This is a genomic window from Mesorhizobium sp. M0136 (genome assembly GCF_040322515.1).
Classification (GTDB): domain Bacteria; phylum Pseudomonadota; class Alphaproteobacteria; order Rhizobiales; family Rhizobiaceae; genus Mesorhizobium.
In genome coordinates, this window is record NZ_JAMYTP010000006.1 from 221763 (window position 1) to 277641 (window position 55879).

A 55879-nucleotide genomic window follows, 5' to 3' on the forward strand; every position below is an offset into this window, starting at 1 on the left:
CTTCATGGAGCGCCATTGGCAGACCGTGACGCAACGCCTGTCACAGGCCACGGTGCGCGACATCGCCGCCATCATCGACCTGATAGAGACCTATCCGCATGACGCCGACTACGCGAACGTCATCCGTATCGCCCAGGATCGCATGCAGCTGAAGGTCGACCTCCTCCCCCCCGACCCGTTGCCGCCACCCGGGCCAAAGCCGTTCTTCTCGATCCTCGACGAGATCCTTTCGTCCGAGATCACCCGCCAGATCAACCGTCCGTTCTGGATCGATACGGTCGGCAATTCCAATATCGTCGAAGTCCGCGTCCAGCTTGAGAACAAGGTGCTGCGGGTCTTCGTGCGCCGCAGCCAGGCCTATGCGTCGAACACCCATATTTTCCTGATCTGGATGGTCGGCACCTCGCTGGTGCTGCTGATGATCGCCATTCCCTTCCTGCGCAACCAGATCCGGCCGATTCTGACGCTGGCCGAGGCGGCCGAGAGCTTTGGCAAAGGCCGGCCGATGCCGCGCGATTTTCGCCCGCGCGGCGCCGAGGAAGTCCGCCGCGCCGGCTTTGCCTTCATCCAGATGCGCGAACGCATCGAACGCCAGCTCGAGCAGCGCACCGCCATGCTGAGCGGCGTCAGCCACGATCTGAGGACCATCCTCACCCGCTTCAAGCTGCAATTGGCACTGGCCGGGACCAAGGCGGCCGACACCCAGGCACTCGACCAGGACATCGACGACATGCAGTCGATGCTGGAAGGTTACCTTGCCTTTGCACGCGGCGAAGCATCGGAAGATGCCGGCCGGTTCGACCTCGAAGCCTTCTTCGACAAGCTTCGCGAGGAAGCCGCGCTGCGCAAGCGCAAGCTGTCGACCGTACTTGCCGGCGATCCGCACGTCCACGTGCGCCCCAATGCCTTTGCCCGGCTGCTCTCCAATGTCGTCGGCAATGCATTCCGCTATGCCAAGACGGTGGAGATCAACGCCAATCATGGACGCGGTTCGCTGCTCGTCACCATCGACGATGACGGTCCGGGCATTCCGCCCGAAAAGCGGGAGGATGTATTCAAGCCGTTCGTGCGGCTCGACGAGGCCCGCAACCTCGACGCCAGCGGCACCGGCCTTGGCCTCTCCATCGCACGCGACATTGCCCGCAGCCATGGCGGCGACATCGTCCTCGAACGCAGCCCGCTCGGCGGCTTGCGGGCGGTGATCAAGGTTCCGGCTTGACGGCAGCGAGACCCGGCCTTCATTCGCCCGTCATGAAACCATGGTGAAGAGCGCCAATGAAGCGCGCGATTCTGATTGATTCGGCCCTGCGGCCTCATTTCGACCCCGCGCCTGCCCGGGTGCGCCGGTGCGACACCAGAGCTGCGGCGTGGTCGCCGCTCAGGCATCGCGGCAAGCCAATCAAGCTTGCCGCCAAGGGACCGCCATGCGCATCCTGATGGTCACCGACGCCTGGCGCCCGCAAGTGAACGGCGTCGTCCACACGCTGGAGCGCCTCTCGGAGACCCTGAAATCCTTCGACGTCGAGACGGATTTCCTGACGCCCAACATCTTTCGCACCCTGCCTCTGCCGACCTATCCCGATATCAGGCTGGCGCTGACGACGCCGCACCGCGTGGCGCGGCTGATCGAGGCACGCAAGGTGGACCACATCCATATCGTCACCGAAGGACCGCTCGGCATTATGGCCCGGCGCTACTGCCGCAACGCCGGCCGCCCGTTCACGACCAGCTATCACACACGTTTTCCTGAATATCTGAGCGCGCGCCTGCCGGTGCCTGAAGCATGGGCCTATCGCTGGCTGCGCGATTTCCATAATTCAGGACAGGGCACGCTGGTCGCCACCCAGTCGCTTGCCGACGATCTTGCGGGGCGCGGCTTCACCAAGCTCCGGCCGTGGACGCGCGGCGTCGACACCGATCATTTTCGGCCGGATAAAAGAAAGGACCTGGGATTTCCCGGACCGATCTTCCTCTGCGTCGGCCGCGTCGCGATCGAAAAGAACCTGCCGGCCTTTCTCGACCTCGACCTGCCGGGCAGCAAGGTGGTCGTAGGCGAAGGGCCGGAATTGGCGAAGCTGAAGGTCAGATATCCCGATGCCCATTTCCTCGGCCATCGCCCGAACGACGAACTGGCCGAGATCTACGCCTCGGCCGATGCCTTCGTCTTCCCCAGCCGCACCGACACATTCGGCAACGTCATCATCGAGGCGCTGGCCAGTGGCACGCCGGTCGCAGCCTATCCCGTCACCGGACCGATCGACATCGTCGGAGACGGCATCGGCGGCGCGGTATCGGACGACCTGCGGCAAGCAGCGCTCGCCGCCCTTCACGTCGACCGCGCCGAGGCGCGGCAACGCGCGATGCGCTACAGCTGGAAGGCCTGCGCGGAAATGTTCATGGAAACGGTTGAAGAGGCGCTGGGCACCACGCGTAAACTGGCTGCGTGAGCAACAGCGCAGCTAGAACAACCTGCCTCCGTCCGGCACCTTGCGCTCGATCGCGCCAAGCACGACGGCGCCCTCTTCATCGGGAAAGCCTAGCGTCAGCACTTCCGACATGAATGGCCCGATCTGGCGCGGCGGGAAATTGACTACAGCGAACACCTGCCGGCCGATCAGGGTTTCAGGCGTATAGTATTTTGTGATCTGGGCCGAGGATTTCTTCACCCCGATCTCGGGACCAAAATCGATTTTCAACTTGATCGCCGGCTTGCGCGCCTCGGGAAAAGGCTCGGCCTCTACGATCGTGCCGGCGCGGATGTCGATACGGTCGAAATCGGCAAAGCTGATCTCGGGTTTTCGCGTGTTGCTCGAACTCATCGACGGTCAGGCGTTTCCGTAGGTTTCGAACAGCACGCCGGCCAACGCATCCTTGGCCGAAGTCCCCGACCAGACGACGAACTGGAACGCCTGGAAATAGCATTCGCAGGCTTCCAGCGCCGACGACAGCAGCACCTCGACCTGCTGGCTTGACGGCTCGACCCCACCGGCCAGCAGCAGCGACTGGCGGAACATGATGGCGCCTTCCTGCTCCCAGAGATCGAAATGGCCAAACAGCATCTGCTCGTTGATCAGCGAAAGCAGCCGCATCACCTCGAGCGCGCGCGCCTCCGGGACTTTGATGTCAAAGGCGCAGGCCAGGTGCAGCGCCTCGTAGTCCTCCATCCAGGAGAATGAAACGTGGTAGTCGGTCCAGCTCCCGGCAACCGAAATCGAGATCTCGTCGTCGCCGGCCCGTTCGAAGGACCAGTCGTTATTGTGCGCCACCTGCTCGATAACATCCACCGGATGGATTTCGCGGGAGAATTCGAGTTCGAGAAGTTCCATGAAATGCTTCCTGTCGTTCTGGGAGCGCCACCACACGCTCCGCGGGAGAGGCACACTCGAACAATTCTGCCTTGAACTCGGACGGCCAGGACTTCGTCAACGCAAAGACCCCGGACCGGACCCCACCGCCCGGCGCACGACCCTGCTCCGAATCATGCAACAAATTCAGTCTATTGATCGGGAGTCGCGTGACCAGCCAAATTTTTCGCACTGCGTCATTCGCATGTGGAAAGGCGCTGTCACAAAGATTCACGCAGTCCCGGTAAGCGATTCACGACAAAGCGCTTTTTGCGATCCGGCTTTGTGGAAAAGTTTAACGATTTATTTCTGATTATTTTTTTGCACGCGGCTTTGCCGCAGCCGCAGGCGCTGCTTGACCGGTCAATTCGGCAAGCCTGGCCTCGAGCGCCTCGATGCGAGCGGCGAGGCGGATGTTTTCTTCCCTGGCCTTCGCCGCCATGTCGCGAGCGGCGTCGAATTCCTCGCGCTGCACCACGTCCATGGAGTTGAGTATGCGCTCGGCCTGGCCCCTGAAGGCGGTCTCCACCTCGCGCCGCACGCCTTGCGCGGCACCGGCTGCGTCGGTCATCAGCTTGGCGAATTCATCGAGAATGCGGTTCGGTCCGGTCGCCATGGCAAATCCTCGCTTGGTTGAATTGACGTAGTGGCGCACGATTCGGAATGCAAGCATATGCTTGCCTTGACCGCGCCAAAAGCCTGCCGCATGGTCCGCGCCCGAACCTGATTGGGAACCTGGAGACCCTGTTGAGCGAATATTTGCTGCCACTGGCCGCCCTGCCCTTTCCCAATATCGACCCGGTCATCATCCGGATCGGACCACTGGCGGTGCATTGGTACGGCGTCGGCTATATCGTCGGCATTCTGTTCGCCTGGTGGTATGCCAAGCGCCTCGTCACCAACCCAAAACTGTGGCCCGACGGCACCCTGCCGATGAAGCCCGTCGACCTCGACGACTTCATCGTCTGGGCAGCCATCGGTGTGGTGCTCGGCGGACGCACCGGCTACGTGCTGTTCTACGACCTGCCGCGCTACATTGCCAATCCGCTCGATATCGTCGCCGTCTGGCAGGGCGGCATGTCGTTTCATGGCGGCCTGCTCGGCGTCATTCTCGCCATGACGCTGTTTTCCTGGTCTCGCGGCATCCGCACATGGTCGCTGTTCGACGTGGTTGCCGCCGGCGTGCCGGTAGGGCTTGGCCTCGTTCGCCTGGCAAACTTCATCAATTCCGAACTATGGGGCCGGCCGACCGACGTGCCATGGGCATTCGAATTCCCCAATGGCGGCCCATTTGCACGCCATCCGAGCCAGATCTATGAGGCGCTGCTCGAAGGCTTGGTGCTGTTCCTGGTCCTGCGCTTCCTCACCCATTCCAGGCTCAAGCTGAAGACGCCGCGCTTCGTCGGCGGCGCCTTCATCGCCGGCTATGGCGCCTCGCGCATCTTCGTCGAATTCTTTCGCGAGCCCGACCAGCAGCTTGGCTACCTCCTTGGCACGAGTTGGCTGACCATGGGAATGGTGCTGTCACTGCCGATGGTGCTGGCCGGCATCTGGGCGATGGCTACAGCCAAGCCGGTGACAAAACCGCAGCCGGCATGACGCGGCTGAAGACCCGCATCGCCGAGCTGATCGGTGCGGTGGGACCGATCCCCATCAGCGAATACATGGCGCTCTGCCTGTTCGACCCGCAGCACGGCTATTATACGACACGCGAGCCGTTTGGCGCCGCCGGCGACTTCGTCACCGCGCCGGAGATCAGCCAGATGTTTGGCGAGCTGGTCACTGTCTGGCTCTACCAGGCATGGCTGGCGATCGGCCGGCCGACGCCGGTCGCCATCGCCGAAATCGGCCCCGGCCGCGGCACGCTGATGAGAGATATGCTGCGCACGCTTTCGCGGCTCGATCCGACGCTTACCGCCAGCGCATCGTTCGCCTTGATCGAGACCAGTCCGCGGTTGACCGAGGTCCAGAAACGGACGCTTGCCGGGACGTCGGCCACCATCGCCTGGCATGAGGCCGTCGAGACGCTGCCGCAGGGGCCGCTTCTGATTGTTGGTAACGAGCTGTTTGACGCGGTGCCCATCCGGCAGTTCGTCCGCGCTGGAGCCGGCTGGCGCGAACGGATGATCGGTCTCGACGATGCGAACCGGCTGCGCTTTTTCGTCGGCGCCGGCTCGCTCGACCCGATGCTGCTGCCGGAGGGTGCCGAGAATGCGCCGCAAGGTGCCATCGTCGAGGTGGCGCCAGCCCGCGCTGCCCTTATGGCGGCAATCGCCGGGCGACTTGCCGGATTTGGCGGCGCCGGCCTTTTTCTCGACTACGGTCACCTCCAGCCCGGGATCGGCGACACCTTGCAGGCCTTGCGCAAGCACGGTCATGAGGACGTGCTGGCCAATCCGGGGCAGGCCGATCTCACCGCCCATGTCGATTTCGCCGCCCTCGCGGCCACCGTTCGGGCACACGGCCTCGATGCCCACCTCTTCATGCAAGGTGAATTCCTGCTCAAGATGGGGCTTCTCGAACGGGCTGGCCGGCTTGGCGCCAATGCCGATGAGGCAGCTCGCGAAAAGATCGCGGCCGACGTCGAGCGCCTCGCCGGCCCCCAGGCCATGGGCGAACTCTTCAAGGTGCTTGCTGTCCTCCCCGCCGGCATTGCGGTTCCGCCGTTTCCAAGCACGGATTGACTTTTCGCTGCCGCCTCTCTCACTCTCCCGTCTCCGACTAGCGCCCGACATCAACTGCGCCGGCCTTCAACCGACCAGCCTTCAACTGCGCCCCTTCAACTCGCTTGACGAAATCGCTCATACGGACAACAAAGCCGCCATGCTGAATCAGACCAAACCGGATCCCGTTCGGTCGCCCTTGCTGGAAACGGCGCAAGGCATCCGCCACGGCTACTTCACGCGAGTCGGCGGCATTTCCAGCGGCATCTACCGGGGCCTCAACATCGGCACCGGCTCGAACGACGACCAGACGCTGGTGCGCGAAAATCGCCGCCGGGTCGCCGAATGGATGGGCGTGCCTGCAAACCATCTGCTGACCGCTCACCAGGTTCATTCGCCGGACGTCGTCATTGCCAGGGAGCCTTTTGCCGGCGAGCGGCCCAAGGCCGACGCCATTGTCACCGACCGGCCGGGCATTGCCGTCGGTGCCTCGACCGCCGACTGCGGACCGGTCCTCTTCGCCGACGCCGGGGCGCGCATTATCGGCGCCGCCCATGCCGGCTGGAAAGGCGCTTTTACCGGAGTGCTGGAAAACACCATCGCGGCAATGGAAAGCCTCGGCGCCCGGCGCGACCGCATCGTCGCAGTGCTCGGTCCTTCGATCGGCCCACGGAATTACGAAGTCGGACCGGAATTCGTCGCCCGTTTCGTCGACGCCGATGCCGGCAATGCTCGCTATTTCGCGCCCTCCGCAAATGCCGGACACGCGATGTTCGATCTCAACCGCTACACGGTCGACCGGCTGACCAAGGCTGGCGTCAACGCCGAAGGACTTGGCCGCTGCACCTATGCCGAGGAAGAGCTTTTCTACTCCTATCGGCGCAGCACGCATCGCAACGAGCCCGACTACGGGCGGCAGGTTTCGGCAATCGTTTTGGAGGCTGACTGATGGCGCTGCATTTCGAACGCTCGGAATTCGACGCGCGGCGCGATCGACTGATGATAGAGATCGCCGAAAAGAAGCTCGACGCCGTCCTGCTGTTCGCCCAGGAAAGCATGTATTGGCTAACCGGCTACGACACCTTCGGCTTCTGCTTTTTCCAGTGCCTGGTGGTCAAGGCCGACGGCTCGATGGTGCTGCTGACGCGTTCGGCCGACTTGCGCCAGGCGCGCCACACCTCGATCATCGACAACATCGTTTTGTGGACGGACCGCAACGGCGCCAATCCGGCGGTCGACCTGCGCAATCTGCTCAACGAACTCGACCTGCTCGGCGCCCGCATCGGCGTCGAATACGACACCCACGGCCTGACGGCCTATAATGGCCGGCGCCTCGACGAGCAGTTGCAGACCTTCGGGCAGATCGCGGATGCCTCCGGCATTGTCAGTCGGCTACGGCTGTTCAAGAGCCCGGCAGAAATCGCCAAGGCGGAAAAAGCCGCAAATCTGGCCGACGACGCGCTGGACGCAGCACTGCCGCTGATCAAGCAGGGCGGCGATGAGGCGCTGATCCTCGCGGCCATGCAAGGTGCGATCTTTGCCGGCGGCGGCGATTATCCGGCCAACGAGTTCATCATCGGCTCCGGCGTCGACGCCCTGCTTTGCCGCTACAAGGCCGGTCGCCGCAAGCTCACCAAGAACGACCAGCTGACGCTCGAATGGGCTGGTGTCTTCCACCACTACCATGCGGCAATGATGCGCACGGTGTTGACTGGCAAGGTATCGAAACGCCACCAGGAATTGTTCGATGCCGCCCGCGCCGCGCTACTTGCAGTCGAGAAGGCGATGACGCCCGGTAATACGTTCGGCGACGTGTTCGACGCCCATGCCCGCACCCTCGAAGCCCACAATTTGACCAAGCACCGGCTCAATGCCTGCGGCTATTCGCTCGGCGCCCGCTTCACCCCGTCCTGGATGGACATGCCGATGTTCTATCAGGGTAATCCCGAACCGATTGCGCCGAACATGACGCTGTTCGCCCATATGATCATCATGGACTCCGAAACCGAAACCGCGATGACGCTTGGCCGCACCTATCTGACCACCGAATCCCAGCCGAAGCCGCTGTCCCGCCATGATCTCGACTTGATCGTGCAGTGAATCCATAATGGAAAGAGTGTGAGGGGCGTTCGTCGCCAAGGAGTTTTCAGACCAATGAGACGATCGCATGTGACGACCGTGTCATTGCTCGTGGCGCTGGCGCTGGCGGCCTGCACCAATGCGAAGGACGTTCTCGAACCGTCGGCCATTGCCCCGCAATCGACACAATCGCTCTCCGGAGCCGGAAGTGCCGCAACGCCCCCCGCAACTCCGGCTCGGCCTGCCGGCACCGCGCAAACTGCAGATACAGCGCAGCCTTCGGCTGCAGTAGCCGTGCCGCCCGCCAAAAGCGCGGCTGCCATTGCGCGGACCCGGCTGCAGGTGGCGCCGATCGTCGGCGCCTCGGTAGAAGCCGCGACACCGCTGACCGCCGAGCTTCAGACACGCGCCAGGCAGCGCGGCATCACCTTGGCCGGCAGCACCGACCAGACCCCAACGCATGTGCTCAAGGGCTATTTCTCGACCATGACGGAAGGCAAGGACACCACCGTCATCTACGTCTGGGACATCTATGACCCGGCCGGCAACCGGCTGCATCGCATCAACGGCCAGCAGAAGGCGCCCTCTGTCGGCGGCGGCGAAGGCTGGGCGGCGGTCGCCCCGGCGACCATGCAGGCAATTGCCGACCAGACAATCGACCAGTTCGCCACCTGGCTTGGCGGCGGCGCCGGCTGATCTGGAGCATGATTTCCGAAAAGTGAATCCGGTTTTCGGAAAAGACCATGCTCAGACTGAAAGATAGAGCTATCCCCGAATTCGGTCGGCATCGAAGTGGACCTATCGCCGCATCGTCAAGCCGTAAGCGTTTATTGAGATTAGCCGGCGGATTCCCATTCACGACGCTTGCAATACCGGCGCGGGCCGCTAAAAGCCCGACTAAGAGGCTGGAGTGCTATCGGAGTCTCTCAATCCTTCGCCAGGAACGGTGCATGAAGCTCTTCGCGGGCAATTCCAACAGGGTGCTGGCCGAATCAGTCGCCCGCTACCTCAACATTCCGCTGGGCAAGGCCAGCGTCAGGCGCTTCGCCGACCAGGAAATCTTCGTCGAGATCCAGGAGAATGTGCGCGGCGAGGACGTCTTCATCCTGCAGTCCACCTCGTTCCCGACCAACGATCATCTGATGGAACTGCTCATCATGATCGACGCCTTCATGCGCTCTTCGGCCAAGCGCATCACTGCGGTTATTCCTTATTTCGGCTATGCCAGGCAGGATCGCCGTGCCTCGGGCCGCACACCGATCTCGGCCAAACTGGTCGCCAACATGATCACGAGGGCGGGCGTTGACCGGGTGCTGACCCTGGATCTCCATGCCGGCCAGATTCAAGGCTTCTTCGACATCCCGACCGACAATCTGTTTTCCGTGCCGGTCATGGCCCGCGACGTAAAGGCGAAATACAAGCAGCTTGCCAATGTCATGGTGGTTTCGCCGGATGTCGGCGGCGTGGTCCGCGCCCGCGCCCTCGCCAAGCGCATCGATGCCCAGCTCGCCATCGTCGACAAGCGCCGCGAGCGCCCCGGCGAATCGGAAGTCATGAACGTCATCGGTGACGTGCGCGGCAAGGATTGCCTGTTGATCGACGACATCATCGATTCGGGCGGCACGCTGTGCAATGCAGCCGATGCGCTGCTTGCCGACGGCGCCACCAGTGTCACCGCCTACACTACCCATGGCGTTTTGTCCGGCGGCGCCATCGCCCGCATCGGCGCCTCGAAACTGCAGGAACTGGTCATCACCGATTCCATCCAGCCGACGCAGGCAGTGCTCGACGCCGCCAATATCCGCGTCATCTCTATCGCCGAATTGATGGGCGAGGCAATCTCACGCACGGCGACCGAGGAATCGGTGTCGAGCCTGTTCGATTAATGCATGTCCGCGCAAAACTGTGCAGCGGTTTTGCGATAACGACATGCATAAAAACAAGAATCCAAAGCGCGTCGCATGAGGCCGGTCGAACGCTACGCGCTTCAGGGCTGCGACTCAGGCCGAGCCGGACCGTTTATTCGCCGCACCTTCGCCAGCATCACGGGCGCCCCGCATGTAACCGCGTGGCGAGGCTCCCAGCATGCGCTTGAACATGGTGATGAACGCCGGCACGCTGTCATAGCCGAGATCGAGCGCCACCCTTGTGATCGGCTCGCCGTCGGCCAGCCGTGGCAGCGCCGCGAACAGACAGGCCTGCTGACGCCAGGTCGACAGCGACAATCCCGTCTGGCGGTGGAACGCGCGGGTGAAAGAGCGGCGGCTCATGCCAACGATAGCGGCCCATTGGTCGATCGTCGCATGCGGTGACGGTGCCGAGACGAAGCGCCGGCACAGCGCTGCCAGTCTTGCGTCGGACGGGAACGGCAGTCCGAGCGGCCGTTCCGGCAGGTTCGGGATTTCGTGCAGCAGGAGCTTCATGATCAGCCCGCCCCGCCCCTCCAACTCGGCGCCCTGTGGCAGCTTTTCCGATTCCACGATCAGGCTGTGCATCAGATCGGTGATACCGACGACGCGCAACCCGTCCGGCAGGCCGGGAATGGCCTCCGGCATCACATAGACGGACCGCATGCTGACGTCGCCCAGCATCTCGACGGAATGTTCGGTGCCGGCGGGGATCCACATCGCGTGGTCGGGAGGCACCATCCAGCGCCCATGCCGCGTCGTTACCAGCACGACCCCGACCAGCGCGTGCAGCAACTGGCTGCGGCTGTGATGGTGCCGTGGCACATGGTAGCCGTCCGGATATTCGGTCGGCAGCGCCACTGCCGGCCCAACGGCCTGCTCCAGCCATTGCCAGCGACGCTCATGCAACAACCCGAGATCACCGTCGCCCGCTTTGAACATTTCCCTGCCATGCGGCATCAGCTATGGCCCACTTGCGAAACTATTGGACCAAACCACGAAAGAAGTCGCGTGACAAGCAACGTATAAGGCAGCCAGCCCCATAAGACCGCGTGCGGAAGTGCCCGCCAAAAAAGACCACGGAGCATGCCTTGACAGATACCACAGCAACCGCCGAGGGCGAGCCGGCAGCGGCCGGCCACATCTCAGCTCAGGCGACGGCCTTCACCGTCATCCTGGCGGTGAGCTTCTGCCATTGCATCAACGACATCATGCAGTCGCTGCTGTCGGCGATCTATCCGCTGCTGAAGGACAATTACGGTCTCGATTTCTGGCAGATCGGCCTCCTGACTTTCACTTTCCAGGTGACGGCATCCTTGCTGCAGCCGGTGATCGGCATGATCACCGACAAGCGGCCGATGCCTTATTCGCTGCCCTACGGCATGGCCTCCTCGTTGATCGGACTGGTCGTGCTGGCCTACGCCGGACACTATTTCCTGCTCCTCATCGGCGCCTCGCTGATCGGTATCGGCTCGGCGATCTTCCATCCGGAATCCTCGCGCATCGCCCGCTTCGCCTCCGGCGGCCGGTTCGGTCTTGCGCAGTCGCTGTTCCAGGTCGGCGGCAATTTCGGCCAGGCTATGGGGCCGCTGCTGGCAGCCTTCATCGTCGTGCCCTTCGGCCAGACCAGCATCGCCTGGTTCGCCGGCGGCTCGCTGATCGGCATCATCGTGCTGTGGCAGGTCGGCGGCTGGTACAGCCGCCTGCGTGCCGCACAGGGCACCCGCAAGGCGGCAGGTTTCGTCTCGCCCTTCCCGCGCCGCAAGGTGATGGGAGCGCTGCTGGTGCTGACGCTGCTGGTACTGACCAAGAACGCCTATATTTCCAGCCTTGCCAGCTACTACACCTTCTATTCCATTCATAAGTTCGGTGTTTCGGTGCAGATGTCGCAAGTCATGCTGTTCCTGTTCCTCGGCGCCTCGGCCCTGGGCATCCTGCTCGGCGGCCCGTTTGGCGACCGCTACGGGCAGAAGGCGATGATCTGGTTCTCGATCGTCGGCGTGCTGCCCTTCACGCTGGCCCTGCCCTACGCCAATTTCGAGTGGACGATGGTTCTCACCGTGCTGATCGGCCTGATCCTGTCCTCGGCCTTCTCGAACATCGTCGTCTTCGCCCAGGAACTGGTGCCCGGCCGCGTCGGCATGATCGCCGGCATCTTCTTCGGCTTCGCCTTCGGCATGGGCGGCATCGCCGCCGCCGTGCTTGGCGTCGTCGCCGACATGAAGGGCATCGATTTCGTCTTCCAGGTCTGCTCGTATTTGCCGCTGCTCGGGCTACTGACGGTGTTCTTACCGAACATGCGGAAAGCCAGGAAGGTGGAGCATTGACCACGAGCAGGTGACACGTCGGGTTGAACCTCGGCTTTTAACCTTCCGCGGCCATTCATCTTGAATGGCTCAAATCTCGCGAGAGGAGAGAGCCGCCGACCGGATGAGATTCGTCTGCGGTCGGGATCACTGAATCGGGAGGTCGGAGGCGATCCTTACCAAACGACGCTGGATATCGTCGGCCACCAGGGCTGCTTCCTCCGCAATTGCCAATATTGTGCCCGACCGCCGGGTGATTGCAAAAGGCAGCCCGGCAAAATACACACCCGGGACGCTCGCAAACCCGTTCTCGTGCAGTGGTTGGCCGTGTGGATCGAGCACATCGGGAACGCGCACCCATCCGAAATCCCCAGTGAAACCGGTGCACCAGATCACCGTTGTGATCCCCCGCGCCGCGAGATCAATTGATCGGATCGGTGGATTGGGCAGACGCGCTTCAATCGTCTCCGCCGGGTCCGGCTCAGCCTCGGGGGCATCGATTCGGTTGCGCGCGATATAATCGTCGATCTGGCTTCGAACTCTGGCGGAGCCCTCGTCCGCATGGCGAACATGCGCTTCCGCCTCGTCGCTGAACGAGAGGCAGCCGTCGTCGACGCCCGTGAGCCGACCCAGTACGACGACGTCTTGCGCACTGAGGGACTGCAGGCTGATCGTATGGAGCGCTCCTTGCAGCGGCCTTCCTGGGATTGGGCCCTGTTCAAGTATTTCCTTGCGCGTCACGTCTAGCAGTCCGCTAAGAACCAGCCAGACACTGATGTGACGACCTCGATACGTTCGGGGCAGCCGGCCGACTCGGCTCGTTGCGAGAAACACAGTTCGCCCCGCTTGGGCCAAGTCCTCGGCGATTTGGCCTCCCGACTGGGCACTACCGACCACCAACACCGCTCCACTGTCGAGACCGGATGCGTTGCGGTAGGCTGATGCGTCGATCTGCCGGACTTCGGGCGGCAACAAAGCGGAGAAGGACGGGCGCACCGGGCAGTTCTGGTTACTGCTGGCGATCACCACATTTCTCGCACACAGGGAACCGCGCGGAATGGTAAGCCGGTACAGGCCGTCGCTCGCAACAAGGTCGGTCACCGGCGTACCGGTTTCCACCGGGAGGGCATGACGGCGGGCATAGTCCTCCAACATCGCGACAAACTCGCCGCTTGTCATTGCGCCGTCGGGATCGGAGCCGACATAGCTATCCCCGGGCATGACCGTTTGGATGTTCGCGGTATTTATCCGAAATGAGTCCCAACGCTGGGTCCGCCAGGTCTCACCGATGCGATGTCGCTCCAGCACCCTGTGACGTAAGCCGCGCTGCATCAGCGCATGACTGACACCTAGCCCCGCCCAGCCGGCACCGATGACGACGGCATCAAGAATGTCCGTTGCGCTCGTCATTGCGTTCCCCTCTGACTGTCACCCCATTGTACTTCGTGAAATCAGTAAACGGTTCGCTTTCCAGTACGGCTTGCTCTCAGGCTTGACAAATCGAACATGACAACACTTGGCGTGGCGATGACTAAGATGTCGTGTCTCGTGTAAGTCGCGCCTGTGCGGAAGTTTGTCAACTGAACGTCCGCCAAGGGCGCAAAGCCGAAATTCAGTGAGATGCTGCTCATACCTGCCTTTGGCTTGCACCTCGCGCCGCCTTCCGCTATAGAGCCGCCACCCGCGTAGACACCCTTGGAGGCAACGCGGCGGAAGGCCGCCCCACCCGGCGGCTTTCGACGTTTACGGCCCAGCCACGCTGGCCGCGAACGCTCCAGAACAACGCGAAAGGAAATGCCATGAGCCACGATACTTACGAGCTCAAGGCCGAAGCGCGCGAACAGGTCGGTAAGGGGTCCGCCCGTGCAGTTCGCCGCAACGGTAAAGTGCCTGCAGTGATTTACGGCGACAAGCAGCCTCCCCTGGCAATTGCGCTGACCTATAAGGACATCTACTACAAGATCCATGGCGGCGGGTTTCTAACCACGGTCGCCACGATCGATGTCGACGGCAACAAGATCCAGGTTTTGCCCAAGGATTTTCAGCTCGACCCGGTCAAGGATTTTCCGGTCCACGTCGATTTCCTGCGCATCGGCAAGGACACCGAAGTCAATGTTGATGTGCCAGTGCACTTCATCAATGAGGACAAGTCGCCCGGCATCAAGCGCGGCGGCGTGCTCAACATCGTGCGCCACGAGGTCGAGTTCCATTGCCCGGCCAATGCGATCCCGGATTTCATCACCATCGATCTCACCGGCACCGATATCGGCGATTCGATCCACATTTCGGCCGTCACCTTGCCGGCCGGCGTCAAGCCGGTGATCTTCGACCGCGACTTCACCATCGCCACCATTGCCGGCTCCTCGGCGATGAAGCCGGAGGCGGTAGAAGAGACGACTGAAGCGGCGGCGCCCGAAGCGGCTCCTGCCGCCGAAGAGAAGTAACCCCTTCCCGCCCGGAGGCGACGATGCTTGTCTTTGCAGGCCTCGGCAATCCGGGCGCGAAATACGCCAGCAACCGGCACAATGTCGGCTTCATGGCGGCGGACGCGATCGCCCGCCGCCATTCCTTTTCGCCCTGGTCGAAGAAATTCCAGGGTCTGATCGCCGAAGGCACGCTTGCCGGCGAAAAGGTGATCCTGATCAAGCCGCAGACCTTCATGAACCTGTCCGGCCAGTCGGTCGGCGAAGCCTTGCGCTTCTATAAGCTCGGCCCTTCGGCGCTGACTGTCTTTTACGACGAGATCGACCTTGCTGCCGGCAAGGTGCGCGTCAAGGTCGGTGGCGGTTCCGGCGGCCACAACGGCATCCGCTCGCTCGACCAGCACGTCGGCAAGGATTTTCGCCGTGTGCGCATCGGCGTCGGCCACCCCGGCGTCAAGGAAATGGTGCATGGCCATGTGCTCGGCGATTTCGCCAAGGCCGACCGCGAATGGCTGGACGTGCTGCTCGACGCAATCGCCGACGGTGCCGGATTGCTTGCCGAGGGCGACGACAATTCCTTCATGAACCGCGTGACGCTGGCCTTGCGCGACAAGCTCACGCCGACGGGCGACGACGACCGCCGGCCGCCCAAGGCGCCAAAGGCACAAAGCCACGTCCGCCAGGCGCGGCCGCAGCAGCCGGCGGCCAAGCTGCCCGAAACCGGCCCGATGGCGGCCATGCTGAAGAAGCTTTTTGGCGGCAAGGACTGAGCCATGGCGCCGTCAGCGCCGCGGGCATAAGTGCTCAGGGCTTGACGATCATCGGCGCTTTCGCCCATAGCCCTGATCAAATTCGATTTCCCGATAGGACCAGACAAAAATGGGTTTCAAATGCGGCATCGTTGGCTTGCCCAATGTCGGCAAGTCGACGCTCTTCAATGCGTTGACCAGAACGGCGGCGGCACAGGCCGCCAATTATCCGTTCTGCACCATCGAACCGAACACCGGCGAGGTGGCGGTGCCCGACCCGCGCCTGCAGAAGATCGCCGCGATCGGCAAGTCGAAAGAGATCATCCCGACCCGCATCTCGTTCGTCGACATTGCCGGCCTGGTGCGTGGCGCCTCGAAAGGCGAAGGGCTTGGCAACCAATTCCTCGCCAACATCCGTGAGGTCGACGCCATCGTCCATGTGCTGCGCTGCTTCGAGGATGACGACATCACCCATGTCGAGGGCCGCATCGATCCTGTCGCCGATGCCGAGACGGTCGAAACCGAACTGATGCTCGCCGACCTCGACAGCCTCGAGCGCCGCATCGTGCAGATCCGCAAGCGTGCCGCCGGCAAGGACAAGGAAGCAGCGACCGTACTTCCGATGATGGAAGCGGCGCTCGAACTGCTGCAGGCCGGCAAGCCCGCCCGCATCCTGCTCAACGGCATCTCGGGTGAGGATCTGCGCATCCTGCAGGGGCTGAATCTCTTGACCTCACACCCGGTGCTTTACGTCTGCAACGTCGCGGAAGCCGACGCCGCCACCGGCAACGCGCATACCAGGGCGGTCGAGAAGACGGCCGCTGCGCAAGGTGCCCGCACTGTCGTGATTTCAGCGGCGATCGAGGCCGAAGTCGCCCAGCTCTCGGACGAAGAGGAAATGGAATTCCTGGCAACGCTCGGCCTGGACGAACCCGGCCTGAACAAGGTGATCCGCGCCGGCTACGAGCTTTTGCAGCTCATCACCTATTTCACCGTCGGCCCCAAGGAGACGCGCGCCTGGACCGTGCACAAGGGTGCCAAGGCGCCGCAAGCGGCAGGCGTCATCCACACCGATTTCGAGCGCGGCTTCATCCGCGCCCAGACCATCGCCTATGACGACTTCGTCAGGCTGGGCGGCGAAGTGGCGGCCAAGGAGGCCGGCAAGGCGCGCGACGAAGGCAAGGAGTATGTCGTCCAGGACGGCGACATCATGCTGTTCAAATTCAACACCTGACCCGGCGAGACCCGCCCGGCCTCCACAATGGCTGTCGCTCGGTCACAACTTCATAACAGGCATCGCGGCGGCGTCTTGCCGCTGCTTGACGGCACGTCACGGCCGGTCTAAGGGGCCTCTGCGCTGGTCTCGAGCCTCACGTGGCTATGTCAGTGCGATCTGAGTGACGCGCCCCTTCCGAACGAAACCCTCTTTAGCAACAGCAAGGGAGACCGGCGATGATCAAGGCCTTCGTCGTCGACAATGATCGCCTGCGCCTTGTCGACGATCTCCTGCAAAACAGCGATGCTGTCGTCTGGGTCGACCTTCTCAGCCCGACAAAGGAAGAAGAGACCACGATCGAGACCTGGCTCGGCATTGCCGTTCCGACCCGGGAAGAGATGGAGGAGATCGAGATCTCTAGCCGTCTCTACGTCGAGGACGGCGCCTACTTCATGACCGCCATTCTGCCGGCTCAGACCGAACTGGATGATCCCTTGATGTCGCCGGTCACCTTCGTGCTCGCCGGCAGCAGGCTGATCACCGTGCGTTACCACGAGCCGAAGGCGTTCAAGACCTTTCCGCTGCGCGCCGAGAAGGTGGCGACCGGCTGCACCAGCGGCGACACCATCCTGATCGGCCTGCTGGAGGCAATCGTCGACCGCCTCGCCGACATTCTGGAGCGCGCCGGCCGCGACGTCGAGGCGATCTCGCGCGACATCTTCGAGGCACGCTCGACCAAGGTTTCCAAGCGCAACCGTGACTTCCAGGAACTGTTGAAAGGCATTGGCCGCAAGGAGGACCTCGCCTCCTCGGTCCGCGACAGCCTGATCTCGCTGCAGCGCCTTGCCGGCTTCCTCGCCCATGCCTCCACTCAGACCAAGATGAGCAAGGATACCCGCGCCCGCATCAAAACGTTGTCGCGCGACGTGCTGTCGCTTGCCGACCACGCCACCTTCCTGTCGCAGAAGATCAGCTTCCTGCTCGACGCGACGCTGGGCATGATCTCGATCGAGCAGAACGCCATCATCAAGATCTTCTCCGTCGCCGCTGTCATCTTCCTGCCGCCGACGCTTGTCGCTTCAATCTACGGCATGAATTTCGACATCATCCCTGAGCTCAAATGGCACTTTGGCTATCCCTTCGCCATCGGCATGATGGTGCTTTCGGCAATCCTGCCCTTCTGGTATTTCCGCCGTCGCGGCTGGCTATAGGGTCGTCAATGCGCGCTACGGCTTGGGCACAGCAGGCTGGCGCACCAGAAATTGCTTGACCAAATGCCGCCCTGCCTGCATCCGGGACCCGACGCGTAGCGATTGTACAATCCTGAACAGGATTTCCAGACCATGACCACAAAGACCTGGGCTTATGAGGATTTTGTCGAGGGCGCTTCGCTCGACCTCGGCACCAAGCTGGTAAGCGCCGCTGAAATCATAGAATTCGCCGACGAGTTCGATGCCCAGCCGATGCATCTCGACGAGGCCGCGGGCAAGGCCAGCATCCTCGGCGGGCTGGCGGCTTCGGGCTGGCACACCTGCGCCATGTTCATGCGCATGCTGTGCGATGCCTTCCTGCTCGACTCGACCTCCCAGGGCGCGCCAGGCGTCGACCAGGTCAAATGGAAACGGCCGGTCCTGGCCGGCGACCTGTTGAGCGGCAGCACCACCGTCCTTGCCAAGCGACTGTCCAGATCGAAGCCCCGCCTTGGCCTGGTGACCATGCGCAGCGAGTTGTTCAACCAGCGCGGCGAAGGTGTTTTCGAGCTCGAAAACACCGTCATGTTCCTCACCCGCGAGGGAAGTGCGTGAGCCTCGACGAATTCTTCTGCATCGGTATCAGCGTCACGCTCGGTTCACATCGATTCGAACCGGAGGCGATCAAGGCGTTCGCCCGCAAATACGACCCGCAGATATTCCATGTCGACGAAGAGGCGGCGAAGAACAGCATATTCGGCGGGCTCTGCGCCTCGGGCTGGCACACCGCCGCCACCTGGATGAAATTGAACCTCCAGGCTGGCATGGAGGCAGAGGTCGCCCGCTGGCCCGGCCCCGGGCCGGTTCCGGAATTCGGTCCCTCGCCCGGCTTCAAGAACCTCAAATGGCCCAAACCTGTCTATGCCGGGGAAACCGTGACTTTCACCCGCACCGCGCTGGCCCATCGCCCCATCGCCTCGCGACCGGGCTGGCGGCTGCTGACGCTCCGCTCAGAGGCCTTCGATTCGACCGGCGACAAGGTCATCGAATTCGAAAGTGCCGTGCTGGTGAAGGTGGAGTGAGCGGAGTTCTTCCCCTCTCCCCCAGGGAAGAAGGAAGAACCGCTCAATGCCCCTCAAACCCGATCAGCGTCCTCACCGGTACGCCGAGCGCCTCTAACCTCTCTCGGCCGCCAAGGTCCGGCAGGTCGATGACGAAGCAGGCGGCGAGGATATCGGCGCCGATCTGCCGCAATAGCTTGACGGCCGCCTCGGCCGTGCCGCCGGTGGCGATCAAATCGTCGACGAGGATTACCTTCTCGCCTGGAGAAACACCGTCTTTATGCATCTCCATCTCGTCCAGCCCGTATTCCAGGCTGTAGGCGACGCGCACCGTCTCGTAAGGCAGCTTGCCTTTTTTACGGATCGGCACGAAGCCGGCCGAGAGCTGGTGGGCGATGGCGCCGCCGAGGATGAAGCCGCGCGCCTCGATGCCGGCGATCTTGTCGATCTTCAGGCCGGCATAGGGATGCACCAGTTCGTCGATGGCGCGGCGGAAGGCCCGCGCATTGCCGAGCAGCGTGGTGATGTCGCGAAACAGGATGCCCGGCTTGGGATAATCCGGAATGGTGCGGATCGCGGCAAGCAGCGTCTCTTCGAGCGAGGATTTCATCGAGCGGCTCTCCGGGCTATTCAGATTCGGCTGAAGGCGTGAAAGGAATGGGCCAATCGTAACCCGGCGCCGCCAAGTCCGGCTACCGCCATGTGATGCCTGACGGAAAATTGTCCGGCAAAGGGCCTTGCTCAGCGTCGGCTACGATCAATCGACATGCCTGCAATGAAAAGGGCGCCTTTCGACGCCCTCGCATTCTCGTATATCGCAGGGCTCAGTGCGCCACGCCGGCCCACACCTTGCGCTTGGTCAGGTAGACCAGCGCACCGAACAGCAGCAGGAAGACCAGCACGCGAAAGCCGGTCTTCTTGCGGTCCTCGAGGTGCGGCTCGGCCGCCCACATCAGGAACGCTGACACGTCGCGCGAGTACTGGTCGACCGTCTGCGGCGCGCCGTCATCATAGGTAACCTGGCCGTCGGAGAGCGGCTTCGGCATCTTCAGCGACACGCCGGACAGGAAGTACGGATTGTAGTGCGTGCCTTCCGGTATGACCATGCCTGCCGGCGGCTGCTGGTCGTAGCCGGTCAGCAGCGAGTGGATGTAGTCGGGGCCGCCCTGCGCATATTGCGTAAAGATGTCGAACACGAAGCGCGGGAAGCCGCGCTCGACCCCGCGCGCCTTGGCCAGCAGCGACATGTCGGGCGGTGCTGCGCCGCCATTTGCCGCCGCTGCCGCTTCGACATTTGGGAATGGCGCCGGGAAATGGTCGGACGGCTTGCCGGGGCGGTCGAACATGTCGCCGGCATCGTTCGGGCCGTCACGGATCGTATATTCGGCCGCCAGCGTCTTGATCTGCGCATCCGAATAGCCAAGGCCTTCCAGCGTACGAAACGCCACCAAATTCATCGAATGGCAGGCCGAGCAGACTTCCTTGTAGACCTTCAGCCCGCGCTGCAGCTGGGCCTTGTCGTAGGTGCCGAATGGCCCGGCGAAGCTCCAGTCCATTTCCTTCGGTTCGTGTATCGGGAAATGCGTCGGCGCCGCCTCATTGTGCGCCTCTTCCTGGGCGCTGGCTCCAGTGCTTGCGGCACCCATGCCCGCGGCCACAAGGCCAAGCAGCGCCAGCGAGGAGAGAATCTTTTTCATGCCAATTCCCCTTGAGATTCTCTGACGCGCTGTCATCGTCTCGAGCATGACCTTGTCCGAGTACCGGTTTCCACTTTTCGGGATCATGCTCAGCCCTTGGTTTCCGGCGCGGTCGTGGCACCGGCAGGATGTCCGCCGCCGCCCTTGTTCTTCTCGAGCACCGCCTCGGTGATCGAATTCGGCAGCCGTCGCGGCTTTTCGATCAGCCCGAGCACCGGCAGCGCTACCAGGAAGAAGGCGAAATAGAACAGCGTCGCCATCTGCGCCATGAATACATAGCTGCCCTCGGCCGGCTGCGAGCCCAGCCAGCCGAGCAGGATGGCGTCGGCCACGAACAGCCAGAAGAACAGCTTGTACCAGGGCCGGTAGACTGCCGAGCGCACCTTCGAGGTGTCGAGCCACGGCACCAGGAACAGCATGACAATCGCGCCGAACATGCAGAGCACGCCCCCGAGCTTGGAGTTGATGGGCCCGATATTGAAGGTGATGGCGCGCAGGATCGCGTAGAACGGCAGGAAGTACCATTCCGGCACGATGTGGGCCGGCGTCTTCAGCGGGTTGGCCACGGTGTAATTGTCGGGATGGCCGAGATAATTCGGCAGGTAGAACACGAAATAGGCGAAGACGAACAGGAACACGATCATGCCGAACCCGTCCTTTATGGTCGCGTAAGGCGTGAAGGCGAGCGTGTCGGTCTTCGATTTGACCTCGATGCCGGTCGGATTGTTCTGGCCGACGACGTGAAGCGCCCAGATGTGCAGCACGACGACGCCGGCAATCATGAACGGCAAAAGGTAGTGCAGCGCAAAGAAGCGGTTCAGCGTCGGATTGTCGACCGCGAAGCCGCCGAGCAAAAGCTGCTGGATCCAGTCGCCGACCAGCGGAATGGCGGTGAAGAAGCCGGTGATGACGGTGGCGCCCCAGAAGCTCATCTGGCCCCAGGGCAGCACATAGCCCATGAACCCGGTCGCCATCATCAGCAGGTAGATGATGCAGCCGAGGATCCACAGCAGCTCACGCGGCGCCTTGTAGGAGCCGTAGTAGAGGCCACGGAAGATATGGATGTAGACGGCGACGAAGAAGAACGACGCGCCGTTGGAATGAAGATAGCGCAGCAGCCAGCCCGAATTCACGTCGCGCATGATCTTCTCGACCGAATCGAAGGCGAGAGTGCTGTCGGCTGCATAGTGCATGGCCAGCACGATACCGGTCAGGATCTGCGCCGCCAGCATAAGCGCAAGGATGCCGCCGAAGGTCCAGGCATAGTTCAGGTTGCGCGGCACCGGATAGGCGATGAAGCTGTCATAGACCAGCCGCGGCAGCGGCATGCGCGAATCGAACCAGCGTCCGATGCCGGACTTGGGCGTATAGGTCGAGTGTCCCTCGCTCATGGAAATATCCCCTGCCTCAGCCGATACGGATCTTGGTGTCGGAAACGAATTGGAACACCGGTACTGCCATGTTCTCCGGCGCCGGCCCCTTCCGGATGCGGCCGGCGGTATCGTATACGGAACCGTGGCATGGGCAGAACCAGCCGCCGAAATCGCCTTCCTGGCCGAGCGGGATGCAGCCGAGATGGGTGCAGACCTGGACCATCACCATCCAGGCTTCCTTGCCCGGCGTGGTTCGATTGGCGTCGGTCGCCGGCGCGTCGGCCGGCAGGTTGGCATTGCGAGCGATTGGGTCCTTGAGCTCGGCGAGATTGACCGCCTCGGCGTCCTTCATCTCTTTTTCGGTGCGGTTGCGCACGACCACCGGCTTGCCGCGCCACTTCACGACGAGCGACATTCCTGGCGTCAACGACGAAACGTCGACCTCGACCGAGGCAAGCGCCAGCGTCGAGGCATCCGGACGCATCTGGTCGATGAACGGCCAAGCAACGGCGCCCGCGCCGACCACCGCGGCCATGCCGGTGGCGACGTAGAGAAAATCACGACGGTTGGGATCCTGGGTGTCGGTTGCGCTCACGGGTGCCTGATCCTTTCGCCTCTTCCGTGCCGGCGGCCGAGCTTGTTCCCCGCTCAATCGCGCCGGCCCGACAGCGCATGGCGAACAGGCTAGCGAATTCCTCCGGCATTTGGGACTTGGGTTTATGCGTGAAGCCTGTTTTTGTCCAGACGGGCGAAGGCACAAGGGCAGATTGTCGCGGGGGCGTAATTTGCCCAGCGGAACGATTGGAAAACAGCAGCAAAACCAAACGGCTGCGTTCACCTCGACAGCGGACGCTCGCCCGGTTTATCCTCGCCCCATGGCGCATGTCATCGACCGCGACAAATGGGCCAAAGCGCCCGACCGCTGGCCCGACCACTGGCAAGGCGAGTTGCAATGCGGGCCTTACGGTTCCAGCAGTTGCCTGATCTTTAACTACCTGCCGGAGACTGGCGGCGGCCCGAGGCTGCACAGCCATCCCTATTGCGAGATTTTCATCATCCGAACCGGGACCGGTCTGTTCACCGTCGGCGACCGGCAGATCGAGGCCACAGCCGGCCAGATCCTGGTCGTACCGCCGAACACGCCGCACAAATTCACCAATCTCGGGCCAGGCCCGCTGGAAACCACCGACATACACGAGAACGGCAGCTTCATCACAGAGTGGCTGGAATAACGCTTCCCAAATCAGTTCCGGTTCGGATCATCCGCTGGCGCCGAGCCTGGCCAGCACGGCCTTGGGAATGTTGTATTCCCGGATCACCGCGTCGTGCTTGCGCAGGCCGCAGAGTTCGCGCTGGATGAAATACCCGTGCACCGCTTCGGCTGCATCCCTGAGCAGCCGGGCACGGTCGACACTGTCGCGATTCTCGCGCAGCCTCGTCAATGTTTCCTCGACGCGCCGGCCGGCGCGGCCGAGCGCGGCCGCCTTCTCGCCGAGGATTTCATGGCCAAGCAGGTCCAAGGCGCTCTCCTGCGCGCCGGACCGTCCGAAATTCGATGGCATTCTCACCGCCATGGTCTACTCCGGTTTTTAGAAACTACTCCGCCGGCCGGGTCTCGGCCAGCGCGCTCTCCTCGTTGAACAGGAAGCCGCCGGACTGCCGCTTCCACAGCCTGGCATAGAGCCCGTCGAGCCCGACCAGCTCGTCATGCGTGCCTTGCTCGACGATGCGGCCCCCGTCGAGCACCACCAGCCGGTCGAGTGCCGCAATGGTCGACAGCCGATGCGCGATGGCGATGACCGTCTTGCCTTCCATCAGCCTTGCCAGATTTTCCTGGATCGCCGCCTCGATGTCGGAATCGAGCGCCGAGGTCGCTTCGTCGAGCACCAGGATCGGTGCATCCTTGAGGAAGACGCGGGCGATCGCCACGCGCTGGCGCTGGCCGCCGGAGAGCTTGACGCCGCGCTCGCCGACATAGGCCTCGTAGCCGATACGATCGCGATTGTCGCGCAGACCGAGGATGAACTCGTGCGCCTCGGCCTTCTTCGCTGCCGCGATCACGTCGGCGTCGGTCGCTTCCGGCATGCCGAGCTTGATGTTGTCGCGGAGCGAGCGGTGGAAAAGTGCCGTATCCTGGCTGACGACGCCGATATTGGCGCGCAGCGAATTCTGCGTAACCCTGGAGACGTCCTGTCCGTCAATGGTGATCTTGCCGCTCTCGAGGTCGTAGAGGCGCAGGATCAGATTGACCAAGGTCGTCTTGCCGGCGCCGGACGGGCCGACCAGGCCGACCTTTTCGCCCGGCCGCACGACGAGGTCGATGCCGTTGAGCACGCCGGACCCCTTGCCGTAGTGGAACTCGACATTGCTGACGTCGATGCGCCCGCCGCCGACGACAAGCTCTTTCGCGTCCGGCGCATCGGTCAGGCCGAGCGGCTGTGAGATCAGCGCTTTGGAGTTCTCCAGCACGCCGAGGTTACGCAAGATGCCGTTGAGCTGCATCATCAGCCGGCCGAGCAGCATGTTCAGCCGCAGCACCAAAGACAGCGTGAAGGCCACGGCGCCGACTGTGATCGAACCCTCGACCCAGAGGTAAACGGCGAAGCACGCGATCGCCGTGATCATGCTGCCCGACAGCATCGTCAGCGCCATGCGCACGCCGGTCAGCCTGCGGGTGAACGGGCGCAGCGCGTCGAGATAGATGTCGAAGCCGTTCCTGATGTAGTGGTCGTCGCCATCGGCCGAGAACAGTTTCAGCGTCTGCACGTTCGAATAGGAATCGACAAGGCGGCCGGTGATCATCGAGCCGGCTTCGGCGGTCGCTTCGGCATGTTTGCGGATTGCCGGCAAATAGCGCCTGGCCAGCAAGCCGAAGGCGGTAATCCAGATCACCACCAGCACCGCCAGCCGGAGATCGAGCCCGGCGACCAGCGCCAGCGTCGTCACCGTATAGACGACCATGAACCAGACGACCTCGATGAAGCTTTCCATCAGATCGCCGGTCGCCTGTCCCGCCTGCCAGACCTTGGTCGCGATACGCCCGGCAAAGTCGTTCTGGAAGAAGGCGTAGGATTGGCGCGAGACATGGCGATGCGCCTGCCAGCGCACCAGATTATAGAAACCCGGCGTGATCGTCTGCTCGTCGACCAGCGCCGACAGACCGACGACAATGGTGCGGATGACCAGCACCACCGCGATCATGAAGACAAGTTCCGGGCCGGCGGCAGTCCACAGCGCGTGCCAGCTGCGTTCGCCGGGAAGCTGGTCGAGGATGTCGACCAGCCGCCCGACGAAATAGAACAGTCCGGCTTCGACCAGCGGCGCGATGCCGCCGATCACCAGCATGGCGAAGAAGGCGATCTTCGCCTGCCCGACGTAATGCCAGAGGAAACCCCTGACGCCGGCAGGTGGCCGAAGGTCCGCGGGCTCCCGGAATGGATAGACCCAGTTCTCGAACCAGCGGTAGATGGCAGTCATCATTCGGCGGCTTCACCCTTGGCGATTGCATCGTTGGCGGCTGCATCGTTGGCAGAAGGGCCGTCGTCGAGCAGGAATCCGCCCGACTGACGTTGCCAGAGCTGGGCGTAGAGCCCGCCTTTGGCAACGAGTTCCTCATGCGAACCTTCCTCGATGACTCGGCCCTTGTCCATGACCACGAGCCGGTCCATGGCCGCGATCGTCGACAGCCGGTGCGCAATGGCGATGACGGTCTTGCCTTGCATCAGTTTGTAGAGATTCTCCTGGATGGCCGCCTCGGCCTCGGAATCGAGAGCGGAGGTCGCCTCGTCGAGAATGAGGATCGGCGCGTCCTTCAGCATGACACGGGCTATAGCGATGCGTTGCCGCTGGCCGCCGGACAATTTGACGCCGCGATCGCCGACATGCGCGTCGAAACCCTTGCGGCCGTTCGAATCCGACAAGCCGGCAATGAAATCCAGCGCCTCGGCGCGCCGCGCCGCCTCGATCAGCATCTCGTTGCTGGCGTCCGGCCTGCCGTAGAGAATGTTCTCGCGTACCGAGCGATGCAGCAGCGAGGTGTCCTGCGTGACCATGCCGATCTGGGCCCGCAGCGAGTCCTGCGTCACTGCCGCAATGTCCTGGCCGTCGATCAGGACCTTGCCGCTTTCGAGGTCGTAGAAGCGCAACAGAAGATTGACCAGCGTCGACTTGCCGGCACCCGATCGACCGACGATGCCGACCTTCTCGCCCGGCTTCACCGTCAGCGACAAGCTTTCGATCACACCCTTCTGCTTGCCGTAGTGGAAGCGGATGTCCTCAAAACGGATCTCGCCCTTGGTCACGGCAATATCCTTGGCACCAGGCCGATCCTCGACGAGGCGCGGCAGCGAGATCGAGGCGATGCCGTCCTGCACCGTGCCGATATTCTCGAACAGCGTGGACATCTCCCACATGATCCATTGCGACATGCCCCAGAGCCGCAGCACGAGGCCGATGACCAGGGCGACAGCGCCGATCGTCACGGCTTGGCCGAGCCACAGCCACAGCGAGATCGAGGCGACCGAAAACAACAGCAGCGAATTCAGGACATAGAGCAGGCCGTAGAGTTGCGTCACCAACCGCATCGATCGGTAAACGGTGTCGAGAAAGCCGGCCATACCGTCCTTGGCGAAGGATGCCTCGCGGCGCGCATGCGAGAACAGCTTGACCGTCTGAATATTGGAGTAGCTGTCGACGACACGGCCAGTCATGGTCGAGCGCGCATTGGCCTGCTCCTCGCCGACCTTGCCCAGTCGCGGGATGAAATAGCGCAACAGCAGGACATAGCCGGCAAGCCAGACGGCAAGCGGCGCAGCCAGCCGCCAGTCTGCCGAGCCGACAATGAACAGCATGCCGAGAAAATAGACGACGATATAATTGAGCACATCGATGAGCTTGATCACGCACTCGCGCACGGCGAGCGCTGTCTGCATCAGCTTGGTCGCGATGCGCCCGGCAAACTCGTCCTGATAGAAGCTCATCGACTGCTTGAGCAGGTAACGATGCACCTGCCAGCGGATACGCATCGGATAATTACCCATCAGCGTCTGCTGGTTGAGCAGCGAATGGAACCAGACCGTTGCCGGCAGCGCGAAAACCACGATGAAGGCCATGCCGGCCAGCTTCAAGCCTTCGGTCTGCAGGAACGTCTCGCGATTCTGTCCGGACAGCCAGTCGACGATCCGGCCCATGAAGCCGAACATCCACACCTCGGCAAGGGCGATGGCCGTCACCAGTACCGCATCGAGAGCGATGTAGGGCCATGCGCCGCGCGTGTAATGCACGCAGAAGGCGATCAGTGTCCGCGGCGGCTCGACCGGCTCCTTGGCAGGGAACGGATCGAGCCTTTTTTCAAACCAGCTAAACATTTTGATGCTCACAATTTCCCGCTCACGCGGCACGCGAACGGACGAGGTGCCTAGACCGCATGGCGTCAAGGACCGGCGATACGGTATCGTCCGCCTCGCCGGCCCGGCTTCGCGCTATATAGGTTGTCGCGGGCCTTTCGCCGACAGTCTCGCTTGACGATGCTGACGACGTTTTGACAATCCGGATTTTCGCGCCGGTTTTTGCACCAGGCCGGATCAGCCTGATGATCCGCCGCACCAGCGACGGCCGGCTATGGTCCGGAACGGCGCGCGAGAAATCGACGTCCGGCAGCATGCCGCGATGCGGACGCCGGCGGGTCTCGGCGTGAACCGCCGACGAGTGGGTCTCGCCGATCAAAAGTGCCCAGGTCGCAGTCTTGCGCTCGTGCAGGCTTCTTGAGCCGGGTATTCTACAGGGATCGAACATCGGTCCGTCCTCCACTTGACGATGCAGATAGAAGGGTGAGCCAACCCAGGCCGCGGGCATGCGCGGTGCGGCAAAGGTGACATCGCTCGAATTGTGTTCAGGCGGGGCGTTCAGCCCCTTCCACAGCTTGAAAAACATCGCAGGATTCCTTCAAAGGCCGAAAAAGGTTTCGGCGGGAATCGGTGCGATTAGAAGTCTAGAAGGTCAGGAGAATCGTCGTACCGAAACCGCCGTCGGGCTGGTAAGCCCACGAGAGAGGTCGTGGATGTGCATGGCCATCATGAATTACCCCTCCATCGGTTCGGGTTGACAATGCTGGCCGTATAACCGACTTCGCAGAAAATGACCACCCGCCAGTCCAGGAATTTCCAAAACCGCGAGAGCTCTGTGGCTGATCTGCCACTTATTAGAAAGACGCGGAAATGAACGACCGTCTCCGCATCGCGCTCTACCAGCCTGATATCGCCGGCAACACCGGGACAATCCTGCGCTTCACCGCTTGCCTCGGTCTCGGCGTCGACATCATCGAACCGGCAGGCTTCCCGCTCGGTGACCGGGCGCTGAAACGGGCCGGCATGGACTACCTCGAAATGGCGGCGCTCACCCGGCATGTCGACTGGCACGCCTTCGAGGACTGGCGCAAGCTTGCCAAGCGGCGGCTGGTGCTGCTGTCGACCAAAGCAGCTGCCGCCTACACGGATTTCGCCTTTGCCGGCGACGACATTCTCCTGTTCGGCCGCGAATCCGCAGGCGTGCCGGATGCCGTCCACGAGGCGGCGGATGCGTGCCTGACCATCCCGATGCAGCCCGGAGCGCGCAGCATCAACGTCGCGCTTTCCGTTGCGATGGTGGCGGGCGAGGCGATCCGGCAGCTTCGCTAGGACGTGTACGCGATCGCCGGCCGCAGCGACCAAGGCACCGTCCTCACGCAACACTGCGTCCTCTCCGGTCATTCTCATCCAGACGCCCATCGCCTTCTCCTGCCGTTTGCATCTTCGGGGCTTCTTCGCTACAAGCTCAACTTAACTTGAGGTCAAGCGGAAAATCGGAGATGACTGCGGCAACGGAATTGACGGTCGGCCAGGTCGCGACGCGCAGTGGCGTGGCGGTGTCGGCGCTGCATTTCTACGAAGCGCGCGGGCTGATCCGCAGCCACCGCACATCAGGCAACCAGCGGCGTTACGGCCGCGACGTGCTGCGACGTGTGGCGATCATCAAGGTAGCGCAGGAGGTCGGCATTTCGCTGGCCGAGATCGGCACAGCCCTTCGATCATTGCCTGAAGGCCGGACGCCGACCCGCGAGGATTGGAACCTGCTTTCGACGGCTTGGCGCGACGAGCTCGATCAGAAGATTAGTCAGCTCAAGAAGCTGCGCGACGGGTTGACCGACTGTATCGGCTGCGGCTGCATGTCGATCGACAAATGTCCGCTGCGGAATAAGGGCGACCGGCTGAGCATCCGAGGGCCGGGCGCGAGACGCTTGCTGATCGAGCGTTAATCCGCCGCCGGCAGCCGCCTGATTGTGAATTCGATGACGTCGCCCGGCCGCTCGAACCAGCTCTCGATCTCGGTCCAATAGGCCTGCTTGGGAAAGCGCTCGAACCATTCCTTCGCCTTGAGACGAGCGTCGGAGCGCGGCAGCACGAAGGTCTCGCGCAGGAAGCCGTCGCGCGGCATGCGCGCGTTCTCGGCGCGTGAACGGTCGAGCCTCTTCTTCAGGCCATCCAGCGGCGGTCTTGCCGGGGTGCGCACGAAAGAACTCCATTCAAACTTGACCCTTGCATCAAAGAGATTACGGATCGCGGCCGGAAAAGACTAGTGATTTGTCGGGGTACGCCCCGCAACCGGAGACAGGATTTGCAACGACCCGAGATACCGGCGGGGCTGCCAGCCGACATCGAACAGAAGAAGACGAAGGCACGGCTGTGGTTCGAGACGTTGCGCGAGCGCATCTGCGCCAGCTTCGAGCAGATCGAGCAGGACCTGCGGGGGCCGCAGGCCAGTTGGTCGCCCGGTCGCTTCGAAAAGACGCCGTGGCAACGCGATGCCGGCAAGGGCGGCGGCGGCATCATGTCGATGATGCACGGCCGCGTCTTCGAGAAGGTCGGCGTCCACACCTCGACCGTTCATGGCGAGTTCTCCCCCGAATTCAGGAAGCAGATGCCGGGCGGCGAAGAGGACCCGTCCTTCTGGGCGAGCGGCATTTCGCTGATCGCCCATCCGTGGAACCCCAACGTGCCGGCCGTGCATATGAACACGCGCATGGTCGTCACCTCACGCCAGTGGTTCGGCGGCGGCGCCGACCTGACACCAGTGCTCGACCGCCGCCGCAGCCAGGACGACCCCGACACGGTCGCCTTCCACAGGGCTATGCAATTTGCCTGCGAGAAGAACGCGGCGATCGCCGACCACGCGAAGTTCAAGGCCTGGTGCGACGAGTACTTCTATCTGCCGCACCGCAACGAGCCGCGCGGTACCGGCGGTATCTTCTTCGACTGGCTGCATTCGGATGAGGACAAAGGCGGCTGGGACGCCGATTTCAACTTCGTCCAGGACGTCGGGCGATCTTTTCTCGTCGTCTACGGGCATCTGGTGCGCGCCAACTTCAATGACAACTGGACCGATGGCGACCGTGACGAGCAGCTCATCCGCCGCGGCCGTTATGTCGAATTCAACTTGCTTCACGATCGCGGCACCATCTTCGGGCTGAAGACCGGCGGCAATGTCGCCTCGATCCTGTCCAGCCTGCCGCCAGAAGTGAAATGGCCGTAAAATCTCGGTGAGCGCGACGTGAGCCGCAATCGGGTCCAAATCCCCAGAATTTGACGGCAAATGTGGCGCAAGGCGCGCCAGAAAATATCTTTTTCGTCTAATATACCATTGTAAAGATTGGGCTATTTGTCGCGTCGGGCCGGGAAACGCCGGCGGTTCGTTACTCCCGAGAGCCGCGACCCGACGTGACCGGACGGCCCATGATTGAATGGGGCACCTTTCCCAAGCGGTGCCCGCATTTTCCAGGAGAGCATGCCATGCGCAAGCTTATTATGACCGCAGCCGCCGCTGCCGTTCTCGCCTCTGGTACTGCCGCATTCGCTGCGGCCAAGCACACCACCGGCACGATCAAAAGCTTTGATGGAACGGCGATGAGCCTGGTTCTGGATAACGGAGCCACCTTTACGTTGCCCCAGACCTTCAAGGATCCTGGCCTGAAGGTCGGCGAAAAGGTCCGCGTCACGTGGGATATGAGCGGCAAGGATAAAATTGCCGAGGCAGTCAAGATCGTGAAGTGATGTCCTGCCCGCTGGAGCAAGACGAGGTCTTACTCCTAGGTAGCGTAAGAGGGCGGAGCAGCGATGCTCCGCCTTTTCGCAACCCGATCACCGCGTGTCGGCTTGGACGCACGGCACTCTAAGGCAACCAAAACCATTCGATCGTGTTATGCTAACCTGGCCAGCGTGTAGCCCGGATACCGGACGCGCGCAATCAAAGGTCTGGAGCTTCCGTGTCAGTGCGCTGCGCGGCGCTCCAAGGAGGAGATGAGGAGAAGCCGATGAAGGAATTCCATTGCGGGTCGCTCGTACCCGGCTGCGAGTGGCACACACGCGCCGAGGAGGAGGCTGAGGTCATGCGCCGTGCCGTCGAGCATCTGCGCGAGACGCATGGCGAGACCGTGATCCGCGAGACGATGATCGAGGCGATCCGCTCGCGCATCGAAAAGGTCCGCGACGCGGCGTGACGGTCAGGATTCGAGTGCCTCTGCGGCGCGCTTGAGCAGCGCGCCGCGATCGAGCGCAAAACCGGACTCGACCCATTCCTTTTCGAGGTTCTTCAACGTTGCACCAAGCTTTGGCCCCGGTGACGCGCCAAGTGTCGTCAGATCGGCGCCCTTGAGCGGAAAAACAGGGTTCTGCCATTTCGCGGCGAAGGCAAGCAGGCGCGAGAAGCCGCCGGCTTCGAGCAGTGCGTCACTGTCTTCGACTGCGCGGGCTCGAGCGGAAGCAAGCAACAGCCGCAACCGATCGACAAAGCCTTGGCGGTCGCCAAAATAAAGCCCTTTCGCCAACTCTCCTTCGGTCGTTTTCGGATCGACGGCAGCCGTGATCGCCCAATTCCGCAGACGGCTTGCCTCGCTCACGGAAAGCCTCAATCTCTCGGCAAGCGTCTTCATGCGCGCGGCATCCGGCGGCACGACGGCTTCCAGCCTGAGCAGCGGGTCCGGCGCCCAGGCCAGGTCCTTCTCGGTCTTGGTCAGCCCGTGAATGGCATCGATGCCCCATTTCTCGCTTTCCGGCAAAACGGCGGTCAGAACGCCGGCTTGGCGCATCCACAGCAGCGCCCGCGACGGATCCGGCGCCGACAGCAATTTCTTCAATTCCCACCAGACGCGCTCGACCGAGAGCTGGTCGAGCCCCTGCTTCAGCCGGGCGCAAGCCTTTAACCCTTCGGCATCCGGCCTGCCGTCGCCATACCAGGCGAAGAAACGGAAGAAACGCAGGATGCGCAGATAATCCTCGCGGATACGCGCTTCCGGATCGCCGATGAAGCGCAGCCGCCGCGCCTCGATATCGGCGATACCGCCGACCAGATCGACGACCGTTCCATCGGCTTCGGCATAGAGTGCATTGATGGTGAAATCGCGCCGCTCAGCGTCGGCTTTCCAGTCGCGGCCGAACGACACTTTGGCGCGCCGGCCGTCGGTTTCGATATCGGCACGCAGCGTGGTGACCTCATAGGCCTTGCCTTGGGCGACCGCGGTGACGGTGCCATGCTCGATGCCGGTCGGCACCGTCTTGAAGCCCGCCGCCTCGGCACGCCGGATGGTTTCCTCGGGCACCGTCGTGGTGGCGATGTCGATGTCGGCGACCGGCTGGCCGATGAGCGCGTTGCGCACCGCACCGCCGGCGACACGCGCCTCCTCGCCGCCGTCGGTGAGCGCGGCGAGCAGGCGCTGCAAGTGGCTCTCGCCGAGCCAGCCGGCCTTGCCGGCAATCGACACCGGATTGCTCACGAATAGAGCCTTTCATAGAGCGTTCGGATGATGCCCGCAGTGACGCCCCAGATGCGCTGGCCGCCATAGGGCATCTCGTAAAAGAACCATTCGAGGTCGTTCCACATGCGACTGTCTCTGGTGTGGTTGGCGGGGTCCATCAGAAAACCCAGCGGCACCTCGAAGACAGCATCGACTTCGTCGGAATTCAGCGTCAGGCTGAAACCGGGCCGCACGATCCCGAGCACCGGAGCGATGCGATAGCCGCTGCCGGAAACGTAGTCCGGCAGACGGCCGATGATCTCGATGTAATCCCTATCGAGACCGATCTCCTCGAATGTCTCGCGCAACGCCGCCGCTTCCGGGCTCGCATCGGTTGGATCGACGGTGCCACCGGGAAAAGCAACCTGCCCCGAATGGTTGCGCAGCTTTTCCGCCCGCCTGGTCAAAAGGACCGTGGCTTCATGGCCATGATCGACCACCGGGATCAGAACGGCGGCATCGCGCAGCGCCTTGGCCAGCTTCAGTCTGGGATGGCCCGGATTGAAGCGGTGGTCGCCAAAATCGTCGCCGGCATGCGCCAGCGGCTGCGCCGCGACGCGCTGGCGAAACCCGGCAGCGGAAAACGCCAACGGCGTCACCTGATCCATCATAGGCGGTCCATCATGCGCTCAGCCGTTTCAGTTTCTCAGCCGGCATGATTGGATAGACCTCGCCTTTGGAACGGACGGCAAACATCGTCTTGCCACCGATGTCGATCTCTTCGCCGTGCTCGACCAGCTCGTACATCACCGGCCGTGTCACCAGCGCCTCCAGCCGCCCGCGCACCAGCACATAGGGCTTCAGGCCACCTGTCTCGTCTTCATCGACGAAGCGCAGCGGGTGTCCCGCCCCAGCCTCGACCACGTCGCCGACATTGGTGCGAAAGGTGATGATTTGTCCGTCGCCCGCGCCAGACACGTCCATCTCGACGGCAATGAAGGGCGCGTCGGCGACGCGGATGCCAACCTTTTCCACCGGCGTCACCAGGTAGGTCCTGCCGTCCTCGTCCTTACGCAGCACCGAGGAAAAAAGCTGCACCAGCGGCATCCGGCCGATCGGCGTTCCCAGATAGAACCAGGTGCCGTCCTGCTTGATTTCCATGTCGAGATCGCCGCAAAACGCCGGATTCCAGCGTTCCACCGGCGCCGGCCCCTTGCCGGCGCGTGTCGCGCGCGAGACTAGCGCTTGCAGCCCGCGCGCCTCGGTCGCGGCCGTCAGGCTCTCTTCACGATTGTCTGCGGCTTCCGTCATGGTCACGAAATAGTCACTGTTGTTCCGCTTGTCAGCCTAAGTCTGTGATTTAAATTCAAAGACAGGCGGCCTGCGAGGCCGAATCGCGGCATTCTGCGGCACCCACTGTGCCAAGCGGTATTTCCAACCAGAAGGATCGATGCTGCATGAGCGTGATGATCAAGGAAAGCCCGATCAGCGAAAAGGACATGGTGGCGCAGGCCGAGAAAGCGCTGGCCGACATTTCGAGGGTTCGCAACGGCGTCGGCCGGGTCATCTTCGGCCAGGAAAGCGTCGTCGAGCGCACGCTCGTCGCATTGCTGGCCGGCGGCCATGCACTGCTGGTCGGTGTGCCCGGCCTAGCCAAGACCAAGCTGGTCGAAACGCTGGGCATCGTGCTCGGCCTCGATTCGCGCCGCATCCAGTTCACGCCCGACCTGATGCCGTCCGACATTCTCGGCTCAGAGGTGATGGAGCAGGATGAATTCGGCAAGCGTTCGTTCCGCTTCATTTCCGGGCCGATCTTCGCGCAACTGCTGATGGCCGACGAGATCAACCGCGCCTCGCCGCGTACGCAGTCGGCTCTGCTGCAGTCGATGCAGGAATACCACGTCACTATTGCCGGCGTGCGCCACGACTTGCCGTCACCGTTCCATGTTCTGGCGACACAGAACCCGCTGGAGCAGGAAGGCACCTATCCGCTGCCCGAGGCACAGCTCGACCGCTTCCTGATGCAGGTCGACATCCTCTACCCCGAGATCGAGGCGGAGCGCCGCATCCTGCTGGAAACCACCGGTATCGAGGATGCCAAGGCTGAAAACGTGCTGCAGCCGGCGCGGCTGAAGGACATCCAGACGCTCATCCGCCGCATGCCGGTGCCGGAAAGCGTCGTCGAGGCGATCCTCAAGCTGGTGCGCTCTGCGCGTCCCGGCCAGGGCAACGCCGATACCGACAAGCACGTCGCCTGGGGCCCAGGCCCGCGCGCCAGTCAGGCGCTGACGCTGTGCACCCGCGCCCGCGCCCTCTATGACGGCCGGCTGGCGCCGTCGGTCGACGACGTCCGCGCACTGGCCGAGCCGGTGCTGCAGCACCGCATGGCGCTGACCTTCGCCGCCCGCGCCGAGGGCACCACGGTTCGCGACCTCGTGGCGAAGCTCGCGAAAGGGATTTGATGGCGCGCATCGGTGAAGCGCAGGCACCGGCAGCGACGCGCGATGCGCTCGCCAGAGGCCGGTTGCGGGCTTCGTTGGTGCCGGACCTGCTGGTCGAGGCGCGCCGCATCGTCAACACGGTAATTGCCGGCTGGCACGGCCGCCGCAAGCGCGGCATCGGCGAGAATTTCTGGCAGTTCCGGCCCTATGTCGAAGGCGATTCCTCGCGCATTGACTGGCGCCGTTCCGCCCGCGACGACCACACCTATGTCCGCGACCGTGAATGGGAGGCCGCCCACACGGTGTGGCTGTGGGCCGACCCCTCGCCTTCCATGCTCTACAAATCGACCGGAGCCGGCGTTTCCAAGGAATCGCGCGCCCTTGTGCTGACGCTGGCCATGGCCGAGCTTTTGTCGCGCAGCGGCGAGCGCATTGCCTGGCCCGGCCTGACCGACCCGTTCACCGCCCGCAATGGCGCCGAGCGCATCGCGGCGCAACTGATGCACGCCGGCGACCTGCCGGCAAAGCCCGACCTGTCCGGCATTCGCCGCTTCTGCGACATCGTCATCGTCAGCGATTTCCTTGACCCGGTCGAGGACACGATGGCCTGGCTGGACGTGCTCGCCCGCCACGGCGTGCGCGCACATCTGATCGAGGTCGCCGATCCGGCCGAGGAAAGCTTCCCCTATGCCGGGCGCACCGAATTCACCGATCCTGAGACCGGCGACAAGCTGACCGCCGGCCGCGCCGAAATGCTGGGCGAGGAATATCGCCTGCTTTATGCCGCCCGCCGCCAGGAACTGGCCGCCTGGTGCAAACGGCTTGGCTGGAGCTTTACCATCAATCATACCGATCGCCTTGCCTCCGAGGCGCTGGTGCGCATCCATATGGCGATGACCGCCGAGGGCAGCTTTGCCGGGAGGGCCCGCGCATGAGTTGGCTGCCGCTCTCCTTCGGGGCGCCGATGGTGCTGTGGGGCCTGCTGGCGCTGCCGGTGATCTGGTGGCTTCTGCGGCTGACCCCGCCCAGGCCGCAAACCGAGGTGTTTCCGCCGCTCAGGATTCTCGCCCGCGTGTTGAGGCGCGAAGAAACGCCGCAGCAGAGCCCTTGGTGGCTGACGCTGCTCAGGCTGCTGATGGCCGCGCTTGTCGTGGCGGCACTTGCCGAACCCGTCTTCAACCCGCGCGAAAAGCTGCCCGCCGAGGGCGCCGCCCTGGCGCTGGTGATCGACAATGACTGGGCAAGTGCCGCCGACTGGGGCAAGCGGGTCGCCACCGCCGAGCGGCTGATCGCCGATGCCAATTCGAATGGCGTGCCGGTGCTCATCGCTTTCACCGCCGAGAAGCCGAATGCCGAGATCGGTCCCTTCGATGCCGCTGCCGCGCTCGACCGGCTGCGCGCGGCAAAGCCGCGGCCGATCCCGACCGACCGCCCCGCCGTCTACGCCCGCGTCGCATCAGCCCTGGACTCGCTGCCGGGCGCCAGCGTCGCAGTGCTCGCCGATGGCTTGGCGGCGCAAGGCGACGAAGCCGCCTTCAACACGTTGTTGTCAAAGAACGCGGCACGTATTGTCTGGGCCGTTTCCGACCGGCTGTCGCTGACCGGCCTGACCGGCGCCGACAACCAGGTCGACGGCTTCGCCCTGACAGCCATCCGCGCACCGGGCGACCCGGCACCTGCACAGGTGACGGCCGGCGCGTTCGACGACAAGGGCCGCCGCATTGCCGACGCGACGCTGACCTTTGCCCCGGGCGGAACCACCGCAACCGGCACGATTGCGGTGCCGTTCGAACTGCGCAACGACTTCGCCTACATCGCGCTCGATGGCGAGCGCCAGGCCGGTGCCGTCCGCGTGCTCGATGAGAGCTCAAAACGCCGCCGCGTCGGGCTGCTGTCGCAGTCCGAGGCCGATCAGGCGCAACCGCTGCTGTCGCCGCTCTACTACATCCGCCGCGCCCTGCAGCCCTTCGCCGATCTCGTCGAGCCGTCGAGCGTCGATCTCGCCGACGCCATTCCGCAACTGCTCGACCAGAAACCGGCGATGATCGTCATGGCGGATGTCGGCACCATTCCGGAACAGGCGCGGCAGAGGCTGGTCGACTGGGTCGACAAGGGCGGCACACTGGTGCGTTTTGCCGGTTCGCGGCTGGCCGCTGCCGGCAATGACGACGATCTGCTGCCGGTCCGGCTGCGCACCGGCGAGCGATCGCTTGGCGGCGCGCTGTCATGGACGGCGCCGCAGCCGGTCACCGAATTCCCGAAGACCGGTCCCTTCGCCGACCTCGCGCCGCCAACCGAGGTCACCGTTACCAGGCAGGTGCTGGCCGAGCCGACGCCCGACATTGTCGAGCGCACCTGGGCCACGCTTGCCGACGGCACGCCGCTGGTGACCGGGATGAAGAAGGACAAGGGCACCCTCGTACTGTTCCACGTCACCCCCGAGGCGACGTGGTCCAACCTGCCGATCTCCGGCAGCTTCGTCGAGATGCTGCGGCGCATCGTGCAATTGTCGCGCAACCAGGGCTCGGCGGTGGCCAATGCCGAGGCAGCCGCCACGTCGCTGGCACCCTATCGCATGATCGCTGCCGACGGCACGCTGGTGCCGCCGACACCGGATGCCAGGCCTCTGGTGCCCGGCGCCGGCCCGCTGGCGGTGACGCTGGAAAACCCGCCCGGCCTCTACGGCTCGGAAACGGGAGTGTTCGCTCACAATCTGCTCGGTGGCGACAGCGCATTCACGCCGCTGGCCCGGCCTGAAATCACGGTGCCGGTCACCACCATCCAGTATGCCTTCGACGAGCAGCGCAACCTCAAAGGTCCGCTTGTCACCACCGCCCTGGTGCTGATGGTGCTCGACACGCTTGCCGTATTCTGGATGGGCGGCCTGTTGTCGCGCCGGCCGCGCCGTGCCGGCGCTGCGGCGACGGCAGCCGTCCTGCTGATGGCGCTCGGCGCCTTGATTGGCCAAGCGGACGTCGCGCGTGCCGACGACGCCAAACCGGGAGATACAGAGGCGATCGGGGACATTTCAAAGACCCGGATCGCCTACGTGCTGACCGGCGAACCGGGTGTCGATTCGATCAGCCGCGCCGGGCTCGAAGGGCTGACCCGCTTTCTTATCGAAAAAACCGCGCTCGAACCCGGAGCACCCGCCGGCGTCGACATCTCGAAGGACGAACTGTCCTTCTACCCGCTGATCTACTGGCCGATCGATCCCTCGGCCCCGATGCCGAGCGAGGCCGCCATCGCCCGCATCGACGCCTATATGCAGCAGGGCGGAACGGTCTTGTTCGACACCCGTGACCAGTTCGCCAATGGCATTGGTGCGGATTCGACCAGCCCGGCTACGGAGCGGCTGCGCGACATCCTCGGCAACCTCAACGTGCCACCGCTGGAACCGGTGCCGTCGGACCACGTGCTGACCAAATCCTTCTACATTCTTCCGGAGTTTCCTGGCCGTTTTGCCGGCAGCCCGCTTTGGGTCGAGGCATCGCTCGAAGCCAGCAACACCGAGAACCGCCCGGTGCGCACCGGCGACGGCGTTTCGCCAATCATGATCACCGCGAATGATTTCGCCGGCGCCTGGGCGGTCGACGAGAATGGCGACCCGCTATTGCCGACGGTGCCTTCGGATCCGATGCAGCGCATCTATGCGCTGCGCGCCGGCGTCAACATCATGATGTACATGCTGACCGGCAACTACAAGTCCGATCAGGTGCACGTCCCGGTGCTGCTCGAACGGCTGGGGCAGTAGACCATGAACTGGTCGCTCTCCTTCGAACCGCTCATCACCTGGCCGCTGCTCGCAGTGGTCCTGGTGCCGCTGCTGCTGCTGGCGCTGGCCGGCCTTTGGTTTCGCCAGCGCGGTGCGATTTTCCGCCTGGCAGCCCTGATTGCCCTGGCTGCGGCGCTGCTCAATCCGGTGTTCCTCGACGAAGAGCGCGAGCCGCTGAAAAGCATCGTCGCCGTCGTCGTCGACCGCAGCCAGAGCCAGGATATCGGCGACCGCACCAAGCAGACCGACGCGGCGTTAGCCGGGCTTCAGCAGCGTCTCGGCCGCTTCAAGCAGTTCGACGTTCGTGTCGTCGAAGCCGGCAAGGCCGAAGCCGCCGACGAGCGCACCGAGACGCGGTTGTTTTCCTCGCTCGAAAATGCTTTCCGCGACGTGCCGCCATCGCGCATCGGCGGCGCCATCATGATCACCGATGGCGAGGTGCATGACGCACCGTCCGGCACACCCGACTTCAATGCCCCGCTGCATGCGCTGATTACCGGCAACGAGCATGAAAAGGACCGTCGCATTCGCTTCGAGAATGCGCCGCGCTTCGGCCTCGTCGGCAAGCCGCTCGACATGACCTATCGCGTCATCGCCACCAACAACGACACCGGCCCGGTCGATGTCCGCGTATCGGTCAATGGCGAGCAGGTATCGGTCGAGCACGCCAACATCGGCCAGGCGATGCCGCTGCAGGTGACTATTCCCAGCGCCGGGCGCAACATTGTCGAACTCGCCATCAACCACGAGCCGGGCGAACTCACCGACACCAACAACCGCGCCATCGCGCTGATCGACGGTATTCGCGAAAATCTGCGGGTACTGCTCGTTTCCGGTGAACCGCATGCGGGCGAGCGCACCTGGCGCAATTTGCTGAAATCCGACGCTTCGGTGGACCTCGTGCACTTCACCATCCTGCGCCCGCCGGAAAAGCAGGACGGCACGCCGATCAACGAATTGTCGCTGATCGCCTTCCCGACGCGCGAGCTGTTTGTTGAGAAGATCAAGGATTTCGACCTGATCATCTTCGACCGCTATCAGCACCGCGACGTCCTGCCGATCCTCTATTACGACTATATCTCCGAATATGTCGAAAAGGGCGGCGCGCTGCTGATCGCGGCAGGCCCCGAATATGCCGGCGAAAGCTCGATCGCCCGCACGCCGCTGATGTCGGCGCTGCCGGCAATGCCGACCGGCGAGGTCATCGACAAGGCCTTCTACCCGCGCCTCACCGATACAGGCCAGCGTCATCCGGTAACGCGTGGGCTCGACGGCTCCGCGACCGAGCCGCCGCACTGGAGCCGCTGGTTCCGCACCATCGGAGTCGAGAACCCCGAGGGCGAGGTGGTGATGAAGGGCGCCGACAACCGGCCGCTGCTGCTGCTCGATCGCAAGGGCGAAGGCCGCGTCGGCATGCTTCTGTCCGACCAAGGCTGGCTGTGGGCGCGCGGCTTCGAGGGCGGTGGGCCGCACGTCCAACTCTACCGGCGCATCGCCCACTGGCTGATGAAGGAGCCCGAACTCGAGGAAGAGCGGCTGACCGCCGACGGCCGCGGCATGGTGCTTGAAATCCGCCGCCAGACGATGAGCGACGACCCCGGCCCGGCGCAAGTCATCACGCCATCCGGCAAGGCACTGATCGTCAGGCTCGAGAAATCCGAACCAGGTGTCTTCCTCGGCAGCGTCGAGACCAGCGAAATCGGTCTCTACCAGGTCGGCAATGGCGACCTGACGGCATTGGCCCATGTCGGGCCGGTCAACGCCCCGGAATTCACCGATGTCGTCTCCACCGAGAACCGGCTGAAACCACCGGCTGAGGCAACCGGCGGCAGCGTTCGCCGGCTGGCGCCGGCCTCGCCACTTGGCAATCTCACCAGCACGGTCACGCTGCCATCAATCGTCCCGGTCCGTTCGTCGGGCGCGGCCTCCGGCAATGACTGGATCGGCCTGCGCACCACCGACGACAGCGTGCTCAAGGCCGTCTCGCGGGTGCCGCTGTTCGGCGGCTTCCTCGGCCTCGGCCTGCTGCTTCTGGCGATGGGCTCGATGTGGTACCGCGAAGGGCGGTAGCGGCACCGTCCTTCCTTCTCCCCTTGTGGGAGAAGGTGGATTGGCGCGAAGCGCCAAGACGGATGAGGGTTGCCGGAAGAAATGAGGCGTCGGCGTCCCCTGGAACACCCCTCATCCGACCGAGCTTCGCTCGGCCACCTTCTCCCGCAAGGGGAGAAGGGAAAAGGAGCCCTACTCCTCCGGCTCCGTCGTGAACATCAGCGGATAACCCTTGGCCTTGCCGGCATCGGTTGCCCGCGCCGCCTTGGTCTCGGCGACATCCCTGGTGAAGACGGCGACGACGCAGACGCCGCGCCGATGCGCGGTGATCATTATCCTATGCGCCTGGTCTTCGCTGAGCTTGAACTCGGCCTTCAGCACAGTCACGACGAACTCGCGCGGCGTGAAATCGTCATTGACCAGGATAACCTTGTAGAGCTTCGGCCGTTCGACTTTCGGCTTCGTGCTGGTACGGGGTTTTGTCGTGATTTCGGGCATTGGACCGGCAATTGAGTACGACGGCTTTGCGGTCATTTTGACATGGGCAAAAGCGGTCGTCCATTCAACCGCGCGCGAGCGGCTTCCCGGCGGACGCAGCTCAAAAATCCGTGCCTATGTGGGAACTGCCGTCTGGCGTTCAACGGGGGTGTGGGCCGGGACTGCCCCCTATTGTCTGCACGCTATAAAAAAGACGACCGCTCCAGGCAAATCGCAACTGGAGCGGTCTTCTCATAGGGTAGAAAGATGTCGCTTGATCAGGCCTTCGGAGCTGCCTTGACCGCGTGCTTCTTGTGCTTCTTGACGGTCTTCTTGGCAGCGACCTTCTTCACGGCCTTGGCCGGCGCAGCGGTCGTCGTTGTCGTCGCAGCCGGGGTGGTGGTCGCGGCATTGGCGCTGCTGGCGCCGAGAACCGGCATCGAGACGGCCAGCGCGATGGCGAGACCGAGGGCGGAGAGGAGAGACTTTTTCATGGCTTCACTTCCTTTTTGTGCAGATCGGATTGAGTGTCACTGAACGGGATCGATCGGTGTCACTCCAAGCAGCTTCAAGGCGTTCGCGAGCATCCGGATTCCCTGTGCCTGTTTCTTGTTGGCGCAGAACCGGTTTCCCTTTCTTTGAAGTGCTTTCGCCGCGGTGACCTGCGTTGCCGCGGCATGGGTTTCGAGGGCTTCGTCAAACTGGCGGTTCAGATCGATGCAACGCTCGCTGCGGGTGGTCGCCACCTTTGCATCGGCCGCCTTTGCATTGGCCACCTTTGCATCGGCCAGTTTTGCATCGGCTTGTTCAACCGCAGCCGTGACGAGCGAAATGGAAAGCAACGCACCCATCAGACTGATCGAGAACCTTTGCATTGGTCTATCCGTAATCCCGTAACGCGTGTCGCAGCCGATGACCTGACCGCCACGGCACCACTTATGACCTTGATTTTTTTCGGCAGTTTTTCCGGATTGTAGAATTTTGTTTCTGGATTGTTTCTGGGCAGCCCGGATCGGGCCGCCGATCTTCACTGGCCAACTTATGGCCTGAATTCTATCGTCTGGCTGACGGCCGAAGCACCGCTTGGGCGATCCACAAATGACAGGTTTCCTGTGAAATCCGACCCCCACATACTGATCGTCGACGACGACAAGGGCATTCGTGACCTGCTTCAGGAATTCTTCCAGAAGCGAGGGCTGCATACATCGGTCGCCGCCGACGGCACCGAGATGGAGACCGTCCTGCGCCGCGCCCAGGTCGACCTGATCGTCCTGGACGTCATGCTGCCCGGCAAGAGCGGGCTGGAGCTCTGCCGCGACTTGCGCGCCAATTATTCGACGCCGATCATCATGCTGACCGCGGTTACCGAGACAACCGACCGCGTGGTTGGGCTGGAGATGGGCGCGGACGACTACGTGCCGAAACCCTTCGATCCGCGCGAGCTGCTCGCACGCATTCGTGCCGTCTTGAGACGCAATGGCGCCGCCGAGCCGCGACGCGCCGCCTCGCGGCAGATCTACCATTTCGCCGGCTGGACGATGGACTGTTCGCGCCGCCGGCTAATGGCGCCCGGCGACGTCAGGATCGAGCTGACGATGGCCGAATTCAATCTCCTGCAGACCTTCGTCAAGAGCGCGCAGCGCGTACTGAGCCGCGAGCAGCTGATCGAGCTGTCCGGCGGCGACAGCGGCTACAGCTTCGACCGCAGCGTCGACATTCTGGTCAGCCGGCTGCGGCGCAAGATGGAGGACGACCCGAAAACGCCGAAGCTGATCCTGACCGTGCGCAGCGGCGGCTACCAGTTCCTGCCTGAGACGACCTCCGAATGAGACGCATCCTGCCGCAAACGCTGCCGGTCTGGGTGCTGCTCATCGTCATCGCCGGCCTGCTGATCAGCCAGATCGCGACCCTTTACATCGTTTCGCGCGACCGTGCGGCCGCCAATGACGTCGTCGATCTCTATCGGCTGAACGACCGCGCCTTCTCGCTGGTGCAGCTGATGCATGATGCCACCCCAGAACAGCGCAAGGCGACGGCCTCCGGGCTGTTCAATGCCACCTATGCGCTCACCGTCTCCGACACGCCCGCCGTCACCTCGTCGATAGCGGGCGACGACGAGCTGGCCGAACTGGAAGACATATTGGTCGGCCGGCTGTCGAAGTTCGGGATCACCGATGCACGGGTCCGCCGCGACCTGGCAACGCACGAAGCGGACGCTCCCGGTGGGACGGTCGCCGGTCCCGATATCGGCCAGGTCGAGCGCGACCTGCTGGTGCTGGCGGCCGATTTCGCCCAGAGCGACAAGCTGACGGCTTCGCTTCGCTTTGCCGACGGCCAGTGGCTGAACTTCACCGAACCGAACACGCCGGCCGGGCCGATACTGAGCTTCGATAGCCTGCCGCTCTATGCCTTAATCGCCGGGCTGGTGGTGGCTTCCTCGATCTGGTCGCTGCGCCGGCTGACGGCGCCCTACAGGATGATGGAGACCGCGGTGAAGCGGATCGGCGAGGACCTGAAGAGCCCGCCGATCGCCGAGAGCGGCAGCCGCGAGGTGCGTACCGCGGCAAAGGCGGTCAATGCCATGCAGGCGAGGCTGCGCGCCTACGTCGAGGACCGAGAGCATCTTGCGGCCGCACTGGCGCACGACCTGCGCACGCCGCTGACCAGGATGCGGCTGCGCCTCGAACTGCTGAGGAATTCGTCCGTGCGCGCCGCACTGGCGCACGACCTCGCCGACATCGAAGGCATTGCCAGCTCGGTCATCGACTTCGCCACTTTCGAGGTGACCGAGGAGAAGAGCGAGAGGATCGATTTCTGGTCGCTGGTAGAATCGATCGCCGACGGCTTCGACGAGGTCTCCTTCGAGAATGAAGACGGGCGCTCGCGCGGCCTGATCTGCATGGCGCGGCCGGTCGCGCTCCGGCGCTGCGTCACCAACCTCGTCCAGAACGCGGTGACCTATGGCAAGAGGGCGCATCTCAGCCTGCGTCAATCAGGCAAGACAATCACGCTGGCGATCCATGACGAAGGGCCGGGCATACCGCAAGCCGAGCTCGACGCCGTGTTCGGCTCGTTCGTGCGCCTGGAACAGTCGCGCAACCGTCAGACCGGCGGCCTCGGCCTCGGCCTGACCATCGCCCGCAACATCGCCCGCGGCGCCGGCGGCGAGGTCATCCTGTCCAATCACCCCGATGGCGGCCTGTTGACGGAACTGAGATTGCCGCTGGCGGTTTAGCTTGCGGTATCGGGCTAAGCCGGCGTTCCTTCGCGCGGCGTTTGGTCTCGGTTCTCACCAAGGAGAAAAATTATCTTCGCAGCACCGCGCTCAGCACATCCCTGACGCCGATGGCGCCGACGAAGCGCGACTGGTCGTCGAACAGCGCCACCGGTGCGGTCTGCGAGCGATGCATGGCCAGCATCACGGTCTTCAGCGAGGTGCCGGGATTGGCCCAGAACACCTGCGCCGTCTCCTCCGGCTGGGCTTCGACATCGGCGCAGGACACCCATACCGCCGGCTTGCCGTCGCGCTCGGCCGCCGCCACGAGCCCATGCTCGTCGATCTTGAAGCGCGTCGTCTTGCGCCGGTCGAGCCACACCCAGCCGTTCTCGCCATGTTCGAGGTCGCGGCGGTCGCGCATGACGTTCCACGCGGTCAACACCGAGAGCGGGTTCACATTGGCGATGAAGTCGCGGACATAGTCGTTGGCGGGCCGCAGCACGATGTCTTCCGGCGCACCGGTCTGCACGATGCGCCCGCCCTCCATGATAGTGATGTGGGTGCCGATCTTCAGCGCCTCCTCGAGGTCGTGGCTGACGAAGATGATGGTCTTCTTCAGCTCGGCCTGAAGCTGCAGCAGCTCGTCCTGCAGCTTGGTCCGGATCAGCGGGTCGAGTGCCGAGAACGGCTCGTCCATCAGCAGGATCGGCGCCTCGGTGGCGAAGGCGCGCGCCAGGCCGACGCGCTGCTGCATGCCGCCGGAAAGCTCATGCGCGTATTTCTTCGACCACTGGTCGAGATGAACCAGCTTCAGCTGTTTGGTCACCCGCTCCTTGCGCTCGGCTTCAGGCACGCCGGCGAGCTCGAGGCCGAGGCCGACATTTTCCTCCACTGTGCGCCACGGCAGCAGGCCGAACTGCTGAAACACCATTGCCACCTGTTTCTGCCGCAACCGCCGAAGCGTCGCCTCGTCGCAGGTCACGACGTCGACCGTGCCGTCGCCGTCCTTGACCAGCACCTGGCCGCGCGAGACCACGTTCAGCCGGTTGACGGCCCTGAGCAGCGTCGATTTGCCGGAGCCGGAAAGCCCCATCAGCACCGAGATCTCGCCCTCGTTCACGGTGAGGCTGGCGCCGGCGCAGCCCAGTACGTTGCCGGTCTGTTCGAGGATCTCGGCGCGGGTGGCGCCGCTGTCGATCAGCGCCAGCGAGCCTGCCTGGTCGGCGCCGAAGACGATGTCGACATTTCTGAAATCGACGGCGACGGTCATTTCTTGCCTCCCACGCCGATGCGCGTCATTCGGTCGAGCACGATGGCAAGCACGACGATGGCCAGCCCTGCCTCAAGCCCTAGGTCGATCCGGCGCGAACCGAGCGCGCGGTTGATCTCGGTGCCGAGGCCGCCGGCGCCGATAAGGGCGGCGAACACCACCATCGACAGCGACAGCATAATCGACTGGGTCAAGCCGGCCATGATGGTCGGCAGCGCCGAAGGCAGCTCGACCTTCCACAGCAGCTGGCGTTTGGTGGCGCCGAACGCCTCGCCCGCCTCGACGATCGATTTCGGCACCGAGGTGACGCCGAGATGGGTGAGCCGAACCGAGGTCGGAATGACGAAGATGATGGTGACGATGAGGCCGGGCGCATTGCCGAGGCCGAACAGGGTCAGCACCGGGATCAGGTAGACGAAGGTCGGTAGCGTCTGCATCAGGTCGAGCACCGGCAGCATGACGCGATACACCTTCGGCTTGTGCGCGGCCCAGATGCCGAGCGGCACGCCGATGGCCATCGACACGGCGGCGGCGGCGACCACCAGCACCAGCGTCTCCACCGTCTGCTTCCACAGGTTCTGGTTGAGGATGAACAGCAATCCAATGAATACCGCCAAAGCCAGGCCTTTCGAGCGCTGCAGGAAATAGGCGAGCAGAGCGATCAGCGCGATCAGCAGAACCGGCGGCAGCAACAGCAGCCCGTCGACGATGCCGTCGAGCAGGAAGTTGAGGGTGTTGGAAAAAGCCCTGAAGATGGTGTCGAAATTGTCGGTGAGAAAGCCGAAAAACGCCTTCCCCCATGCCCCGATGGGAATCTTGTAACTGACCAGGAATTTGGAGATCGGATCCATCTAGCCCCTCTTCTGCCGGCGCCGTCCTTCGCCGCACGGTCATCTTGTCACAGGATATGAAAAAGGGCAGCCATTTCTACCGTGGCTGCCCCTTGTCTCGTCATGCCAGATGGTCGGGTCAGCTTCCGAGCGCCGTTTTCACCCCAGCCGCCGCATCGCCGCCGTCGAAGGTGGTGACGCCGGCGATCCAGGGGGTGATCGCGTCAGGGTGTTTCTTCAGCCAGTCGGTCGCGGCGGTATTGGCGTCGGCGCCCTTCAGGATCGCGTCCATCATCTCGCCTTCCATGTCCAGGTTGAACTTCAGATTGGCGATGAACTTGCCGGCGTTCGGGCATTCGCTCATGTAGCCCTTGCGCACATTGGTATGCACGGTGGCGGCGCCGAAGCCGCTGTCGCCCATCCCCTCGAGATAGGTGATCTTCATGGCGCCCATCACCGGATGCGGCGTCCAGCCGAGGAAGGCGATCCATTCATTGTTCTTCATCGACTGCTCGGCCTGGGTGAGCATGCCGGCCTCGGAAGACTCGACCAGTTCGAAGCCTTCGAGATTGGTCTTCGGATCCTTGATCATATCGAGGATAATGCGGTTGCCGTCATTGCCGGCCTCAATACCATAGATCTTGCCGTCGAACTTGTCCTTGAACTTGCCGAGATCGGTTAGCGTCTTGACACCGGCATCGGCGACATAGGTCGGAACGACGATGCCATAGCCGGCACCGCTGAGATTTTCGCTGACGGTCTCGACCGAGCCTTCGGCGGTATAGTCCTTGATGTCGTTGGTCATCGACGGCATCCAGTTTCCGAGGAACACGTCGAGGTCTTTGTTCTTCAGCGACGCATAGGTCACCGGCACCGAAAGCTGGATCACCTGCGGCTCGTAACCGAGCGCCGTGAGCAGCACCGAGGCGACGCCGGTAGTCGCCTGGATGTCGGTCCAGCCGACATCGGACAGCCGCACCGTCTTGCAGCTTTCCGCATCACCGGCGAAGGCCCCAGTCGTGGATAGAAAAGCCGCCAGGCCGAGACCGGCGACGAATGAACTCATGCGCGACATAGAAATTCTCCCATTTCAGTTCTCGGTGAAGCGAAGTGGCGGTTTTATTTCCACCTTTGTTCCGTCAGCCAAACACCATTCTGCTGCGGTTTCAAGCACTAAGGCAATCACGAACAACGGCGCAGGCTGGCCGATCGGCGACACGCCCGCCGCTTTACGGATGGAAGTCGTCTTTTCCCGGTGGAATGTAGGCGCTCCCCCTCCCCGCTTTGTTGCAACTCGGCTTAAAAGGACGGCATGGCCAAGCTGTACTTCCATTATGCGACGATGAATGCCGGCAAGACGACGATGCTGTTGCAGGCCTCGTACAATTACCGCGAGCGTGGCATGACGACGATGCTGTTCATCGCCGGCCACTACCGCAAGGGCGATACCGGGCTGATCTCGTCGCGTATCGGCTTGGAGACGGAGGCCGAGTTGTTCCGCGACGGCGACGATCTGTTTGCCCGGGTCGCCGAGCATCATGACCACGCCACGGTGCATTGCGTCTTTGTCGACGAGGCGCAGTTCCTCGAAGAGGATCAGGTCTGGCAACTCGCCCGCATCGCCGACCGGCTGAACATTCCGGTCATGTGCTATGGCCTGCGCACCGATTTCCAGGGCAAGCTGTTTTCCGGCTCGCGCGCCCTGCTGGCGATATCAGACGAGCTGCGCGAGGTGCGCACCATCTGCCGTTGCGGCCGCAAGGCGACGATGGTGGTACGCCTAGGGGCCGACGGCAAGGTGGCGAAACAGGGTGAACAGGTGGCGATCGGCAAGGACGTCTATGTCTCACTCTGCCGCCGCCATTGGGAAGAGGAAATGGGCCGCGCCATGCCCGACGATTTCATCGGCTTCATCAAAACCTGACCAGCGCGTTGCGTCCATCCGTCCGCCCAGCCGACATTCGTTCCGCGATCGCGTCATCGTGCGGCGCTTGTTAAGGCTTGCTTCCTATTTTCAAAACCTCTCAGCCAGAGCCGTCGGGGAGTTCCCATGCTTCGAGCCATTTCGTCTGCAACTGCTTTCCTCATCGTCGGAGCTCTTGCCGCGCATGCCGACGGCGATGCCGCTCTCGGCAAGAAGGTCTTCAACAGATGCATGGCCTGTCACGAGGCAACGAGCGAACGCGACAAGGTCGGCCCGCATCTGCTGGGTGTCGTCGGACGCACCGCCGGCACCGCGGACAGTTATCTCAGCCGCTACTCGCAGGGGATGAAGGACGGCGGCGCCGCCGGCCTGGTCTGGGACGAAATAAGCCTTGCCGAATACCTGCGCGCGCCGCGGCAGAAGGTCCCCGGCAATAAAATGGCCTTCTCCGGCCTGACCAGCGACGAGGACATCGCCAATGTCATCGCCTACCTCAAGGCTGATCCCAAGCCCTGAGCGTGACCCCAGTTGCCTCGTTTCCTGGTGTCGCCCGTCTTCCGTCTTTCATTCGCCAAACCCGGCACATATAGTCACGGCGGTTCGCGACACGAAAACCGATGCCGAAGCGGGAGGCCCCAATGGCGACATTGCAGAATTTCGATGCCGAGATTGCCAAGACCAAGCAGGTCGTAGAGGACATGCGCACCAAGATCGAGCAGTCCGGTAGCGTGCTCGACACGCTCGCCACCGCCGACAAGAAGATCGGCGACGCCAATTTCGACATCGAGAATGCCCGCATCGAGGACGTGCTGAAGCAGCAGAAGGTGATGGAAGGCAATATCGCCGACCTGATCATCGGCCTGGAGGACGCCACCAACGTCTTCGGCGCCGAATTCGAGAGCATGAAGAACTACACCGGCTGGGAGAATTTCGTCGGCGTCTTCTCCAGCCAGCGCAAACAGCGCATGCGCACCGACCGCGTCCGCAACATGTCGCTGGCCGGCAATTTGCAGGAGCTGTTGGCGAAATCCGACACCATCGTCGGCATCCTCAAGGCGCAGAAGCAGGTTCTCGACACGCGCTACAAGACCTCCGAGGCCAGCCTGTCGCAGGTGATCGAGCGCCGCAAGACAACCATGTCCAATCTCGAGACCGTGCAGAAGCGCATCGAGGAACTCAACCCGATGCTGCTCGACATCGAGAACAAGATCGCCGCCTCGACCAGCCAGAAGGAGCGCACGCAGCTTGAAGGCGAACGCTCGAAACTGGCCACGGAATACAACGAAAAGCAGGCCAAGGAGCAGGAATTGCTGGCCGAGAGCCAGACGCTGGAGCGCTACACCTCGATGTTCCAGACCTTCGTCGATTCGCTCAACAATCAGATCGCGGCGCAATCGACGCTGATCAACAAGCTGACCATCGATACCGAGCAGCGCATCGTGCTGTACAAGGCCCTGGAAGATTCGCTGAAGACCGCCGCCCAGCAGGATGTCGCCCATAAGATCAACACGCTGGGCAGCCAGGTCGACAACACCGCCGAGGAGACCATGGCCGGCATTGGTGCCGCCTCGCAAAAGCACATCGGCGATCTGCTTGAAATGCACGAGAAGAACATGGTCGCCACCGCCGACATCCAGCGCCGCAAGAAGCTCGCCGACGACGCCTTCGCCCGCCGCTTCGACGATGTGATGAAGAAGCACAATTCGGCAAATTACGTGCAGTCGTAATTGCTGCACGTGCACTGCTCCCAAGGGCTGGCAGCATGACCCCCGAAAACGAAGCCGCGGCGCGCTATTTCTCGGCGATCGCGGCTGCACTTGGCGGCCTCGAAGTGTTCATGCGCGACGATCGCTCGCCGCTCTATCGGCACGGCATCGTCGCCAAGGTCGTCGCCGAATATATTGCGCGGCTCGAAAAGTCGTTCTCGTGCTGGCGCAACCGGCTGGGTTTCACCGAGACGTTCCGCATCTCGCGCGCCGAAAGCGGTTTTCCGGTTTTCCAGAACCTGCTCGAACTGGAAAACGACCGCCTCCAGGCCGACAGCCGTCTCGCCGTCATCCCTTCGGCCAGCGAGCTGCGCGAGGAAATGGCCGACTTCATTCTGCGCCACAAGGAATTTCCCGAAGCGTTGCAGAAGTCGATGGCCGAGCGGCTTTACCTCGAAGACGTCAAGAGCGGGACCACCTTCGGCCCGTTCACGCTCGCCCAGACGGCCAAGGTTTCGGTCAACCCGAAGACGCTGCGGCCCTATTATCTGGTCCACTGGGCCTGCTTCGACGGCAGCGCCAACCTGCCGCTGGTCTACATGGCGACGGTCGAGGATTCCTCCGACGACATGATCCGGCAGCTGGTCGATAGCAGCGGCAAGCTTAATGAGAGGGTCGACATTCCGCTGCCGGTCGACGGCTTGCTCAATCCCGAACTCGCCCACCGTTTCGACGATTTCACCGAGAAGAATTCCGCCTACACGCTGTCGCCGGCGACGATCGCGGTCAACCTCGACAAGGATTTCGAGACGCTGCATCCCAAGCAGCTGCGCCGCGTCGTGCTCGGCCCGTTCTATTCTGCCGGCATTACCGACAACAATTCGACGGTGAACGAAGTGCTGGCCAAAGTGCGCAAGCCGGAAAACGCCTGGCTGCTGACCTGGACTATCCAGGAGGTCTTTTCCAAGGCCGAGAAGCCCGGCCGCAAGGGGCTGTTTTCGAGCGAGAAGACGACGCAGGAATTCTTCATCAACACCGACGATCTCGAGGCCGCACGCCAGGGCGTGTCGAGCTACGAGAACCACGCGCTGATTCCGCATGAGGCCTATCAGTCGCTTTACGCCGCCGGCGAGGCGCAGAAGATCTTTTCGGGCTACAAGGTCCATATCCTGTCCAAAGGGCAGGTCATCAGCGACGTCTGACCATCAAATCGCGGAGTATCCTCCATGGACACCGGTCTGACCACCATCCCGGAAGCGGCAATCGAAAAGCACCGCGCCACTGCGCAAAGTTTCATCACCCGCATCGTCGTGCTGGAGGACCCATCGCGCGAATCCGGTACCGCGCTTGCCGGCACCAACCGCCGCTTCGTCTCGACCGTTTCGGTGGGCTCGGTTCGCCGCACGCGCGAGGTCGAGCTCGCCAAAACCGTCGCTGCCGTCCATCCCGACGACCAGCTGCTGACCATCCCGCAGCACATGCTGCTGTTTCGCGCCCGGCGTGGGCTGGCCATTGCGTTGGCAATATCCGATGTCTTCGCCGAAGGCTCTGACCTCGAAAGCCTGCAGGCGAAAAACGCCCGCGCGCCGCTCGAAGGCGACGAGGCCGCCACATTCAAAAAGCTGCTGTCGGCTTCGGCCTATATTTCCGCCTTCAGCTTCGCCTCCTATCTGTTCCAGCTGATCGATAGCGACGGCGAGGCGCCGAACGACACGCCCGAGCCGGACTTTCTGTTCGACACGCCCCAGGACGCGGTGAAATCGATCGTGGCCGGCCTCGACAGGGCGATATCCGGCGCGAAGGACGACGCCGACCTGATGACCCGGGCGCGCGCCTTTGCCCGCATTGCCATCGATGGGCTTTTGGCGCGAAAAGGCCGCTTCGACGGCATCGGCCCGTTCGAGAACGCGCATATCCGCATCGACGTCGACGATTTCACGCTCGATGGTTTCGACGTCGCGCCGGGCAAGCGGGCAAAACCGTTGGTCATGACCTTCAAGAAGCCGGAGGAGGTCGTCGGCAACCACATCGCCAAATACCAGTCGGTCAAGCTCGCCAAGATGCTGATGGCCTACGACTTCGAGCGCGAGTTGAACCCGTTTGTCGAGCTCGGCGGCTTCCTGTTCACCTTCATCGGGGACGGCGCGCCCGGCACCGGCAAGACGACGCTGATCCAGATGATCGCCGGTCTCGTCAACGGCTACTGCCAGGTCGCCGGCTATCCCTTTGCTTACGAGAATTTCGGCGTCGACCAGATCTCGTCCTACCAGGGCAAGTCGGGCCAGAACTGCCGCCAGTTCATCAACAATGTGCTGAACCCGCGCGTCATCGGCTTCGGCACAATCGACGATATCGACCAGGTCGCCGCACGCCGCTCAGACGACCGTGCCTCTGCCGGCCAGCAGGAAATCACCGGTGTGCTTATGGACGCGTTCGGGGGTGCCGGCACCGTGGTGCGCGGCAATTGCTCGTTCGGCATGTTTTCCAACTATCCCGAGAACGTCGACGACGCATTGCGCCAGCGCGCCGGCGCGCGCTGGCTGGTCGATGGCCCGCAGAGCCGCGACGACTACATCGACATTTTCGTTCTGCTCGCCGGCAAGAACCACAAGATCCCGCTCGGCGATCACAAGCTCTATGCGGCGCAAGAGATCCAGCGCGCGGTGATGGAAGCCTATGAGGAGCATGAAAAGCCGCACGAAGACGGGCTGATGAAGGTCTACGAGCGCTATATGAAGGAGAACGGCGCACCGAAGACGATGGCCGACATCGGGACTTATCTGCACATGATCAAGGATGCCGAACCGCGCTTTACCGGCCGCGCCATCAAGAACGTCACCGACGCGATCAAGATGCGCGCCATGGACATCGAATTGCCCGACGAGTGGTTCGAAAAGCCGGAAGCCTTCATGCACAAGAGTTACGACGACAAGAAAGCCATGATCGAGGAACTGCGCGGGCCATTCTCGATGGACATGGTCATGCAGGAGATCAATCGCTATGCGGATTCCGAATTCCGTTATTCCGACAAGTCCGACGACGCCGCGGTGAGCAAGATGATCCGCGATACTCGGCTGCGGGAACGTGCCGTCCGCGAGATCGAGGAGATGAAGAAGAAGGGGCTATGGAATGCGTGAGATGCGCCGACGCCCCCTTCTCCCCTTGTGGGAGAAGGTGTCGCCGAAGGCGACGGATGAGGGGTATTCGTCAAGCTGGAACACCCCTCATCCGACCGAGCTTCGCTCGGCCACCTTCTCCCACAAGGGAAGAAGGAGCGTTCGCGCTCCTCATCCGCCGTTCGGACACCTTCTCCCCGTGAACGGGAAGAAGAAAGCATGAGCCCCGCCAAGAAGCCCGATCTGTTGCGCGACAACGAGCTGATCTACGGCCGGCTGCTGACGATCGACGAGCCGCACCTGATCCAGCGCTACAACAAGGCGATGATCGCGTTCGGCTTGAAGCCGACCAAGTTGAAAAGCTTCGAGATCGATCGCACTGGCTTCTCGCCGCAGGTCGCCGAGGAATGCGGCGACTACAGCTACCTCGATCCGAACGAGGTCAACCGTCGCTTTATCATCCTGACGCCGTCGCAGATCGACCTGCCGGTGGTGCACACGGCATTCTCCAACACCTCGCTGCTGATGTACGAATTCATGTCGAAGAACCAGCGCGCCATCGATGCGCTGACGATCAAGGACGTCATCTACGGCGAGATCGAGGACTCGGTCCCCAAGGTCGACGACATCGAGGACCTGCTGTCGATCAACCAGGTCGAATTCAAGGTGCTGTCGGCCGAGGATGTGCTCGGCAAGGCCGCCGAACTCGGCAAGCTGGTCGACCGGCTGAAGCAGGAGCCGGATGCCTGGCGCGACAACGCTATGCTGGCCCACATGGTCGAGCTGGCGAAGATCTGCGGCGACATCCGCGAGAATGCGCTGGTGCCGGACCAGGTGATCTTCCGTCACAATGCCTATTGGACCAGCCATTTCGGTGGGCTCTATGTGTTCGTCGATCCCGACGTGACGACGGTGATCAGCGACCCGGCAGCGCCCGGTTTCCGCCGCTCGCGGCCGTGGCAGGTGAGTTACCTTTCGATCCACGATGCCGACAAGGTATTCAAGTTCCTCGCCTCGACCGGCCGCATCGAGCTGCCGCGCGCCTCGTGGATCGAAACCTCCGGCTATCTCGAGCATCGCGCCGAAATGGTGGTGCGCGCGCTGATCCGCGACGCCGATCCCGACCGCAATCTGACCGACGTCGACAAGGTCTGGCTGCAGACCTGGATCCACGGCCATACCGATCTGATCACCAGGGACGGCAATTTTCCCTTCCTCAACGCCGCCAAGCGCGAGATCGCCCAGCTCGGCCATCTCAAGATCGAGGACGTGTTCCCGCAGCAGCGCTTCCTGGTCATCCGCGCCAAGCCGGACCATCCGGACGCCTGGCTGACCAACCAGCTGATCTCGGACTTCGTGCCGCAGGACTTCGTTTCGCGTTACGTCTTCAACAAGCCGGGATTCTACAGGGACTATGAAGGCTTCAGCGACGCCTGGCGATCGCATGTTGTGGACGTTCTGAAAACCACATATCTGAAGGACAAGGTGGCGTTTCGCACACGCCTCTACGGCTTGACTGACTGAGGGGGTGACATCGCCATGCTTGATCCGATCGTGAATTTCTTCACCCGGATTTTCCAGTGGATTGGCCGCGGCATCGGCCTGCTCATCGGCGCGATCCTGTGGCCGTTCCTGTGGGCGGGGCGCTGGTACACGCAACGCGGCTGGATCCTGAAGGCGGTGCTCGGCCTGGCTGTCCTCGTGCTGATCGGCCTCTATGTCAATTTCTTCTACGCCACCCAGTGGTGGAACAATTTCGACCCGAATTACGTCGACAAATACACGTTCGAAAAACGCAACAGCTCCGCCGGTGAACAGGTTTCCGCCGGCACCGGCACCGACACGGCCAAGACCTGCGGAAATTCAGCCATTGCCCAGGTTGCGGCCGACCTGACCGACTTCAACGTCAACCAGAATGCCTGGGTGTCGTCGATGATCCTTTACAAGCTCGGCCTGTTCGGCATCGACTGGGACCACACGCCGTTCATGGACAACAAGGCGTCGTTCCAGCGCGGCATCAACCAGGCGGTGCGGCGCACGGCGACCGAGCTTGCCGACAATCTCGGCCGCGTCCGCACCACCTCGCAGATCGACGCCGACCTGCAGGACGCCCGCGGCAATCTGCAGTTCGATGAGGAAACCTGGTATTTCGGCCTGAACCCGTTCGGCCCCAAGACGCCGACGCCGAGCTACTATCGCGACGCGGTGCGCAAGCTGCGCTCCTTCAACGCCCGCCTCGCAGCCTGCCAGGCGACGTTCGATGCCCGCGCCGACAATCTCAAGCAGTATATCGACCGCATCTCG

At 62.9% G+C, this 55879-nt stretch carries 57 protein-coding genes (2 of these 57 only partly in view); 34 read left to right on the plus strand and 23 right to left on the minus strand.

Features of this window, described 5'->3' with window-relative positions; translation table 11 throughout:
- Together NKJ35_RS09845 and NKJ35_RS09850 are read left to right on the plus strand one after the other, a co-directional pair.
- Window positions 1-1219, plus strand: the 3' portion of a protein-coding gene (locus NKJ35_RS09845; protein WP_352646575.1) for an ATP-binding protein. The gene continues 197 nt to the left of window position 1, outside the view; only the last 1219 of its 1416 coding nucleotides appear in the window; the start codon falls outside the window, past its left edge; the stop codon is at window positions 1217-1219.
- A gap of 205 nt (window positions 1220-1424) precedes the next feature.
- A complete protein-coding gene (locus NKJ35_RS09850) occupies window positions 1425-2447 on the plus strand; it encodes a glycosyltransferase family 4 protein (RefSeq protein WP_352646577.1) in 1023 nt (340 codons plus the stop codon).
- Window positions 2448-2459: 12 nt separating this feature from the next.
- Here the strand turns inward: NKJ35_RS09850 and NKJ35_RS09855 are convergent, their stop codons facing one another.
- From NKJ35_RS09855 to NKJ35_RS09865, 3 genes are all read right to left on the minus strand, one after another.
- Window positions 2460-2819, minus strand: coding sequence for a tRNA-binding protein (locus NKJ35_RS09855; protein ID WP_352477950.1), 360 nt, complete (start codon window positions 2817-2819; stop codon window positions 2460-2462).
- Window positions 2820-2825: 6 nt separating this feature from the next.
- Complete coding sequence (locus NKJ35_RS09860; RefSeq protein WP_023678420.1) at window positions 2826-3326, minus strand: type III secretion system chaperone family protein; 501 nt, start codon at window positions 3324-3326, stop codon at window positions 2826-2828.
- A gap of 331 nt (window positions 3327-3657) precedes the next feature.
- The gene (locus tag NKJ35_RS09865) at window positions 3658-3960 is read right to left on the minus strand and encodes an accessory factor UbiK family protein (RefSeq protein WP_254819274.1); all 303 of its coding nucleotides are present in this window, start codon (window positions 3958-3960) and stop codon (window positions 3658-3660) included.
- 131 nt (window positions 3961-4091) lie between these two features.
- Between NKJ35_RS09865 and lgt the strand changes: the two genes are divergently transcribed.
- From lgt to NKJ35_RS09895, 6 genes are all read left to right on the plus strand, one after another.
- The gene (gene lgt, locus NKJ35_RS09870; protein ID WP_352646579.1) at window positions 4092-4943 is read left to right on the plus strand and encodes a prolipoprotein diacylglyceryl transferase; all 852 of its coding nucleotides are present in this window, start codon (window positions 4092-4094) and stop codon (window positions 4941-4943) included.
- Window positions 4940-6028, plus strand: coding sequence for a class I SAM-dependent methyltransferase (locus tag NKJ35_RS09875; RefSeq protein WP_352646581.1), 1089 nt, complete (start codon window positions 4940-4942; stop codon window positions 6026-6028). The genes lgt and NKJ35_RS09875 overlap by 4 nt, the downstream gene beginning before the upstream one ends.
- A 139-nt stretch (window positions 6029-6167) precedes the next feature.
- Window positions 6168-6956, plus strand: coding sequence for a peptidoglycan editing factor PgeF (gene pgeF, locus NKJ35_RS09880; protein WP_352646582.1), 789 nt, complete (start codon window positions 6168-6170; stop codon window positions 6954-6956).
- A complete protein-coding gene (locus NKJ35_RS09885; protein ID WP_023678425.1) occupies window positions 6956-8107 on the plus strand; it encodes a M24 family metallopeptidase in 1152 nt (383 codons plus the stop codon). Before pgeF ends, NKJ35_RS09885 begins: the two co-directional genes overlap by 1 nt.
- Before the next feature lie 54 nt (window positions 8108-8161).
- Window positions 8162-8782 (plus strand): hypothetical protein, encoded by a 621-nt coding sequence (locus NKJ35_RS09890; RefSeq protein ID WP_352508129.1) that lies wholly within the window; start codon window positions 8162-8164, stop codon window positions 8780-8782.
- A 254-nt stretch (window positions 8783-9036) separates the two neighbouring features.
- Window positions 9037-9972, plus strand: a complete 936-nt coding sequence (locus tag NKJ35_RS09895; protein WP_254819191.1) for a ribose-phosphate pyrophosphokinase — start codon at window positions 9037-9039, stop codon at window positions 9970-9972.
- Window positions 9973-10086: 114 nt separating this feature from the next.
- Here NKJ35_RS09895 and NKJ35_RS09900 read toward each other — a convergent pair whose 3' ends face one another.
- Entirely contained in the window at window positions 10087-10953 is an 867-nt protein-coding gene (locus NKJ35_RS09900; RefSeq protein WP_352477962.1) for an AraC family transcriptional regulator, read from the minus strand.
- Window positions 10954-11084: 131 nt separating this feature from the next.
- Between NKJ35_RS09900 and NKJ35_RS09905 the strand changes: the two genes are divergently transcribed.
- On the plus strand, window positions 11085-12320 hold the full coding sequence (locus NKJ35_RS09905) for an MFS transporter (RefSeq protein ID WP_254819189.1): 1236 nt from the start codon (window positions 11085-11087) through the stop codon (window positions 12318-12320).
- A 126-nt stretch (window positions 12321-12446) separates the two neighbouring features.
- Here the strand turns inward: NKJ35_RS09905 and NKJ35_RS09910 are convergent, their stop codons facing one another.
- Window positions 12447-13709 carry a flavin-containing monooxygenase gene (locus NKJ35_RS09910; protein WP_352646584.1) on the minus strand — a complete coding sequence of 421 codons (1263 nt, stop codon included), beginning with the start codon at window positions 13707-13709 and terminating at the stop codon, window positions 12447-12449.
- Window positions 13710-14098: 389 nt separating this feature from the next.
- On the opposite strand from NKJ35_RS09910, the gene NKJ35_RS09915 reads away from it, so the two are divergent.
- The 6 genes from NKJ35_RS09915 to NKJ35_RS09940 all read left to right on the plus strand — a co-directional run bounded on the left by NKJ35_RS09915 (window position 14099) and on the right by NKJ35_RS09940 (window position 18959).
- On the plus strand, window positions 14099-14743 hold the full coding sequence (locus NKJ35_RS09915; protein WP_352646586.1) for a 50S ribosomal protein L25/general stress protein Ctc: 645 nt from the start codon (window positions 14099-14101) through the stop codon (window positions 14741-14743).
- A gap of 23 nt (window positions 14744-14766) precedes the next feature.
- Window positions 14767-15492, plus strand: coding sequence for an aminoacyl-tRNA hydrolase (gene pth, locus NKJ35_RS09920; RefSeq protein ID WP_352646587.1), 726 nt, complete (start codon window positions 14767-14769; stop codon window positions 15490-15492).
- Window positions 15493-15601: 109 nt separating this feature from the next.
- Entirely contained in the window at window positions 15602-16705 is a 1104-nt protein-coding gene (gene ychF / locus NKJ35_RS09925; RefSeq protein WP_352646589.1) for a redox-regulated ATPase YchF, read from the plus strand.
- Between the two features lie 218 nt (window positions 16706-16923).
- Window positions 16924-17898 carry a magnesium/cobalt transporter CorA gene (gene corA / locus NKJ35_RS09930; protein ID WP_352477971.1) on the plus strand — a complete coding sequence of 325 codons (975 nt, stop codon included), beginning with the start codon at window positions 16924-16926 and terminating at the stop codon, window positions 17896-17898.
- Between the two features lie 132 nt (window positions 17899-18030).
- Window positions 18031-18492, plus strand: a complete 462-nt coding sequence (locus NKJ35_RS09935) for a MaoC family dehydratase (protein WP_352477973.1) — start codon at window positions 18031-18033, stop codon at window positions 18490-18492.
- On the plus strand, window positions 18489-18959 hold the full coding sequence (locus tag NKJ35_RS09940; RefSeq protein ID WP_352646592.1) for a MaoC family dehydratase: 471 nt from the start codon (window positions 18489-18491) through the stop codon (window positions 18957-18959). Before NKJ35_RS09935 ends, NKJ35_RS09940 begins: the two co-directional genes overlap by 4 nt.
- Before the next feature lie 43 nt (window positions 18960-19002).
- Here NKJ35_RS09940 and NKJ35_RS09945 read toward each other — a convergent pair whose 3' ends face one another.
- The 4 genes from NKJ35_RS09945 to petA all read right to left on the minus strand — a co-directional run bounded on the left by NKJ35_RS09945 (window position 19003) and on the right by petA (window position 22603).
- The gene (locus NKJ35_RS09945) at window positions 19003-19548 is read right to left on the minus strand and encodes an adenine phosphoribosyltransferase (RefSeq protein WP_254819181.1); all 546 of its coding nucleotides are present in this window, start codon (window positions 19546-19548) and stop codon (window positions 19003-19005) included.
- Window positions 19549-19762: 214 nt separating this feature from the next.
- A complete protein-coding gene (locus NKJ35_RS09950; RefSeq protein ID WP_352646594.1) occupies window positions 19763-20635 on the minus strand; it encodes a cytochrome c1 in 873 nt (290 codons plus the stop codon).
- 89 nt (window positions 20636-20724) lie between these two features.
- On the minus strand, window positions 20725-22026 hold the full coding sequence (locus NKJ35_RS09955) for a cytochrome b (RefSeq protein WP_254819179.1): 1302 nt from the start codon (window positions 22024-22026) through the stop codon (window positions 20725-20727).
- A gap of 16 nt (window positions 22027-22042) precedes the next feature.
- Complete coding sequence (gene petA / locus NKJ35_RS09960; RefSeq protein WP_352477980.1) at window positions 22043-22603, minus strand: ubiquinol-cytochrome c reductase iron-sulfur subunit; 561 nt, start codon at window positions 22601-22603, stop codon at window positions 22043-22045.
- Window positions 22604-22883: 280 nt separating this feature from the next.
- On the opposite strand from petA, the gene NKJ35_RS09965 reads away from it, so the two are divergent.
- Complete coding sequence (locus NKJ35_RS09965; RefSeq protein ID WP_352508140.1) at window positions 22884-23240, plus strand: cupin domain-containing protein; 357 nt, start codon at window positions 22884-22886, stop codon at window positions 23238-23240.
- Between the two features lie 27 nt (window positions 23241-23267).
- Here NKJ35_RS09965 and NKJ35_RS09970 read toward each other — a convergent pair whose 3' ends face one another.
- The 4 genes from NKJ35_RS09970 to NKJ35_RS09985 are packed head-to-tail and all read right to left on the minus strand — an operon-like array spanning window position 23268 to window position 27939.
- On the minus strand, window positions 23268-23582 hold the full coding sequence (locus NKJ35_RS09970) for a DUF6665 family protein (protein WP_352646595.1): 315 nt from the start codon (window positions 23580-23582) through the stop codon (window positions 23268-23270).
- Between the two features lie 22 nt (window positions 23583-23604).
- Complete coding sequence (locus NKJ35_RS09975) at window positions 23605-25488, minus strand: ABC transporter ATP-binding protein (protein WP_352646597.1); 1884 nt, start codon at window positions 25486-25488, stop codon at window positions 23605-23607.
- Window positions 25485-27374, minus strand: coding sequence for an ABC transporter ATP-binding protein (locus NKJ35_RS09980; protein WP_352508142.1), 1890 nt, complete (start codon window positions 27372-27374; stop codon window positions 25485-25487). The genes NKJ35_RS09975 and NKJ35_RS09980 overlap by 4 nt, the downstream gene beginning before the upstream one ends.
- A gap of 22 nt (window positions 27375-27396) precedes the next feature.
- Window positions 27397-27939 (minus strand): hypothetical protein, encoded by a 543-nt coding sequence (locus tag NKJ35_RS09985; RefSeq protein ID WP_352646599.1) that lies wholly within the window; start codon window positions 27937-27939, stop codon window positions 27397-27399.
- Between the two features lie 284 nt (window positions 27940-28223).
- Between NKJ35_RS09985 and NKJ35_RS09990 the strand changes: the two genes are divergently transcribed.
- Both NKJ35_RS09990 and soxR read left to right on the plus strand, forming a co-directional pair.
- Complete coding sequence (locus tag NKJ35_RS09990; protein ID WP_352646601.1) at window positions 28224-28682, plus strand: tRNA (cytidine(34)-2'-O)-methyltransferase; 459 nt, start codon at window positions 28224-28226, stop codon at window positions 28680-28682.
- A gap of 170 nt (window positions 28683-28852) precedes the next feature.
- Entirely contained in the window at window positions 28853-29299 is a 447-nt protein-coding gene (gene soxR / locus NKJ35_RS09995) for a redox-sensitive transcriptional activator SoxR (RefSeq protein WP_352646603.1), read from the plus strand.
- Here the strand turns inward: soxR and NKJ35_RS10000 are convergent.
- Entirely contained in the window at window positions 29296-29553 is a 258-nt protein-coding gene (locus tag NKJ35_RS10000; RefSeq protein WP_023679487.1) for a hypothetical protein, read from the minus strand. The two genes, soxR and NKJ35_RS10000, sit on opposite strands and share 4 nt — an antisense overlap.
- Before the next feature lie 105 nt (window positions 29554-29658).
- Here NKJ35_RS10000 and hemF point away from each other — a divergent pair, with 105 nt between their 5' ends.
- From hemF to NKJ35_RS10015, 3 genes are all read left to right on the plus strand, one after another.
- The gene (gene hemF / locus NKJ35_RS10005) at window positions 29659-30573 is read left to right on the plus strand and encodes an oxygen-dependent coproporphyrinogen oxidase (RefSeq protein WP_352646604.1); all 915 of its coding nucleotides are present in this window, start codon (window positions 29659-29661) and stop codon (window positions 30571-30573) included.
- Window positions 30574-30830: 257 nt separating this feature from the next.
- Window positions 30831-31091, plus strand: coding sequence for a DUF1344 domain-containing protein (locus NKJ35_RS10010; protein WP_254819169.1), 261 nt, complete (start codon window positions 30831-30833; stop codon window positions 31089-31091).
- Between the two features lie 260 nt (window positions 31092-31351).
- On the plus strand, window positions 31352-31537 hold the full coding sequence (locus NKJ35_RS10015) for a DUF1059 domain-containing protein (RefSeq protein ID WP_023679490.1): 186 nt from the start codon (window positions 31352-31354) through the stop codon (window positions 31535-31537).
- 3 nt (window positions 31538-31540) lie between these two features.
- Here NKJ35_RS10015 and NKJ35_RS10020 read toward each other — a convergent pair whose 3' ends face one another.
- The 3 genes from NKJ35_RS10020 to NKJ35_RS10030 are packed head-to-tail and all read right to left on the minus strand — an operon-like array spanning window position 31541 to window position 34081.
- A complete protein-coding gene (locus tag NKJ35_RS10020) occupies window positions 31541-32809 on the minus strand; it encodes a CCA tRNA nucleotidyltransferase (protein WP_352646606.1) in 1269 nt (422 codons plus the stop codon).
- The gene (locus NKJ35_RS10025) at window positions 32806-33438 is read right to left on the minus strand and encodes a CoA pyrophosphatase (RefSeq protein ID WP_254819167.1); all 633 of its coding nucleotides are present in this window, start codon (window positions 33436-33438) and stop codon (window positions 32806-32808) included. The genes NKJ35_RS10020 and NKJ35_RS10025 overlap by 4 nt, the downstream gene beginning before the upstream one ends.
- A gap of 13 nt (window positions 33439-33451) precedes the next feature.
- Window positions 33452-34081 carry a DUF1285 domain-containing protein gene (locus tag NKJ35_RS10030; RefSeq protein WP_352646608.1) on the minus strand — a complete coding sequence of 210 codons (630 nt, stop codon included), beginning with the start codon at window positions 34079-34081 and terminating at the stop codon, window positions 33452-33454.
- A 146-nt stretch (window positions 34082-34227) separates the two neighbouring features.
- On the opposite strand from NKJ35_RS10030, the gene NKJ35_RS10035 reads away from it, so the two are divergent.
- Genes NKJ35_RS10035 through NKJ35_RS10050 form a run of 4 tightly spaced genes read left to right on the plus strand, consistent with a single transcriptional unit; the run spans window position 34228 to window position 41056 of the window.
- The gene (locus tag NKJ35_RS10035; RefSeq protein ID WP_352646611.1) at window positions 34228-35232 is read left to right on the plus strand and encodes an AAA family ATPase; all 1005 of its coding nucleotides are present in this window, start codon (window positions 34228-34230) and stop codon (window positions 35230-35232) included.
- The gene (locus NKJ35_RS10040) at window positions 35232-36146 is read left to right on the plus strand and encodes a DUF58 domain-containing protein (protein WP_352646613.1); all 915 of its coding nucleotides are present in this window, start codon (window positions 35232-35234) and stop codon (window positions 36144-36146) included. The genes NKJ35_RS10035 and NKJ35_RS10040 overlap by 1 nt, the downstream gene beginning before the upstream one ends.
- A complete protein-coding gene (locus NKJ35_RS10045; protein ID WP_352646615.1) occupies window positions 36143-38965 on the plus strand; it encodes a DUF4159 domain-containing protein in 2823 nt (940 codons plus the stop codon). The genes NKJ35_RS10040 and NKJ35_RS10045 overlap by 4 nt, the downstream gene beginning before the upstream one ends.
- A 3-nt stretch (window positions 38966-38968) precedes the next feature.
- Complete coding sequence (locus NKJ35_RS10050) at window positions 38969-41056, plus strand: hypothetical protein (RefSeq protein WP_352646617.1); 2088 nt, start codon at window positions 38969-38971, stop codon at window positions 41054-41056.
- 171 nt (window positions 41057-41227) lie between these two features.
- Here NKJ35_RS10050 and clpS read toward each other — a convergent pair whose 3' ends face one another.
- From clpS to NKJ35_RS10065, 3 genes are all read right to left on the minus strand, one after another.
- Window positions 41228-41533, minus strand: a complete 306-nt coding sequence (gene clpS / locus NKJ35_RS10055) for an ATP-dependent Clp protease adapter ClpS (protein ID WP_023679498.1) — start codon at window positions 41531-41533, stop codon at window positions 41228-41230.
- 257 nt (window positions 41534-41790) lie between these two features.
- Window positions 41791-42006: a hypothetical protein gene (locus tag NKJ35_RS10060; protein WP_352450529.1), complete on the minus strand. Its 216-nt coding sequence runs from the start codon at window positions 42004-42006 to the stop codon at window positions 41791-41793.
- Between the two features lie 36 nt (window positions 42007-42042).
- Window positions 42043-42387, minus strand: a complete 345-nt coding sequence (locus NKJ35_RS10065) for a hypothetical protein (protein WP_292665026.1) — start codon at window positions 42385-42387, stop codon at window positions 42043-42045.
- A gap of 237 nt (window positions 42388-42624) precedes the next feature.
- Between NKJ35_RS10065 and NKJ35_RS10070 the strand changes: the two genes are divergently transcribed.
- A complete protein-coding gene (locus NKJ35_RS10070) occupies window positions 42625-43341 on the plus strand; it encodes a response regulator (RefSeq protein WP_352646619.1) in 717 nt (238 codons plus the stop codon).
- On the plus strand, window positions 43338-44747 hold the full coding sequence (locus NKJ35_RS10075) for an ATP-binding protein (protein WP_352646621.1): 1410 nt from the start codon (window positions 43338-43340) through the stop codon (window positions 44745-44747). The genes NKJ35_RS10070 and NKJ35_RS10075 overlap by 4 nt, the downstream gene beginning before the upstream one ends.
- A 70-nt stretch (window positions 44748-44817) precedes the next feature.
- On the opposite strand, the gene choV is transcribed toward NKJ35_RS10075, so the two are convergent.
- The 3 genes from choV to NKJ35_RS10090 all read right to left on the minus strand — a co-directional run bounded on the left by choV (window position 44818) and on the right by NKJ35_RS10090 (window position 47904).
- A complete protein-coding gene (choV, locus tag NKJ35_RS10080) occupies window positions 44818-45999 on the minus strand; it encodes a choline ABC transporter ATP-binding protein (RefSeq protein WP_352646623.1) in 1182 nt (393 codons plus the stop codon).
- A complete protein-coding gene (gene choW, locus NKJ35_RS10085; protein ID WP_352646625.1) occupies window positions 45996-46850 on the minus strand; it encodes a choline ABC transporter permease subunit in 855 nt (284 codons plus the stop codon). The genes choV and choW overlap by 4 nt, the downstream gene beginning before the upstream one ends.
- A gap of 118 nt (window positions 46851-46968) precedes the next feature.
- The gene (locus tag NKJ35_RS10090; protein ID WP_352646626.1) at window positions 46969-47904 is read right to left on the minus strand and encodes a choline ABC transporter substrate-binding protein; all 936 of its coding nucleotides are present in this window, start codon (window positions 47902-47904) and stop codon (window positions 46969-46971) included.
- Between the two features lie 237 nt (window positions 47905-48141).
- On the opposite strand from NKJ35_RS10090, the gene NKJ35_RS10095 reads away from it, so the two are divergent.
- The 7 genes from NKJ35_RS10095 to NKJ35_RS10125 form a co-directional block, all read left to right on the plus strand.
- Complete coding sequence (locus NKJ35_RS10095) at window positions 48142-48753, plus strand: thymidine kinase (protein WP_352646628.1); 612 nt, start codon at window positions 48142-48144, stop codon at window positions 48751-48753.
- Between the two features lie 126 nt (window positions 48754-48879).
- On the plus strand, window positions 48880-49269 hold the full coding sequence (locus NKJ35_RS10100; protein ID WP_352646630.1) for a c-type cytochrome: 390 nt from the start codon (window positions 48880-48882) through the stop codon (window positions 49267-49269).
- Window positions 49270-49391: 122 nt separating this feature from the next.
- The gene (locus NKJ35_RS10105; RefSeq protein WP_352478015.1) at window positions 49392-50480 is read left to right on the plus strand and encodes a hypothetical protein; all 1089 of its coding nucleotides are present in this window, start codon (window positions 49392-49394) and stop codon (window positions 50478-50480) included.
- A gap of 35 nt (window positions 50481-50515) precedes the next feature.
- Complete coding sequence (locus tag NKJ35_RS10110) at window positions 50516-51661, plus strand: hypothetical protein (protein ID WP_352509802.1); 1146 nt, start codon at window positions 50516-50518, stop codon at window positions 51659-51661.
- Between the two features lie 24 nt (window positions 51662-51685).
- Complete coding sequence (locus NKJ35_RS10115; RefSeq protein ID WP_352646632.1) at window positions 51686-53596, plus strand: AAA family ATPase; 1911 nt, start codon at window positions 51686-51688, stop codon at window positions 53594-53596.
- 198 nt (window positions 53597-53794) lie between these two features.
- Complete coding sequence (locus NKJ35_RS10120; RefSeq protein WP_352646635.1) at window positions 53795-55099, plus strand: DUF6638 family protein; 1305 nt, start codon at window positions 53795-53797, stop codon at window positions 55097-55099.
- A gap of 15 nt (window positions 55100-55114) precedes the next feature.
- On the plus strand, window positions 55115-55879 hold the 5' portion of the coding sequence (locus NKJ35_RS10125) for a DUF2333 family protein (RefSeq protein WP_352646637.1). 360 nt of this gene lie beyond the right edge of the window; 765 of the gene's 1125 nt are visible here — the first part of the coding sequence; it begins with the start codon at window positions 55115-55117; its stop codon lies off the right edge, out of view.

Bases quoted from the DNA above. Each gene is read 5' to 3' on its own strand.
- NKJ35_RS09850 (WP_352646577.1), top strand. From the start codon at position 1,425: ATGCGCATCCTGATGGTCACCGACGCCTGGCGCCCGCAAGTGAACGGC.
- NKJ35_RS09855 (WP_352477950.1), bottom strand. From the start codon at position 2,819: ATGAGTTCGAGCAACACGCGAAAACCCGAGATCAGCTTTGCCGATTTC.
- NKJ35_RS09860 (WP_023678420.1), bottom strand. From the start codon at position 3,326: ATGGAACTTCTCGAACTCGAATTCTCCCGCGAAATCCATCCGGTGGAT.
- NKJ35_RS09865 (WP_254819274.1), bottom strand. From the start codon at position 3,960: ATGGCGACCGGACCGAACCGCATTCTCGATGAATTCGCCAAGCTGATG.
- NKJ35_RS09875 (WP_352646581.1), top strand. From the start codon at position 4,940: ATGACGCGGCTGAAGACCCGCATCGCCGAGCTGATCGGTGCGGTGGGA.
- pgeF (WP_352646582.1), top strand. From the start codon at position 6,168: ATGCTGAATCAGACCAAACCGGATCCCGTTCGGTCGCCCTTGCTGGAA.
- NKJ35_RS09885 (WP_023678425.1), top strand. From the start codon at position 6,956: ATGGCGCTGCATTTCGAACGCTCGGAATTCGACGCGCGGCGCGATCGA.
- NKJ35_RS09890 (WP_352508129.1), top strand. From the start codon at position 8,162: ATGAGACGATCGCATGTGACGACCGTGTCATTGCTCGTGGCGCTGGCG.
- NKJ35_RS09895 (WP_254819191.1), top strand. From the start codon at position 9,037: ATGAAGCTCTTCGCGGGCAATTCCAACAGGGTGCTGGCCGAATCAGTC.
- NKJ35_RS09900 (WP_352477962.1), bottom strand. From the start codon at position 10,953: ATGCCGCATGGCAGGGAAATGTTCAAAGCGGGCGACGGTGATCTCGGG.
- NKJ35_RS09910 (WP_352646584.1), bottom strand. From the start codon at position 13,709: ATGACGAGCGCAACGGACATTCTTGATGCCGTCGTCATCGGTGCCGGC.
- NKJ35_RS09915 (WP_352646586.1), top strand. From the start codon at position 14,099: ATGAGCCACGATACTTACGAGCTCAAGGCCGAAGCGCGCGAACAGGTC.
- pth (WP_352646587.1), top strand. From the start codon at position 14,767: ATGCTTGTCTTTGCAGGCCTCGGCAATCCGGGCGCGAAATACGCCAGC.
- ychF (WP_352646589.1), top strand. From the start codon at position 15,602: ATGGGTTTCAAATGCGGCATCGTTGGCTTGCCCAATGTCGGCAAGTCG.
- corA (WP_352477971.1), top strand. From the start codon at position 16,924: ATGATCAAGGCCTTCGTCGTCGACAATGATCGCCTGCGCCTTGTCGAC.
- NKJ35_RS09935 (WP_352477973.1), top strand. From the start codon at position 18,031: ATGACCACAAAGACCTGGGCTTATGAGGATTTTGTCGAGGGCGCTTCG.
- NKJ35_RS09945 (WP_254819181.1), bottom strand. From the start codon at position 19,548: ATGAAATCCTCGCTCGAAGAGACGCTGCTTGCCGCGATCCGCACCATT.
- NKJ35_RS09950 (WP_352646594.1), bottom strand. From the start codon at position 20,635: ATGAAAAAGATTCTCTCCTCGCTGGCGCTGCTTGGCCTTGTGGCCGCG.
- NKJ35_RS09955 (WP_254819179.1), bottom strand. From the start codon at position 22,026: ATGAGCGAGGGACACTCGACCTATACGCCCAAGTCCGGCATCGGACGC.
- NKJ35_RS09965 (WP_352508140.1), top strand. From the start codon at position 22,884: ATGGCGCATGTCATCGACCGCGACAAATGGGCCAAAGCGCCCGACCGC.
- NKJ35_RS09970 (WP_352646595.1), bottom strand. From the start codon at position 23,582: ATGGCGGTGAGAATGCCATCGAATTTCGGACGGTCCGGCGCGCAGGAG.
- NKJ35_RS09975 (WP_352646597.1), bottom strand. From the start codon at position 25,488: ATGATGACTGCCATCTACCGCTGGTTCGAGAACTGGGTCTATCCATTC.
- NKJ35_RS09980 (WP_352508142.1), bottom strand. From the start codon at position 27,374: ATGTTTAGCTGGTTTGAAAAAAGGCTCGATCCGTTCCCTGCCAAGGAG.
- NKJ35_RS09985 (WP_352646599.1), bottom strand. From the start codon at position 27,939: ATGTTTTTCAAGCTGTGGAAGGGGCTGAACGCCCCGCCTGAACACAAT.
- NKJ35_RS09990 (WP_352646601.1), top strand. From the start codon at position 28,224: ATGAACGACCGTCTCCGCATCGCGCTCTACCAGCCTGATATCGCCGGC.
- soxR (WP_352646603.1), top strand. From the start codon at position 28,853: ATGACTGCGGCAACGGAATTGACGGTCGGCCAGGTCGCGACGCGCAGT.
- NKJ35_RS10010 (WP_254819169.1), top strand. From the start codon at position 30,831: ATGCGCAAGCTTATTATGACCGCAGCCGCCGCTGCCGTTCTCGCCTCT.
- NKJ35_RS10015 (WP_023679490.1), top strand. From the start codon at position 31,352: ATGAAGGAATTCCATTGCGGGTCGCTCGTACCCGGCTGCGAGTGGCAC.
- NKJ35_RS10025 (WP_254819167.1), bottom strand. From the start codon at position 33,438: ATGGATCAGGTGACGCCGTTGGCGTTTTCCGCTGCCGGGTTTCGCCAG.
- NKJ35_RS10030 (WP_352646608.1), bottom strand. From the start codon at position 34,081: ATGACGGAAGCCGCAGACAATCGTGAAGAGAGCCTGACGGCCGCGACC.
- NKJ35_RS10035 (WP_352646611.1), top strand. From the start codon at position 34,228: ATGAGCGTGATGATCAAGGAAAGCCCGATCAGCGAAAAGGACATGGTG.
- NKJ35_RS10040 (WP_352646613.1), top strand. From the start codon at position 35,232: ATGGCGCGCATCGGTGAAGCGCAGGCACCGGCAGCGACGCGCGATGCG.
- NKJ35_RS10045 (WP_352646615.1), top strand. From the start codon at position 36,143: ATGAGTTGGCTGCCGCTCTCCTTCGGGGCGCCGATGGTGCTGTGGGGC.
- NKJ35_RS10050 (WP_352646617.1), top strand. From the start codon at position 38,969: ATGAACTGGTCGCTCTCCTTCGAACCGCTCATCACCTGGCCGCTGCTC.
- clpS (WP_023679498.1), bottom strand. From the start codon at position 41,533: ATGCCCGAAATCACGACAAAACCCCGTACCAGCACGAAGCCGAAAGTC.
- NKJ35_RS10060 (WP_352450529.1), bottom strand. From the start codon at position 42,006: ATGAAAAAGTCTCTCCTCTCCGCCCTCGGTCTCGCCATCGCGCTGGCC.
- NKJ35_RS10065 (WP_292665026.1), bottom strand. From the start codon at position 42,387: ATGCAAAGGTTCTCGATCAGTCTGATGGGTGCGTTGCTTTCCATTTCG.
- NKJ35_RS10075 (WP_352646621.1), top strand. From the start codon at position 43,338: ATGAGACGCATCCTGCCGCAAACGCTGCCGGTCTGGGTGCTGCTCATC.
- choV (WP_352646623.1), bottom strand. From the start codon at position 45,999: ATGACCGTCGCCGTCGATTTCAGAAATGTCGACATCGTCTTCGGCGCC.
- choW (WP_352646625.1), bottom strand. From the start codon at position 46,850: ATGGATCCGATCTCCAAATTCCTGGTCAGTTACAAGATTCCCATCGGG.
- NKJ35_RS10090 (WP_352646626.1), bottom strand. From the start codon at position 47,904: ATGTCGCGCATGAGTTCATTCGTCGCCGGTCTCGGCCTGGCGGCTTTT.
- NKJ35_RS10095 (WP_352646628.1), top strand. From the start codon at position 48,142: ATGGCCAAGCTGTACTTCCATTATGCGACGATGAATGCCGGCAAGACG.
- NKJ35_RS10100 (WP_352646630.1), top strand. From the start codon at position 48,880: ATGCTTCGAGCCATTTCGTCTGCAACTGCTTTCCTCATCGTCGGAGCT.
- NKJ35_RS10105 (WP_352478015.1), top strand. From the start codon at position 49,392: ATGGCGACATTGCAGAATTTCGATGCCGAGATTGCCAAGACCAAGCAG.
- NKJ35_RS10110 (WP_352509802.1), top strand. From the start codon at position 50,516: ATGACCCCCGAAAACGAAGCCGCGGCGCGCTATTTCTCGGCGATCGCG.
- NKJ35_RS10115 (WP_352646632.1), top strand. From the start codon at position 51,686: ATGGACACCGGTCTGACCACCATCCCGGAAGCGGCAATCGAAAAGCAC.
- NKJ35_RS10120 (WP_352646635.1), top strand. From the start codon at position 53,795: ATGAGCCCCGCCAAGAAGCCCGATCTGTTGCGCGACAACGAGCTGATC.